Here is a 57,671-nt window from a genome sequence, read left to right as displayed (position 1 = left end):
GTCTGCATCTGCAACCAGGTAAGCAACCAGTTGCGGCCCGTTCGGACCAGGCTGTGCCACGACCAACGCCTCGCTGACACCGACCTGGGCCAGCAGGCAGGTTTCGATCTCGCCCAGCTCGATGCGGAAGCCACGGATCTTCACCTGATGGTCCACCCGGCCGACGTAGTCGATCACGCCATCGGCGCGGTAACGCGCCAGGTCGCCCGTGCGGTACAAGCGCCCGCCGTTGCCGGCGAACGGGTCGGGCAGGAAGCGCTCGGCGGTCAGCGCGCTGCGGCCGAAGTAGCCACGCGCCAGCAACTCGCCGCCGATCACCAGCTCACCCACGACACCGGTCGGCACCGGTTGCCCGGCATCGTCCAGCAGGTAGATCTCCCGACCAGGCAAGGCCGTGCCGATCGGCAAGGTGTGAGGTACGGGTTGTTCGCCCAGCACGTATGGAGTGCAGTCGAGCGTGGTGGAGGTGACCGTGGTTTCCGTCGGGCCGTAGGTGTTGAGCAGGCGCACATGGCCCAGGCCGGCCTTGAGCCAGGCGGCCATGCCTTCAGGGGGCATGGCTTCGCCGCCCGCATGAATCTGGCGCAGTTGCCCGTAGTCGCGTGGCCCTACGCTGGCAAACTGGGTTGCCAGCAGGTTCCAGTACGCGGTCGGCAGGTCGGCCACGCTGATGCCGTGGGCCAGCACCCGCTGGTAGAACGTCTCGCTGTCCCAGATTTCATTGCCGCGCAGCATCACGGTGGCACCGCAGACCAGCGGGGCGTACAGCTGCTCGACGAAGGCATCGAAGTTGAACGTGGCAAATTGCAGCACGCAATCGGACGCGTGGATATCGGAATACCACTGGGCCACGAAGGCGTGGCGGGTCAAGGCACCATGGCTGATGGCCACGCCCTTCGGCCGACCGGTCGAGCCGGAGGTGAAGATCACGTAGGCCAGGTTGTCGGCGTGCACGCGGTTGAGCGGGTCGCTGTCGGAGCCGTTGCCGTCGTCAGGCGTATCCAGCAGCAGGCACTGCACCTGCGCGTCCAGTGCCAGCGTTTCGCGCAAGTGCGACTGGGTCAACAGCAACGCGACGCGGCTGTCCTCGACCATCTGCTGCAGGCGCTCTTGGGGGAATTTCGGGTCGAGCGGTACATAGCCGCCGCCTGCCTTGAGCACGGCCAGCAGGGCAACGACCATCGGCGCATCGCGCTCGGCGGCGATGCCGACCAGCACGTCGGGGCCCACGCCTTGGGCGATCAAGCGGTGCGCCAGGCGGTTGGCCGCTGCGTTGAGCTGGGCGTAGGTCAGCTCGGTGGTTTCAGTGATCAGCGCAGTGTGGTTCGGAACGCGCCGGGCCTGCTGCTCGAACAGCACATGGGCAGGCGCCAGGCTTGGGTATTCACCGGCGGCCATGCCCCAGTCCTGCACCGGGGCGCGAAGACGCCCCTCTTCGAACAGCTTCAGCTCGCCCAGGCAACGCTGGGGCGAGCCGTCGGCCATCTGCGCCAGGAGATGGGCCAGTTGGCTTGCAACCTGGGCAATGCACTCGGCACTGAACTGCGCAGCGTCATAGCTGTAATGCAACAACAGGTCGGCCCCGGTGCTGACGCTCAGCGTCAGCGGGTAGTTGTTCTGCTCATGGCTGTGCACGTCGCCAAAGTGCAGGTCACTGACGCCGCCCTGCTGCAGCGCCTCGGACACGGGGTAGTTTTCGAAGACCAGCAAGGTATCGAACAATCCATCGCCGCCCTGCCCGGCCCAGCGCTGCACATCACTCAGCGCGCTGTGTTCGTGGTCCCGGAGTGCCAGGTTGATGCCCTGTACGGTCTGTAACCAACCCGCCAGCGCTTGTTGCGGTTCAGGCCGCGCGACCACGGGCAAGGTATTGATGAACAAGCCGATCTGCTGCTCGATGCCCTGCAATTGCGTAGGCCGGCCCGCCACCGTAGCCCCGAATGTCACGCTGTCGTGACCGGTGTAGCGCTGCAACAGCAACAGCCAGGCGGCCTGCACGAGCGTGTTGAGGGTGACTTTCTGCTGACGGGCAAAGCCGTGCAACTGTTCGGTCATCGCAGCGTCCAGGCGCCATTTGAATTCGCCTTGCCCACTCTGGCCGGTGGCGGCGCACTTGAGCGCACGGCTGAGCCAGGTCGGCTCGTCAAGGGTGGCGAACTGCGTGCGCCAGAAGGCCTCGCTGACCCGTTTGTCCTGGCGTTGCAGCCAGCCGATATAGTCGCTGTAGCGCCCATTGAGGCTGTGTACCGCCTGGCCTGCGTAGTGCTGCAACACCTCGCCGAGCAACTGCGAATTACTCCAGCCGTCGAGCAGGATGTGATGGCTGGTATAGATCAGTTGATACCGATCATCCCCCGTGCGGGCCAGCGTCAGGCGCAGCAGTGGCGCCTGGGCCAGGTCGAAGCCTTGCTCGCGTTCGGCATCGGCCAGGCGCGTCAGTGCAGCGTCGAGATCTGCATGGCCACGCAAGTCGATTTCACGGCATGGCAGCTGCACCTGCTTGCGCACCCACTGCAGCGGCTGGGCCAGCCCGCCTTGCCAGAGGAGCCCGCTGCGCAATATGTCGTGCCGCTGCACCACCGCCTGCCAAGCCTCCCGAAAACGCTCAGGCGCCAGCCCCTGGACGCTGACCGACAGCTGGTTGATGTAGTCGCCCCCTTGCTGCTCCAGCAAGCTGTGGAACAGCATGCCCTGCTGCATGGGCGAGAGCGGGTACAGGTCCTGAACGTCCGCCCAGGGCAGGCCAAGGGCGTCCAGTTGTGACGGGTCGAGCATGGCCAGCGGGAAGTCCGAAGGCGTCACCCCGGCACTGTCCGGTAGCAGACAGTGGGCGACCAGCTGGTTCAGCTCGCGTGCGTAATCCTGCGCCAGGCGTTCGATGTCGGTGCGCTCGAACATCGCTTCGCTGAAGGTCCAGCCCAAGCGCAATTGGCCTGCGTACACCTGGCCGTTGATGCTCAGCCAGTTGCCCAGCGGCGCCTCGGCGCCCTGTTCGGCGCCGGCGTCCTCGCTGGCTGGCACGAACAGGGCGCCTTGATCGCTGGCAAAGCTGCCGTCGAACTGGCCCAGGTAGTTGAAGGTGATGCGCGGCTCGGCCAGGCCGTTCAAGGCTGCCTGCGACTGGGCGCTGCCCATGTAGCGCAAGGCGCCGTAGCCGATGCCCTTGTCGGGAATCGCGCGCAGTTGCTGCTTGACGGTCTTGATCGTGTCGGTCACGTCACCTGCACTGTCCAGGCGCACCGGGAAGGCGCTGGTGAACCAGCCCACCGTGCGGGTCAGGTCGACATCGTCGAACAGGTCTTCACGGCCGTGCCCTTCAAGCTGGATCAGCGCCGAAGCCTGCCCGGTCCAGCGGCAGATCACGCGGGTCAGCGCGGTCAGCAGCAGGTCGTTGACTTGGGTGCGGTAGGCCGCCGGGGCTTGTTGCAGCAGTTGCCGGGTCAGCGTGTCGTCCAGGCGCGTGTGTACCGTACAGGCATGGCGCTTTTCAAGGCTGGCGTGAGGACGCGCGCCTGGCAGGTCGTCGACGGCGCCTTCGACCTGCGCCTGCCAGTACGGCAGCTGTTCGGCCAGGGCCGGGGTTTGGGCCAGTGCCTGCAGGCGTTCTGCCCACTGCTTGTAGGCCGTGGTCTTGGCCGGCAGCGACAGCGCCTGGCCTGCCAGGCACTGCGAGTAGGCCTGCTGCAGATCGTCGAACAGAATGCGCCAGGACACACCGTCCACGACCAGGTGATGAACCACCAGCAACAGCCGCTGACTGCCATCGTCCAGCTCCGCCAGCACAGCCCGCAGCAGTGGCCCTTGGTGCAGGTCGAGGCTGCGCTGGGCCTGCTCGCACAACGCGGTCAGGGCCTGGCCGCGCGCGACCGTGGCATGCCACAGCAGCGGCGCCTGCTCCTCGGCGCCCTGTTGCTGGGCCGCAGCCCGGTGCCAGGCGAGCCCGGCTTGGGCATCGAAGTGCAGGCGCAAGGCATCATGGTGCAGCACCAGCGCCTGCAACGCCGCCTCCAGCACCCGTGGCTGCAACGCCTGCGTCGGCGCCAGCAGCACGGACTGGTTCCAGTGATGCGCATCGGCAATGCCTTGGGCGAAGAACCAGCGCTGGATGGCCAGCAGCGGCAGGCTGCCAGCGACCGGGCCCTGGTCGATGCGGGCGACCTCGCCAAAACGGGCCACACCGGCCAGGGCCTGCACGGTCTGGTGCAGGAACAGGTCTTTGGGGCTGAGCACGATGCCGGCCTGACGGGCCCGGCTGACCACCTGGATCGAGATGATCGAATCGCCGCCCAATTCGAAGAAATTGTCGGTCACCCCAACCTGAGGGACCTTCAGCACCGCCTGCCAAATCTGCACCAACGCCTGCTCGAGCGGGCTGCTGGCGGCCACGTGCTGGCCTTGCAGCTGGGTCAGGTCGACTGCTGGCAGGGCCTGGCGGTCGATCTTGCCGTTGGGGGTCAGGGGCATGCGTTCGAGCAACTGCACGTGCGTGGGCACCATGTAGTCAGGCAGGTCCACCTTCAAACGGCGCTTGATCGATTCGCGGCGCTCAGCCTGGGCCTGATGATCGGACGCCAGTTGCGGCGCGTCGTCGCTCACCACGTAGCCGACCAGTTGCTGGCCGCTCGGGCCGGCCTGGGCCACCACCACCGCTTCGCGCACACCCGGCACCGCCAGCAGGCGAGCTTCCACCTCGCCCAACTCGATACGAAAACCTCGCACCTTGACCTGGCGGTCGATGCGCCCGAGGTAATCGATGATGCCGCTGCTGCGCAGGCTTACCCGATCACCGCTGCGGTACAGCCGGGCACCGTTGCCGAACGGGTCCGGTACGAACCTTTCGGCAGTGAGCGCCGGGCGCTTGAGGTAGCCACGGGCCAAACCCTGCCCGCCCAGGTACAACTCTCCCGGGATGGCCAGGGGCAACAGGTTCAGGTCGGCATCGAGCACATACGCGCGCCGTTCACCGACGCGATCACCAATGGGCGCATAGGCTGCGCCGCAGCGGTCCTGTTCGCCGGCTTTCCAGATCAGGGGGGTGACCACGGTTTCGGTAGGGCCGTAGCCATTGATGATGTAGGTCGGGCGCAGTGCGCGCCGGGCCATGGCGTAGCTGGCCTCGGACACCGCATCGCCGCCGAAGCAGTACACCCGCATCGGCGGTGGGTTGCCGTCGCGCTCGGCGTGCTCGGCCAGTTGCTGAAGGTAGACCGGTGGAAACGCCGCGACCGTCACCCCATGCTCATGCATGGCGGCATAGGTTTGCTCCGGCGTCCACAGCTGCGGGTCGCGGATCAGCAGCGAAGCGCCGTGGGTCAGGGGCGTGAGCCAGCGCTCGTGGGCACCGTCGAAGGCGAACGACATGAAGTGCAGTTCGCAGTCGGCTGGCGTCATTTCGTAGCGCTCGCCAATCGCCCGGCAGTGCATGGCGATGGGGCCATGGGCTACCGCCACCCCTTTGGGCAGGCCGGTGGAACCCGAGGTGTAGATGACGTAGGCCAGGTTATCGGCCTGGGCGGCGTTCGCCGGCGCGTGGCAGGGTTGCGCGGCCAGGTCCATGTGGTCCAGGGCCAGGGTTGCCAACCCCTCAGGGACCGGCAGGCGCTGCATGAGCGCGCTGTCGCTGAGCAGCAGGGCCATGCCACTGTCCTGCATCAGGTAGGCCAGGCGTTCGCGGGGGTATTGCGGATCGAGCGGCGTATAGGCACCGCCGGCCTTGAGCACCGCCAACAGGCTCACGACCATCTCAAGGCCACGCTCCAGGGCGATACCGACCAGCACTTCCGGCCCGACCCCGGCTGTGACCAGGGCATGGGCCAGGCGGTTGGCCTGCTGATCGAGCTGGGCAAAGCTCATGCGCTGCTCGCCAAACAACAAGGCGGTGGCCTGCGGGGTTTGCGCAGCCCACTGGGCAATGCGCTCGTGCACCAGCGGGCCGTCGGCGTGACGCAGGTCCGGGGCGTTGCGCACAGCGTGCAGGTGCTCATGCTCATCGACGGCCAGCATCGGCAGCGCAGCAATGCAGCGCGACGGGTCGGCGACGAGGCTGCGCAGCAGGGTCAGCCAATGGCGCCCCAGGCGCTCGATGGTGGCGGCATCGAACAGGTCGCACGCATAGGTCAGCGACGCCCACAGGCCGTCTTCGCCCTCCACGGTGTCCAGCGTCAGGTCGAACGAGGCGCTGTGGCTTTCCCAGAACAGTCCTTCGATATCGAGCCCAGGCACCTGCCGGGTGCGTTGGTCGCGGCCTTGGCGCTGGTGGTTGTACATCACCTGGAACAACGGGTTGTGGCTCAGGCTGCGGTCTGGCTGCAAAGCTTCGACCAGTTGTTCGAACGGCAGGTCCTGATGCGCCTGGGCACCGAGCACCGTCTGCTTGACCTGTTGCAGCAACGCCGGGAAGGCCAAGGCCCCCTGCACATCGGCGCGCAGCACCTGCGTGTTGACGAAGAAGCCCAGCAGGCGATCGGTCTCGACCCGGTTGCGGTTGGCGTTGGGCACCCCGACGCGAATATCGGTCTGGCCGGTGTAGCGGTGCAGCAGCACCTGGAACGACGCCAGCAACAGCATGAACAGCGTGACCTGTTGCTGCTGCGCCAGGCCTTGCAAGGCTTCGCTCAGGGCGCTGTCGATGGGCAGGTCGACACGCGCGCCGCGCAGGCTTGGCTGGGCCGCACGCGGACGGTCGGTGGGCAACTCCAGCACAGGTTGATGCGCGCCCAGTTGCTCACGCCAGTAGGCCAGTTGCTGCTCGCTGCCGCCGGCTTCCATCCAGCGACGCTGCCAGATGGCGTAGTCGGCGTATTGAATGGGCAGCGCGGGCAGCTCGACCGCCCGCCCGTGGACGAAGCCCAAGTACAGCTGCATCAGCTCATCGACCATGACCTGCATCGACCAGCCATCGGAGACGATGTGGTGCTGCACCATCACCAGCACATGTTCTTCGTCAGCCACCGTCAGCAGCCCCAGCCGTACCAGCGGACCGTGTTCGAGGTCGAAGGGCCTGGCGATCTGCTGCTCGATCAACGCCTGTACCTGGGCGTCTTGGTGCTCGGGTGCCAGGGTGGCCGGCAGGTGCAACGGCTCGATCGCGATCGGCAGGGCGCCATGCACGCGCTGGCAGGGCCGCTCCTCCTCCACCACGAAGGTGGTGCGCAGGGTCTCGTGGCGTGCCACCAGGGCATCGAACGCCTGCTGCAAGGCCTGGGTGTCGAGGTGGCCGCGCAGGCGCAGGGCGGTAGGGATGTGAGAGGCGCTGCTGCCTGGCTCCAACTGCCAGAGGAACCACTGGCGCTCCTGGGCGAAGGACAGCGGCAAGCTGTCCAACTGCTCGCGGATGACCGGAATCGGCAGGTTGCCGGGCGAGACCTTTTGTTCGGCCATCTTGGCCAGGTACTGACGGCGCTTGTCCACGGGCAAGGCGATGAAGCGTTGGGCAATGCGCAGGGCGCTGGCGTGATCCATTACACCGCCTCCATTTCGTCGAGCAAGCTTTCGAGCTGGTCAAGGGTGGAGGCATCCACCGCTCCGCCTTCGCGCTCCAGTTGGCGGGCCAGCTCGCCCAGGGTGGGGTATTGGAAAATCAATTGCGCAGTTGCCTTCATACCAAGCTCGAGTTGAATGCGTGAGACCAGGCTCACGACGAGAAGAGAGTGACCGCCCAGGTCGAAGAAATGGTCGTTCAAGCCGACCTTGTCGAGCTGGAGCAGGTCCTGCCAGATCGCTGCCAGTTGGCACTCGACCGGGCGTTGCGGGGCTTCGTAGCCCTGTTGTTGTGGCGCGGCCTGGGGCAGCGGCAAGGCCTTGCGGTCCAGCTTGCCATTGGGGCTGAGCGGCCACTGTTCCAGCAGCAGCCATTGGCCGGGCACCATGTAGCCGGGCAAGTTGGCCTTGAGGTGAGCCTTGAGGCGCTCGCGCAGCAGCGCCTGGCGCGTGGCCTCCAGGTCAGCGCCGGCGACCAGCACGTAGCCGACCAGTTGCGCACCGGCGGCGCCAGGCTGAGCCAGCACGACCGCTTCACGGACTTCGGCCACCTCCAGCAGGCGCGCCTCGATCTCACCCAGCTCGATGCGCTGGCCACGGATCTTCACCTGGTGGTCCAGGCGACCGAGGTATTCCAGTACGCCGTCGGCGCGGTAACGCACCAGGTCGCCCGTGCGGTACAAACGCTCGCCATTACCCACAGGACTTGCCACGAAGCGCTCGGCGGTCAACGCCGGGCGGCGGTGATACCCACGGGCCAGGCCCACGCCGCCCAGGTACAACTCACCGGCCACCCCCGGCACGACCGGCTGCAGGGCCGCGTCCAGTACATAAGTGTGCAGGTTGGCAATGGGGCGCCCGATGGGCACGCTGTCGCTGCCCTCCTCCACGCAAGTCCAGTGGGTGACGTCGATGGCGGCTTCGGTCGGGCCGTACAAGTTGTACAGGCCGGCCTTGGGCAGGCGTGCGAACACCTGGCTCTGGGCATCGAGCGCCAGTGCCTCGCCGCTGCAGAGAATGCGCCGCAGGCTGTGGCACCCGTCCAGGTCCGGCGATTGCAGGAACACCTGCAGCATCGACGGCACGAAGTGCAACGTGCTGATGCCATGCTGCTCGATCAGGGCCACCAGTTGCGCCGGGTCGCGGTGCGCGCCGGGTTCGGCCACCACCAGTTGGGCGCCGGTCATCAACGGCCAGAAGAACTCCCACACCGACACGTCGAAGCTGAACGGCGTCTTCTGCAGCACCCGGTCGGCGGCGGTCAGTTCATAGGCCTGTTGCATCCAGTACAGGCGGTTGGCCAGGGCGACGTGGCGGTTGCCGGCACCCTTGGGCTTGCCAGTGGAGCCGGAGGTGTAGATCACGTAGGCCAGGTGCTCCGGCGCCAGGTCGACCTGCGGGTTCGGTACGTCAACCGGGTCCGCCTGCGGGGCCAGCAGCTCGAGCGTCGCCAGCCCTTCGGGCACCGGCAGGCGCAAGCCTGGTGCATGCAGCAGCAAGGCCATGCGGCTGTCCTCGATCATGTAGGCCAGGCGTTCCTCGGGGTAGTCCGGGTCCAGCGGCAGGTAGGCGCCACCGGCCTTGAGGATGGCCAGCAGGCCGATGACCAGCTCCAGCGACCGCTCGGCGGCGATGCCTACCAGCACGTCCGGGCCAACGCCGCGATCGATCAACTGCCAGGCCAGGCCATTGGCGGCGTTGTTGAGTTGGCGATAGGTGAGTTGACGCGCGCCGAACACCACGGCGGCCGCCTCGGGGCTGCGCTGGGCTTGCTGCTCGATCAGGCGGTGGACGCAGTGCTCATCGGGGTAACGCTGAGCGGTCTGGTTCCAGGTGCGCGCAGTGTCCAGCTGCCGTGCGTCCATCAGGGGCAGCTCGGCCACTCGTGCCCCAGGGCTGGCAAGCATGCCGCGCAGCAGGGTTTGCCAATGGCTGGCCATGCGCTCAAGCGTGCTGGTTTCGAACAGGTCGGTGGCAAAGGTCCAGGTCGCCCCTAGGCCGTCGGGTGTCTCGAAGGTGTCCAGGGCCAGGTCGAACTGGGCACTGTGGTGTTCGCCGCTCAGGGTCTGGACATCGAGCTGCGGCACCTTGAAGCCGTCACCCAGCTGCTGGTCGAGCAGGTTGCGGTGGGTGAACATCACCTGGAACAGCGGATTGTGGCTCAGGCTGCGTGCCGGCTGCAGGGCTTCGACCAGCTGCTCGAACGGCAGGTCCTGATGCTGCTGGGCGCCCAGCGCGGCTTGGCGCACTTGTTCCAACAGCGCCTCTACGGTCAGCTGCCCATCGAAGCGCCCACGCAAGACCTGGGTATTGACGAAGAAGCCGATCAGACGCTCGGTCTCCAGGCGATGGCGGTTAGCGACGGGCACGCCGACACGGATGTCGTCCTGGCCGCTGTAGCGCTGCAACAGTGCTTGGAACGAGGCCAGCAGCAGCATGAACAGCGTGACGTTGTGCTGCTGCGCCAGCTGTTGCAGGCCCGTGGTCAGCTGCGTGTCCAAGGTCAGCCCCAGGCGGGCACCGCGGTAGCTCTGCACGGCAGGACGCGGGTGATCGGTGGGCAACTCCAGCACCACCGGCTCATCGCCCAGTTGCTCACGCCAGTACATCAGCTGACGCTCGCGTTCACCGGCTGCCAGCCAGTCGCGCTGCCAGTGGGCGTAGTCCAGGTACTGGACGGGCAGCGGCGCAAGGTTCGGCTGCGCGCCGCTTGTCAGGCTGGCATAGCTCTGCATCCATTCATCGACCATCACCTGCATCGACCAGCCATCGGAAACGATGTGGTGCTGAACCAAGGTCAGCACGTGGTCCTGTGCCCCCAGTTTCAGCACACCGATGCGCAGCAACGGCCCATTGACCAAGTCGAAAGGCTGGGCGGTCTGGGCCTGGATAAAGGCCTGGATCAGTGTGCCCTCCTCGTCTTCGCCCGCAACGGATTGCACCGGCACAGGCAAACGCCAGTGGGCGTGGATGACCGGACGAACCTGGGCCTGCTCCTGGATGAAGGTGGTGCGCAGGCTTTCGTGGCGCTGCACCAGCAGGTTGAAGCTGTCTTCCAGCGCTTGCAGGTCCAGCTCGCCACGCAGGCGCAGGGCCATGGGGATGTGATAGGCGCTGCTGTGCGGCTCCAGCTGCCACAAGAACCACTGCCGCTCCTGGGCGAACGACAGCTGCAGCGGCTGGTTGCGGTCCACGGGGGCGATCGGTGCGGCGCGGTGGCCTTGCAGAGCGCTCACGGCCTGGGTAAAGGCGTGCAGGGTGCTGTGTTCGAACAGCAGCGCCAGCGGCACCTCCAGGTCCAGTTCCTGGGCAACGCGCGAAATCACCTGGGTGGCGAGCAGCGAGTGCCCGCCCAAGTCGAAGAAGTGATCGGCCATGCCTACCTGGTCCAGGTGCAACACCTGGCTCCAGATGGCTGCAACGGTGCACTCGAGCTCAGTGCTCGGTGCCTGGAAGGCCTGCCGGGCCTGTTCCAGATCAGGCGCAGGCAAGGCCTTGCGGTCCAGCTTGCCGTTGGGGCTCAAGGGCATCGCCGCCAGCCAGACCAGGTGCGAAGGCACCATGTAGGCCGGCAAGGCCTCGGCCAACCGGGCCTTGAGCTGGGCTTGCCAGGCTGCTAGATCAGCAGGCGGGTATGGGTCGGCCACGTAGCCGACCAGGTGCTGACCTTGGGCATCCTCTCGGGCCACGACCACGGTTTCACCCGCACCGGCCACTTCCAGCAGGCGCGCCTCGATCTCACCCAGCTCGATGCGCTGGCCACGGATCTTCACTTGGTGGTCCAGGCGACCGAGGTATTCCAGCACGCCGTCGGCGCGGTAACGCACCAGGTCGCCCGTGCGGTACAAGCGCTCGCCATTACCCACAGGACTTGCCACGAAGCGCTCGGCGGTCAGCGCCGGGCGGCGGTGATACCCACGGGCCAGGCCCACCCCGCCCAGGTACAACTCACCGGCCACCCCCGGCACGACCGGCTGCAGGGCCGCGTCCAGTACATAAGTGTGCAGGTTGGCAATGGGGCGCCCGATGGGCACGCTGTCGCTGCCCTCCTCCACGCAAGTCCAGTGGGTGACGTCGATGGCGGCTTCGGTCGGGCCGTACAAGTTGTACAGGCCGGCCTTGGGCAGGCGTGCGAACACCTGGGCCTGGGCATCGAGCGCCAGTGCCTCGCCGCTGCAGAGAATGCGCCGCAGGCTGTGGCACCCGTCCAGGTCCGGCGATTGCAGGAACACCTGCAGCATCGACGGCACGAAGTGCAACGTGCTGATGCCATGCTGCTCGATCAGGGCCACCAGTTGCGCCGGGTCGCGGTGCGCGCCGGGTTCGGCCACCACCAGTTGGGCGCCGGTCATCAACGGCCAGAAGAACTCCCACACCGACACGTCGAAGCTGAACGGCGTCTTCTGCAGCACCCGGTCGGCGGCGGTCAGTTCATAGGCCTGTTGCATCCAGTACAGGCGGTTGGCCAGGGCGACGTGGCGGTTGCCGGCACCCTTGGGCTTGCCAGTGGAGCCGGAGGTGTAGATCACGTAGGCCAGGTGCTCCGGCGCCAGGTCGACCTGCGGGTTCGGTACGTCAACCGGATCCGCCTGCGGGGCCAGCAGCTCGAGCGTCGCCAGCCCTTCGGGCACCGGCAGGCGCAAGCCTGGTGCATGCAGCAGCAAGGCCATGCGGCTGTCCTCGATCATGTAGGCCAGGCGTTCCTCGGGGTAGTCCGGGCCCAGCGGCAGGTAGGCGCCACCGGCCTTGAGGATGGCCAGCAGGCCGATGACCAGCTCCAGCGAACGCTCGGCGGCGATGCCTACCAGCACGTCCGGGCCAACGCCGCGATCGATCAACTGCCAGGCCAGGCCATTGGCGGCGTTGTTGAGTTGGCGATAGGTGAGTTGACGTGCGCCGAACACCACGGCGGTCGCCTCGGGGCTGCGCTGGGCCTGCTGCTCGATCAGGCGGTGGACGCAGTATTGCTCGGGGTAACGCTGAGCAGTCTGGTTCCAGGTGCGCAGGCCGTGCTGTTCACTGGCAGCGAGCATCGGCAGCTCGCCAATGGCCTGTGCAGGGCAGGCAACCATGCCGCGCAGCAGGGTCTGCCAGTGACCGGCCATACGCTCGAGGGTGGCGGCTTCGAACAGGTCGGCGGCGTACACCAGGGCCACGGAAATGCCCTGCGGCGTTTCCAGGGTTTCAAGGGACAACTCGAACTGCGCGGCGCCGCCATCGAGCAGCAGTTCGCGAGCCTGCAAACCTGGCAGGCTAGTGCCGGTCGCGGTGGCGCCGACAGTGCTGAGATGGTTGTACATCACCTGGAACAGCGGGTTGTGATTCAGCGCACGCTGGGGGTTGAGCACTTCCACCAGGCGGTCGAAGGGCAGGTCCTGGTTGGCCTGGGCCGACAACGTCACCTCCTTGACCGTCTGCAGCCAATGGCCCGCCGATTGCTCAGGCTGCGGGCACAAGCGCATGACCAGGGTGTTGACGAAAAAGCCCACCACCGCCTCCAGCTCCTGGCTGTTGCGGTTGTTCACTGGCACCCCGATGCGCACGTCCGGCTGGCCGCTGTAGCGTTGCAACAGCAAGGCGAAGGTACCCAGGAACAGTTGGAACAAGGTGACGCCCTGGGCCTGGGCCAACTCGCGTACTTGACGCTCCAGGTCCTGCGGCAGGCGCAGGTCAAGGCGCCCGCCACGGTCGCTGAGCTGCGCCGTGCGCGGGTGATCGGTCGGCAGCGACAGCACCACCGGTTCACTACCCAGGCGTTCGACCCAATAGGCCTGCTGGCGCTGCATCTCGCCTTGGTCCAGCCACTGGCGCTGCCAGTGGGCGTAGTCGGCGTACTGCACCACCAGCGGTTGCAGAGCGGACGTATGGCCGGCACTGAAGGCGCTGTAGAGGTCGACGAATTCGTGCACCAACAGGCTCATGGACCAGCCGTCGGAGGTGATGTGGTGCAGCGTGAGCACCAGCACCCATTCATCAATCGCGCGCTCGATCACCTTGACCCGCATCAGGGGGCCTTGGTGCAGGTCGAACAGGCGCGTGATTTCGGCGCGCACCGCAAGCTCCAGCTGGGGTTGGCTGGCATCGGGCAAGGCCATCCATTGCAGGTCCACCGCCCCGGCCGGCTGCACCTGCTGGTAAAGCTGGCCATCCTCCTGGACGAACGTGGTGCGCAAGGCTTCGTGCCGTGCCAGCAAGGTGTCCATCGCCCGCTGCAAGGCCTGGCGATCAAGCTGGCCCTGCAGCCGCACGGCCAGCGGGGTGTGATAGGCGGTGCTCTGGGGCTGCAAGGTCCAGTACAGCCATTGGCGCTGCTGGGCGAACGACGCCGGCAGGCGCTCGCTGCGCGGCAGTGCCGCAATGGCCGCCTGTTCGCGGTAGCGCTCGCAGTGCTCCAGCGCCTGGGCCAGTTCACCCAGGTTGGCCGTGTCGAACATGGCCCGCAGCGGCAGGTCGAGCCCCAGTTGGCGGCGCACACGCGAGACGATCTGCACGGCCAGTAACGAGTGGCCGCCCAGGCTGAAGAAGTTGTCGCCAAGGCCGACTGCCGGCACTTTGAGCACCTGTTCCCAGATGCCCGCCAGGGCACGTTGGCGCTCAGTTACCGGCGGCACATGGGCATCGGCGGCACGCGCCTGGGTCGGCTGAGGCAGCGCGCGGGCGTCGAGCTTGCCGTTGGCGGTCAGGGGCATGACGGCCAGGGCCTGATAGGTGCTGGGCAGCATGTAGTCAGGCAGACGCGCTTGCAGCCACGCCTCCAGCTGCGCTTGCGCGTCAGTGTCCGCGTAGACCACATAGGCCACCAGTTGCGCATGGGCGGCTTCGCCCACCAGCAGCACGGCCGCGTCGCGCACCTGGGGCGCTGCACGCAGGGCCAGCAGCACTTCATCCAGGTCGATGCGGTAGCCGCGCAGCTTGACCTGGCGATCGACACGGCCAAGGAACGCCAGCTCGCCCGAGGGCAGGCGACGCACCCGGTCACCTGTGCGATACAGGCGCGCACCCGGTGCACCGAAGGGGTCAGGCACGAAGCGCTCGGCGGTCATGCCTGGACGGTTCTGGTACCCACGGGCAAGGCCAGCGCCACCGATGTACAACTCACCGTGGCTGCCCGGCGCCTGCAGTTGCAGGCCGGTATCGAGCACCTGGGTGCGGGTGTTGGGCAATGGCCGGCCCAGCACGATGGGGCTGTCTGCCGCGCTGAGGTTCTGGGTCAGTACGCCGACGGTGGTTTCGGTCGGGCCGTAGTGGTTGATGATGTCGCAGCGGCCCAAGGCGCGCAGGCGTTCGATCAGTGCAGGCGAACAGGCCTCGCCACCGAGCACCAGGCAGCGAGCAGGCAGCACCTGTTGCGGTTGATCGGCGCCCAGCAGCGCCTCCAGGTGCGACGGCACGATTTTCAGCACGTCGATGCCATGGCCTTGCATATAGGCGCCGAAGCGCTGCGGGTCGAGGGCCACGTCCTGCTCGATGATGTGCAGCGACCGCCCGGAGCACAATGCGCCGAACAGCACGGTATGCCCCAGGTCCGCAGCCAGGGTGGAGACCACCGCCATGTTGCTTGCGCCCTGCAGCGGCAAGGTCTGGAAAATGCCTTGCAGGTAGTTGCCCAGGGCGCCGTGGCTGACGGCCACACCCTTGGCGGTGCCGGTGGAACCGGAGGTGTAGATGACGTAGGCCAGCTCGCCAGCGTGGACGGGGCGCTGCGGGCCCTGCGCACTCATTTCAGGGCGGGCGGGGTCGAGCAGCAGGGTCGTCACCCCGGCGATGTGCGGCAGGCTGGCTTGCAACGCCTGCTGGGTCAGCAGCACACCGACCCGGCTGTCTTCGATCATGTAGGCCAGCCGCTGGGCAGGGAATGCCGGGTCCAGCGGTACATAAGCTGCCCCGGCCTTCCACACGGCCAGCAGGCCGATCACCATTTCCAACGAGCGCCCGGCGGCCAGGCCAACGCACACCTGAGCACCGACGCCCAGCTCGACCAGTTGCAGGGCCAGCGCGTTGGCGCGGGCGTCCAGCTCGGCGTAGCTCAGGCATTGGCCGGCGAATGTCAGCGCCAAGGCATCGGGAACGCGCTGCACCTGGGCCTCGAACATCTCCAGTGCCGACGGCGCTGCTGGTGCCTGCGGGCCCGTGGCCTGCTGCTGCAAAAGTGCCGTCTGGTGCGCATCGAGCAAAGGCAGTTGGTCCAGTTGCTGGTCGGCATCCTCGCTCATCGCTTGCAGCAGTTGCAGCCAGTGCCCGGCCATGCGGGCGATGGTGGCCGGTTCGAACAGCTCGCTGGCATAGGTCAGCGAGGCATGCAGACGACCGCCGCGCTCGAAGGTGGTCAGGGTCAGGTCGAAGGGCGTGGGGCGGCTGCTCGCCTCCAGTGGGCGCAGCTCCAACCCCTCGCCCACCGTCATTACCTCGATATCGGCAACGTTGGGCAAGTGGTTGTACATCACCTGGAACAGCGGGTTATGGCTGAGGCTGCGGTCAAGGTCCAGGGCCTCGACCAGCTGTTCGAAGGGCAGGTCCTGGTGCGCCTGGGCACCGGCGGTGGTCTGTTTTACGGCGGCCAGCAGGCTGGCGACCGACTGATGCCCGTGCAGGCAGGTGCGCAGCACTTGGGTGTTGACGAACAAACCGATCAAGCCTTCGACCTCGGCCCGGTTGCGGTTGGCCACGGGCACGCCGATGCGCAGATCGGTCTGGCCGGTGTGGCGGTACAGCAGCACATTGAATGCCGCCAGCAGCACCATGAACAAGGTCACGTTGTGCTGGCGCGCCAAGGCCCGCAGTTGATCAGCCAGGGCCGGGTCGATGACCAGCTCGTGACGTTGGCCGCGCTGGCTGGCCACCGCCGGGCGTGGAAAATCGGTGGCCAGCTCCAGCAACGGCTGCTCATCGCCCAACTGCTCGCGCCAGTAGCCCAACTGCCGCGCCTGCTCACCGGCTTCCAGCCACTTGCGTTGCCACAGCGCATAGTCCATGTACTGGACAGGCAAGGCCGGTAGCGCTGGTTCAAGGCCTGCGGCAAAGGCCTGGTAAGCCTGGACGAACTCGTCGATGAGCACGTTCATCGACCAGCCGTCGGACACGATGTGGTGCAGGGTCAGCAGCAGCACGTGCTCCTGCGCCCCAAGCCGCAGCAAGGTGACGCGCATCAAGGGGCCGACGGCCAGATCGAAGGGTTGCAGCGCCTCGTGTTCGGCCAGCTCGCGCACACCGCGCGCTTGGGCATCGGCGTCCAGGTCAACCAGGCTGTGCTTGGCCACGTGCATCGGGTACTTGGCCGCTACCTGCCGAGCCTGGCCGTCTTCGCCTTCGGCGAATACCGTGCGCAGGCTCTGGTGGCGTGCTACCAGGCAAGCAAAGGCCTGCTCCAGCGCCGCCTCGTCCAGAGGCCCGCTCAAGCGCACGGCGCTGGGCAGGTTATAGGCACTGCTGCGCGGGTCCAACTGCCAGAGAAACCACATGCGCTGCTGGGCATAGGACAGTGCATCACGGTCCGGGACCTGCACGTCGGCGGCGATGGGGAATTGGGAAAAGTCGATGCCTTCGGCGCGCAGGCCATCCAGAAACAGATGACGCTTGTCCACTGGCAGCTCTATGAAACGGCGGGCAAGCTTGAGGGACTTATCGGCATTCATCTGCGACCTTCCATACAGTTGGGTATCGAGCGTTGGCTCGGCTATCCCTACGGGACGTAGGACGACGCAAGAAAATTAGCCGCGCAGCTTAGGCGCTGGCGCCACGCATGCCGGTAAGGCGCCGGTTAAATCGGTGCGCGTATCGCTCGTTAACCCTGCACAACGAAAGATCGACAGGGGTTGACCGTGGACCTTCAGAGCATTCTCAGCAGGCTGTTCGCCAATGCCCATGGCGTGGGCATCGAGGGCGTCTACCAGTTCGTCTTCGCCCATGACCGGGCATTCTGGTCAGAGGTGCGCGAGCAGAGCCGCACCGGTGCGGGTCGCCACGCAGCGCCGGACGTCACCATCGAAGTGGCCGAGCGCGACTTTCTCGGGATCATGGGCGGCACGGCCAATGTCGAGGAACTGTTCGCCAGTGCGCGGCTGAAGATCACCGGCAACATGGGCCTGGCCACGCTGCTGCCGCAGATCATCAACAGCGCGCGGCAAGGCACGTCGGCCAGCAAGGTGGCCATGAACCAACGCTACCCCACGCCCGCGCGCATCAGCGAACGGATATCGGCAGCGCAGCCTGTGCTGCGTGAGGTGCCCCGCCTGCCACGGGCGCACCTGTCAGCCGAGCGTTTTGCCCGGGAGTTCCTGCCCCAGGGCATGCCGGTGGTGATGAGCGATGCCCTGCACGACTGGCCGCTGTTCAGCATGGGGCGTGAGGCATCCCTCGCGCACTTTGCCGAGCTGCAAGGCATCACCCGCCACGGCGATTACGTGAAAAAAACCTTCTCCACCGACCGCGACTTTCGCGCTACCTCCATGGCCGACTTCATTGCCTCGCTCGATACCCCGGCCAAACCGGGTGAAACCCCGGCCTACATGGGCAACAACATCGTCCCGGAAAAGCTCCTGGCGCTGATCCGCTTCCCCGACTATTTCGAACGCTCGCGCTACATCGCGCCACGCATCTGGATCGGGCCCAAAGGGACGCTCACACCCTTGCACCGGGACGACACCGACAACCTGTTCGCTCAAGTCTGGGGGCAGAAGTCGTTCATTCTTGCTGCCCCGCATCACCGTCCGGCGCTGGGCACCTGGTCGACCAGCCCTAAGGGTGGCCTGGACGGCTGCGACTTCAACCCCGATGCCGCCGACTACCAGCGTTTCCCGGCCGCCCGCGATGTGCCGTTCCTGCGCGTGGTGCTGCAAGCCGGCGACCTGCTGTTTTTGCCCGAGGGTTGGTTCCACCAGGTGGAGTCGGTGTCCACGTCGCTGTCGGTCAACTTCTGGGTGAACGCCGGTCGCGGTTGGTGATGTGCGTTTAATTTGCCTGGGCGTCAGCTCGTTTCTCAGCAAAGACGTCTGCACGAGAACGCCCCATGCCCAGCCCCGCCCGCATGACCCAAACCCTCCAGCAAGGCCTGCGCCGTCTGATTGGCGGCGCCACACGCCAGGCCCAGCCCTACCGCCTGTTCGACCTGGTGCTCAGCCGTCGCCTGACCCTTACCCCTTCGCTCACCCGGCTGGTGTTCACCGGCCCGGACGTGGCGCAGATGACGACCCTGGCCCCAGACCAGCGGGTGAAGCTGTTCTTCCCCGCGCCCGATGGCTCCGTTGCGCAACTGCCTGCCGACCAGCACTGGAAGGCCGCCCACAGCGCGCTCGCTGCCGAGCAGCGCCCACCCATGCGTACCTACACTTTGCGCGCACTGCGCCCAGAGGCCTTGGAGGTGGACGTGGATTTCGTCCTGCACGGCGTCAACAGCCCTGCCTCAGCCTGGGCTACCCAGGCGCAGCCGGGTGATCGCCTGCAGATGCTGGCACCTAATCTGGCCTATACGGGAGACCCTGGTGGGTACGAGTGGAAGCCGCCGCAAGGGGTACGTAATGTGCTGCTGGTCGGGGATGAAACGGCGCTGCCAGCGATTGCCGGCATCCTCGAAGCCTTGGCCGTGACGCAACCGGACCTGGCGGTGCAGGCGTTCATCGAGGTGCCATTGCAGGCCGATTGCCTGGATGTGCGGCATGGCAGCGGCGTCGAGTTGCACTGGCTGCCACGCGATCTGCTGAACTGCGAGCACGGCCAGGCCATGCTGCATGCCGTGCATGAACTGGCCCGCCTGCCCCAGGGGCATGCCGTGCCCAGGGCCAGGCTGGAGGATATCGATATCGACAAGCGCATCCTGTGGGAGCAGGCCAGTACCGCCTGCAGCGCGTTCCACGCCTGGGTGGCGGGCGAGTCGGCCACGGTCATGGCCATCCGTCGTCATTTGATCAAGGAGCGCGGGTTACCGCGCCAATGGCTGACCCTGATGGGCTACTGGCGTGCAGGCAGAACTTTGGACTGAAGGGGTATAGCCGGGGGCACGCGGCCCCCGGCTGGGCTCAGACCGCCGCGGCCACGGCAGCAGCGAAACGCTGCGCGACCTCGTCGACCTGTTCGTCGCTGATGATCAAAGGCGGCAGGAAACGCACCACGGCCCCGTGGCGGCCACCGAGTTCCAGGATCAGGCCTCGCTTGAGGCACTCGCGCTGTACGCGCGGGGCCAGTTCGCGGTTGGCCGGCGGGTGCCCCTGGGCGTCCGCCGTGCCGTGCGGATCGACCAGTTCCACGCCCAGCATCAACCCCCGGCCACGGATATCCCCCAACTGCGAATAGTCCGCCTGCAGGCGTTGCAAGTGCCCGCGCAGGCGCTGCCCCATGGCCTCGGCATGGTCCGCCAGGCGGTGCTCGACCAGGTATTCGAGCACGGCAGACCCTGCGGCCATGGCCATCTGGTTGCCGCGGAAGGTGCCGGCATGGGCGCCCGGCTTCCAGGTGTCGAGCCAGTCGCGGTACACCACCACGGCCAGGGGCAGGCTGCCACCGATGGCTTTGGACAAGGTGACTACGTCTGGGACGATACCGGCGTGTTCGAAGGCGAACATGCGCCCGGTACGGGCGAAGCCGCTCTGGATTTCATCGACGATCAGCGCGACGCCCGCCTGCTCGGTGATGCGCCTTACGCCCTTGAGCCACTCGATGTCGGCGGGTATCACGCCGCCTTCGCCCTGCACCACTTCCAGAATCACCGCTGCTGGCAGCGGCACCCCGCTTTCGGGGTCGAGCAGCAGGTTTTCCAGGTAGTGCAGGTTGGCCTTAACGCCCGCCTCGCCGCCCAGGCCGAATGGGCAGCGATAGTCGTAGGGGTACGGCATGAACTGCACGCCGCTGCCCAGCAATGCGCCCAGGGGTTGCTTGGGACCCAGGCTCCCCATCAGGCTGAGTGCCCCTTGGCTCATGCCGTGGTAGGCGCCCTGGAAGGTCAGGACCGTGCTGCGTCCGGTGGCGCTGCGCACCAGCTTGAGCGCCGCTTCCACCGCATCGGTACCGGTCGGGCCACAGAACTGCACCTTGGCTTCACGGCGCAGTGCTTCGGGCAGTACGGCGAACAGGTCCTGGACGAAGCGGTCCTTGACCGGGGTGGTCAGGTCCAGGGTGTGCAGGGGGAGTTCATCGGCCAGCACGCGCTGGATGGCTTCGACCACCACGGGATGGTTATGGCCCAGCGCCAGCGTACCGGCCCCGGCCAGGCAGTCGATGAACTGGCGGCCTTCGACGTCCTCGACATAGATGCCACGGGCTCGTTTGAGGGCCAGCGGGATACGGCGGGGGTAGCTACGGGCATTGGACTCCTGTTGCTGCTGGCGGTGCAGCAGCGGGGAGTCGGTGAATTCGTACAGGGGATGCGGGGTGGTGGCCGGTGGGATCTGAGCAAGGCTGGTAGCGGTGGACATGGTGAATCCTCGCAAGCAAGCGAATGGGCGGTAGTCGCTTGAGAGACGCTTGGCCGGGGGGAGGATTTAGGGGGGGGCTTGCTCTTGCTCTTGCTCTTGCTCTTGCTCTTGCTCTGGCTCTGGCTCTGGCTCTGGCTCTGGCTCTTGATCTTGATCTTGATCTTGATCTTGATCTTGATCTTGATCTTGATCTTGATCTTGATCTTGATCTTGATCTTGATCTTGATCTTCGCGACTTCAGAAGGCCGAACGCAGGTCTTGCGGAGGGAGGTGACAGGCATGGATGCCTGTCAAGCGCTGGGCCCCAGGATGGGGCCTACAGCGCGGTCCTCCCGGGAGCAAGACCGGAGTGAGGGAACCCCGAAGCGCAGCGTAGGGGCCGTATGAATGGAGCGCAGCGTTTTTTGGTTACTTTTTGTCGCGTTTGACAAAAAGTGACTCGCCGTAAGGGCGAAAAGGTGATTAAGCGTCGCCATCGCAAATGGACTATGCTCTCTATCAACACCCACACCAACCCAATCAAACTTCAAACTTCAAACTTCAAACTTCAAACTTCAAACTTCAAACTTCAAAGCGTAGGCGCATATACCAAGTTGGTATTCATTAGCGCGGGTGGCGCACAGTCACCCTTCCGCCCTTACGGCGGCTCACTTTTTGTCTTGTCAAAAAGTAAGCAAAAACCGCCTGCTCCTATCATCCGGCCCCTACGCTCCGCTCCGAGGTCCCCTCGCTCCGGGCTTGCTCCCGGGAGGACCGCGCTGCAGGCCCCATCCTGGGGCCCAGCGCTTGACAGGCATCCATGCCTGTCACCTCCCTCCGCAAGCCCTGCGCTCGGCCTCCTGAAGTCGCGATCTGCGGCGCCTGAACTACCGCGCGCTTAGAAGCAAGAGCAAGAGCAAGAGCAACTGCAACTGCAACTGCAACTGCAACTGCAACTGCAACTGCAACTGCAACTGCAATGATTATAGATCGAGAAGTCTACCAGAATAGGTAGCAGTAGACATCTTCACCGACTATAAAAGAACTAGCTTGCTCAACCACCTCTTACACTGCGTGCTTTGGGCCCCAGAATGTTCAGACAACGCCCAGGATCACCCCGCAGGCCGCGCCGGCACCTGCAATACCACCCTCAACCCATCACTTCGGCTATCGAATTTCAGGCTACCCGCACAGCGCTGCACAATTGCCTGAACGATGGCCAAGCCAAGTCCGCATCCGCTGCTCTGGCCATGACGCCAGAAACGCTCGGTCAGGTGCCCGAGGTCTGCCTCGGCGATGCCTGGCCCGTGATCGCGCACCATGAACCCCACCTGCCCCTCCACGGCCTGTACCTCCAGCTCCACCGCATCGTCACCGCCATGGCGCAAGGCGTTGTCCAGCAGGTTGCGCAGCGCCGCCACCGCGAGCGGTGCGGGCATGCTCAGGTAGACCTGGGCCGCCTCGGGCGGCAAGTTCAGGACGATCCTGCGGTTGTCACCACCCCCGGCGTCCTGCACCGCCTGACGCGCGACTTGCTCGGCACTGCACTGCACACCGTCGTCGAACGACAAGCTACCCTCCACCCGTGCCAGCATGAGCAATTGCTCCAGGGTCCGGTGCATGCGATCGGCGCCCTGTTCGGCATGCTCGAGCGCTTGTTCGCGCACCGTGCCCTCGGTCATGCGAGCAACCTGCAGGTGGGTCTTGATGGCTGTCAGCGGGCTGCGCAGCTCATGGGCGGCATCGTCGGTCAGGCGCCGCTCGCGCTCGATGGTCTGGGCGATGCGCACGAACAGCTGGTTCTGGGTCTCCAGCAACGGCTGGAGCTCACTGGGCATGCCGGCCACCTGCAACGGCTCGACACTGTCGGGGCGCCTGCGCCGCAGGGCATCGCGCATGCGATTGAGCGGCTCCAGGCCTTTGCCCAGCCCGATCCAGAGCAAGCCCAGGCTGCCCAGCAAGGCCATCAGCACCGGCGCCGAGGCAGCGAGCAGGATGGACTGGTTCAGGGCTTCGCGCTCCATGTGCCGGTCGGCTGTGGTGATGCGTACATCGCCATGGTTGTAGGTGAAGGTGCGCCATGAGGCATCGTCGATGGTCTGGTCGCGAAAACCACTGCGCCCGTCATCCATGACGCCATCGTGCTTGTGGTTGCTGGCCAGGATTTCCCCACGCAGCGAGCTGACCTGGCAGGCCATGCCGTCCGGTACGCTCAACTGGTCAGCCGCATAGTGAGTACCTTCGCCCTTGACGCTGAGCGGCTGGGGCAGCTGGTCGATCAGGCCGGCAACCATGCGTGCAGATGCCACCAGGCGCTGGTCGAGGGAGAACATCATCTGCTGGCGCAGGTCGCGCAACATCCAGGCGGCGGCCAGCGCCCAGATGATCACGAAGGCACTGCCCAGGATAAGGCTCAGGCGCACACGCAGGCTCATGATGGCGTCTCGGTGGGTGCATTGGCTGGGCCCAGGCGATAGCCTAGCCCGCGCACGGTCTCGACGATGCCATTGCCCAGCTTGCGGCGCAGGTGATGGATATGCACGTTCAGCGCATTGCTTTCCACTTCGTCGTTGAACCCGTACACGCAGTCCTTTAATTGCTCGCTGGACAGCACGCGCCCGGCGTTCTGCAACAGGGCCTGGAGCAAGGCTTGCTCACGACGAGACAGGTCCACGGGTTTGCCGGCAAGCGTAGCCTCGCAGCTGCTGGGGTCGTAACGCAGCGGGCCATGCTCGATCACGTTCACCGCACGGCCGGCGACTCGGCGCAGCAGGGTGTGCAGGCGCGCGGCCAGCTCGCGCAGGTCGAACGGCTTGAGCAGATAGTCGTCGGCCCCGGCCTGCAGGCCGTCGACCCGATCAGTGACCGCATCACGGGCGGTGAGCACCAGCACTGGCAACGTCTCACCTTGCTGACGCAGGCGGCGCAGCAGCTTCAGGCCGTCCTCGTCGGGCAGGCCAAGGTCGAGGATCATCACGTCGAACTGCGCAGCCTGGAGCATGGCCCGGGCGGCGGCGGCATTGCCCACCCGGTCGACGGTCAAGCCCTGTGCGGCAAGGCCTGCACAGATGCCAGCAGCGATGAGGTCGTCGTCCTCGCAAAGCAGAACGTGCATGGGTGGGGCTCCCGCAATGGTGTGGCCGACATTGCAGCGTGAATGGATTAAGGGGGAATTATGGACGCAGGCACAGGGTTTGGGGAGAAGGATTGGGCGGCGAAACGTGCGGATTGTCTGACAGTCAACGAGCGGTCTTGCCGGAGCGCCGGACCATGCGGTGCTTAACTTTGGGGGTCAACTGTCATGCACCACATCTGGAGTCTATCGGCTTCCCGTGTGGGAGCGGCCCTTGTGCCGCGATGGGCCGCGCAGCGGCCCCGGCACTATCAGCTGCGAAGCTGAAACCTCAAAACAGCGCCCCCCCCTGACTGATCCAGCCAGGCCCTTTTATAGAGATCGCTATCTTCCAGATACAGCGCAGCACCACGTGCCCCGCCCTGCTCAACGCCCTAAAACGCCCAGCGCCTCGGGCGTATCCACATCCATCAACACCCCCGCATCCGACACTTCGATCACCGTGCACGAGGCGCGGTTGGCATGCACCACCGCTCTGGCGCCTTCGTCACCGGTCAGCCCCAACAGCGCCGGCCAGAACGCGCGCCCGAAGATCACCGGATGCCCCTGCTGCCCAGCATGACGCGGCAGCACGATGGTCGAAGCCTGGGCGATCTCGGCCAGGTGCCTGAGGGTCGCGGCCTCTATCCAGGGCATGTCCCCCAGCAAGATAGCCACCGCCTGCGCATCGCTGTCAGCCAGGGCGGCAACGCCTGCTGCCAGGCTGTGCCCCATGCCCGAAGCTGCCTGGGCACTGACGACCCAGCCACAGGCGGTGCCCAGGTCGAAGTCCTCGCGGCCCTCGTCCTCGCGTAACACGACGCGCACATCCTCGAACACCGCCTCGGCCCGTTGTACACATTGGGCCAACAGGCTGCGCCCGTCGGGCAGCAGGGCCCGGCGCTTGTCGGCACCGAAGCGCCTGCTGCGCCCAGCGGCCAGGACCAGCGCCGCCACCTTCACAAGGCGGCCCGGTCAAGCCCGTTGCGCACCCGCAGTACATCTGCCAACACCGCCAATGCGATCTCGGCCGGCGTCTTGCTGCCCAGGTTGAGGCCGATGGGCGCATGGATGCGATCCAGCGCATCGGTATCCAGGCCGCCGATGCGGTGCAGCCGCTCGCGGCGTTTATCGGAGGTGGCGCGCGAACCCATCACGCCGATATAGAACGCCTCGGTACGCACGGCCTCGAGCATGGCCAGATCGTCGATCTTGGGATCGTGGGTGAGCGCCACCACGGCGGTGTCGGCATGACAACCGCCATTGAAGATGAATTCCGAGGGCAGCTCGCGGCGTACCTCGATACCGTCGATCTGCACCCCTTCGAGCACCTCCTCACGTGGCTCGCACAGGACCACTTCGAACCCCATGGCCTTGGCGAATTCGGCGCAGTACTGGGCAACACTGGAATACCCCGCCAGCAGCAGCCGCTGGGCGGCACCCACGCGCAGATGCACGCAGTCACCGTCGCGGTGCACGCGCGGCCCTTGACCGGCTGCGTCTGTCAGACCCTGGATGCCGCTGGGCACCTTGACCTGGCGCAGTACCCGCCGCTGACCCTGCAACGCGCTTTCCAGCTGGCGCAGGTGGTCTTGCACCTCGCACGTGGACGGCAGGCGTTCCACCAGCACGTCCAGCACGCCGCCACAGGGCAAGCTGACCCGCGAGCGCGGGTCGCTGCCATCGCCGTAGCGCACGATGGCCGCCGGTTGCACGAACTCGCCCAGGGCCACGCGTTCAAGAAAATCGTCTTCGACGCAACCGCCGGACAACGACCCCAGCCACTGGCCCTTGTCGTTGACTGCCAGCAACGAGCCCGGCGCGCGGGGCGCCGAGCCGTAAGTGGCGAGCACGGTGCACAACCACACCGCTTGACCTGTGCTAGACCACTGCAACGCCTGGCGAATCACCTGTAGATCGAGATGCTGCACGCTTTACTCCGCTTTCAGCTCGGCCAGCTGTTGTTCACTGAAATCACCGGGCAGCCCGCCCCATGCCTGACGCAGGTAGTTGACCATGTCGGTCACCTGGCGTTCATCGAGCTTATCAGCGAACCCTGGCATCGGCTGCATGCGCTCAAAGCCGGTGAACTGCTGCTCGCGGATCCCGTCGAGTATCACCTTGGCCAGGTTGCGCGAATCGGCCTGGCGCAGCACCGTATTGCCTTGCATCGCCACGGCGATGTGCGGCTTGCCCTGGCCCTCCACGCCGTGGCAACCGGCGCATACGTTCAGGTATTGCTGGCGACCGCGCTGGGCACTTTCGCTCATCTGCGTCAGCGGCACGGGCGCGATCGCCTTGGCCACCGGCGGGTTGTCGCCGAGCAGGTAAGTGGCCATGGCGGCAAGGTCGGCGTCTTCCAGGTGCTGAGTGCTCAGGTGCACCACCGGAAACATTTCGTTGAACATACTGCCCTGGGCGCTGATCCCGTGCTTGAGGAACGCGGTCAGATCCGGTTGCGACCAGCCGCGCTCGGCCAGGTCGGTGGCCAGCAGGCTCGGGGCCAGGTATCCGTTGAGCAGCCCACCGCTCAGACGCAGGTCCTGCTGCAAGGCGCCGACCGCGTTGCGCGGGGTGTGGCACTCGCCGCAGTGCCCCATGACCTCGACCAGGTACTGGCCACGCTGCCAGGCAGGGCTGCTGCCTTCGACAGGCTGGGCCTGCACGCTCTTGCCGTACAGCATGTTCCAGCCGCTCAGGCCAAGGCGCACGTTGAACGGAAAACGCAGGGCCGTCTGGGGTGCCGGGCGATGGACCGGGGCGATGGTCTTGAGGTAGGCGAAGATCGCATCCGAGTCTTCACGCCGCATCAGGTGATACGAGGTATAGGGCATGGCCGGATACAGGTTGGCGCCGTCCTTGCGCTTGCCTTGGGTGACGGCCGCGAAGAACTCGTCGGCGTTGTAGTTGCCGATGCCGTACTGCTTGTCGGGTGTGATGTTGGTGCCGTAGATGGTGCCAAACGGCGAATGGATCGGCAGGCCACCGGCGAACGGCGCTCCGCCCTCGGCCGTGTGGCACGCCATGCAGTCGGCAGCACGGGCCAGGTACTGGCCGCGCTTGATCTGGCCGTCATCACTGGCCAGCGCCGAGCACGTTGCGGCAAGGCCAAACGCTAGCGCCAGGGCGCTACGGAAAAAGCCCATGCTCAACCCTCCTTTACCAGGCCGAGGTCATCGAGCACCGTGCGCGTGGCCTGGTAGTAGCGCACATAGCCGGTGCAACGGCAGATGTGGTGACCAAGGCTGGCTTCGATACGTGCTTGCACCTCGCTCTTTTTCAGCGGCTGGCGCTGTGCGGTTTCCACCAGGACTGTGGCGGCGTTGACGAAGCCTGGTGCGCAGTAGCTGCACTGGAACGCGAACAGGTCGACGAACTTCTGTTGGATCGGGTTCAACGTAAGGTTGCCAGCCTCGTCCTGCTGGGCGTGGCCTTCGATGGTACGGACCTTCTTGCCTTCGAAGTAATGGGCGCCGGTGATGCAGGTGCGCACTTCTTCGCTGGTGCCGTCGGGGTTGTCGACGATCACCACGCAGGCGTGGCAGATGCCCTGCCCGCAGCCAAGGCGCGAGCCGGTGAGGTTCTGGTGCTCGTGCAGGTAGTCGATCATCGCCAGGTCGTCAGGGACCTGGACCGGGCCGACCGGTTGACCGTTGAGGGTCAGTTGCAGTGGACGGTTAGCCATTGAGGGCCTCCTGGATACGGGCTGGGGTAATGGGAAGATCGCGTACGCGCTTGCCGATGGCATGGGCCACGGCATTGCCGATGGCACCGACGATCGGGATCATCACCACCTCGGCGATGCCTTTGGACGGGTCGGTGGGTGAAAGCGGCGGAAGAATCTCGCTGCTTTGCGTCCATACCGCCACATCACGCGCGTGCGGCAGGCGGTACCGGTTGAAGTTCCAGTCGCCCTCCCCCGGCCCGCCTTCGTACAACGGCATTTCCTCGGTCAGTGCATGGCCAATGCCCATGGCGATGCCGCCTTCGAGCTGGCCCTTGACCAGTTCAGGCACCAGCACGCGGCCGCATTCGACCCAGCTGTGGTGATCGAGGACCTGCACCTGGTGCGTGCCTTTGTTCACCTTCACCTCCACCAGGGTGGCGACCGGGCTGTAATAGGTGACCATGGCGTTGTTCAACTGTGTATCGGGGTAGGCAGGGTTCTGACGGTCGAGCAGGTGGTAGCCGCTGCTGGTCATCTGCGCCTTCTTGGCATTGGCGGCGCCGTCGCCGTACTTCACGGCCAACGCGTCGAGCGGGAAACGCTCGCGCACGCCGTCGATGACGAAGTCGGACTCAGCCCAGCTCCAGCGGTTGAAACCGTGGACGCTCACGCCTGTTACCAGGCCCATGGCATGGGCCTTCTCGGCCAGTTGCGCAAAAGGAATAGGCGCCAGGCCGTTGCCGGTCAGCTCACCGTTGACCCACACTGCGTTTTCCCGACGCACCACCAGCGGGTTGGCCTGGCCGCCGTGCGGGCCCTGGGTCCAGATGGCCATGGCAGCAGGCCATAGGCCGTGATTGAACAACGCGCGAGCCGCCTCGCGTGTGGCATGGCTGAAATAGAACGCCGAGTTGGTCGCCGACGAGGGTGAGGCCAGCTTGCCGACCCAGCGCGGGTTGCGCAGGGCGGCGTCCTGTTCGGCCTGGCTGATCAGGTACGGGTTGCCGCTGGTGGACAGTTGAAGCTCGGGCCACTCGGTGACGGCAGTGAGCACTTCGTCGGCCGAACGGCCCAGGAAATCGCTGACCACCAGTGCCTGGGAGGTGGACATGCCGGTGCCAAGCTCGGTGCCGATGTGGCGCAGGCTGATGCGCCCGTCGCGGCTGAACTCGATGCTGGCCATGGGTGCTTCGGCGCCGGTGCCGAAGTCTTTCTGGCAGATGGCAAAGCCAGTGCCGTACCAATGATCCGGGTCGCTGGCCTCGCGCCGTTGCTTGCGTGCATCACGGTTACGCCAGCCTTCGTGCTGAGCCGCCTTGTCGAGGATCTCGTGCAGGCGCAATGCACCGGCTGGCACCGCGCCCTGGGTATTCTTCATGCCCGACTTCAGGGCATTGTTGCGCCGCAGGTCAATAGCATCGACGCCCAGGCGGCCGGCCACTTCGTCCACCATCATCTCGGTGGCGGCCATGCTTTGCAGGGTGCCGTAACCGCGCATGGAGCCGGCTTCCACTGCCCGCGAATGATAGGCAGTGACTGCCAGATCGTTCTGCGGCATGTAGTAGATCGACTGGGCAGCGGTAGCGCCTACGGCTGCAACGGAGGGGCTGTAGTTAATGCGACCACCGCCGTCACAGCTCATGTCGGCACGGAAGATCTTGAAGCTGTTGTCCTTCTTGTCCACCGCCAACTGGTAACGGATGTCGAAGGCGTGGCGCTTGATGCCGCTCTGGAATTGCTCGTAGCGGTCGTTGGCCAGGCGCACCGGCACGCCCTCGCCATACAGCGCTGCCACGGCAGCGTAGAAGACGAAGATGTTGTTGTCCTTGGAGCCGTAGCCGACGGTGTAGCCTGGGTGCATGTTCAAGTGCTTGAGGCCAAAGCGTGACGGCTTGATCATGTGCACGCATTCCTGCGCGGCCTCGAACGGGCACTGGGTCGCCACGACGAAATGCAGGGTGCCGCTGGCCTCGTCGAACCAACCGTTGCCGTTGTCCGGCTCCAAGGCCGCCGGCTCGATGGAGGGGGTCTTGAAGCGCTCGTCGAAGACCAGCCAGTGCTCGGGCGGGTTGGCCAGCTGTTCGGCCATGCGGTTGGCGTAGAACAGGCCCTGCTCGGTGAGGTCGCCATGTTGGTTGGGCGACTTGGACCACACCGGCTTGCGGTTGAGGATGGTGGGAAACAGCGGCGAATCCTTCAGGCTGGAGAATTCGTCTTCGTCGAACGGGGTGGCGCCACCCACCCGCACGAAGCGGAAACTGCCGTAGGGGTCACGCTGGTACAACGGCGCCTGGGCGCCGTAGCGAATCACCTGGTCGTTGAATTGCAGCAGGCGCTTGGCCTGACGAAAGCGCTCGAAGTCGTGCCAGATCAGCAGCGCCACCGGGTGGCCGATGAACATCGGGACCTTGCCAGGGGGCAAGAGCGGGTCTGGCGAGTGCGCCTCGGGCCAGGCGATGCCGTCGCGCTCCAGGTCGGCAGCGGTGACGATGCGGTCCGGTTGCAACTCGGCACCCAGCACACTGAGGTCGTAGCCTTCATAGAGGCGGTCGGCCTTGGTGGCCTTGAGCAACAGAGCGTGGCCTTGCTGCGCAGGCCAGCCGGGCATGTCCTTGGCACGAATGTCACGGGCGAAGACCTTGTTGCCACAGACTTTCGACAACGCGTCGTTACGAAAGCGCGCCTTGCCGTCATGGTTCATCCATTTGAGCGGCGAGGCGGTAACCCGGTCCTCCATCAACGCGGCGAACGCCTGGCTGCCAAGCGGCGCCAGGGTCACGCCGACGCCAGCGATCAGGCCGCCTTGCAGAAAGGCGCGCCGGGAAATATCACGGTTGGACATGCTTGATCCTCTGGGCAGCAGGGGGTGCTGCCCATGTGTTCTTAATTCTTGTGCAGGGGTCGAGGGGGTCGAAACCCTGTCGTGCAGGTCAGGAAAAACTGACTTGATTGTCAACTTTACCGCATTGACGCCATCACAAGCAAAGTCAAGCTGACATTGTGTCGCGGTATTTCGTCGAACCCGGAGGTCAGCCGACTTGCTTCAACCCTATTCCCGCGTTAACAGTGGGTTAATCGATCCTCGCCAGCATGGCCCCATTCAACGATCTGCCAAGGCAAACTCATGCGCGTTTTTCTGCTGTTATTGATGGTGCTGCTGGCTGGCCCAGCGCAGGCCAACCCATTCGCCACCAAGCCTGACTTTCTACCCGTCGAACAGGCTTTCGTGCTAACCCACGACCGTCAGGCCGACGGCTCTACCCGCCTGTATTTTCAGATTCAGCCGGGCTATTACCTGTACCAGAAACGCCTGAAGTTCGACGGGCTGCCCACGGCCCAGCATCCGCCCTTGCCTGCGGGCATCAATCACCACGATGAGTTTTTCGGCGACAGCACCGTCTACCGCGAACAGCTTGAGTTGACAGTGCCCCCCGGCGCCCAGGGGCAGTTGCGTCTTGGCTGGCAAGGCTGCGCCGATGCGGGCCTGTGCTACCCCCCGCAGACGACGCTGGTCGACCTGGGAGGCGAAGCCTCGGCCGCCACCCTGGAAGCTGAGCAGGCCAGCGATCAGGCGTTGGCCAGCGGCCTGCAGCAGGGCAACCTGGCCTGGGGCCTGCTGGCCTTCTTCGGCCTGGGCCTGCTGCTGGCCTTTACGCCCTGTTCGTTGCCGATGCTGCCGATTCTCGCCGGGCTGGTGCTGGGCAATGGTGCCAGTGCACGGCGTGGCTGGATGCTGGCTGGCACCTACGTGCTGAGCATGGCCCTGGTGTATGCCGCCTTGGGTGTGGTGGCTGCGCTACTGGGCGCCAGCTTGCAGGCCTGGCTGCAACAACCCTGGTTACTGGGCAGCCTGGCCGCTTTGTTCGTGTTGTTGGCCCTGCCCATGTTCGGCGCCTTCGAACTGCAATTGCCCGCTGCCCTGCGCGACCGCCTGGACCGCGCCGGACAGGGCACGCGCGGTGGCAACCTGTATGGTGCTGCGCTGCTGGGCGTGTTGTCCGGGCTGCTGCTGGGGCCCTGCATGACCGCGCCGCTGGCCGGGGCGCTGTTGTACATCGCCCAGAGCGGCGACGTGCTTCAAGGGGCGCTGGTGCTGTTCAGCCTGGGCCTGGGCATGGGGGTACCGCTGCTGCTGATCGTGACCCTGGGCAACCGCTTCCTGCCACGCCCTGGCGCCTGGATGAACCTGGTCAAAGGCATCTTCGGCTTCGTGTTCCTGGCCATGGCGCTGTACACGGTGCGCAGCCTGCTCCCGGCCAGCTTGCTGTTGGCCTTGAGCGGGGCCTGGCTGATCGCACTGGGCTGGACCGCCTGGCCTGCGCTACAGCGCCTTCCGGCGCTGCGCATTGCACCGTTGCTGGCAGCCATGTGGGGCGGCTTGCTGCTGGTCGGCGCCGCTGCCGGCGGCGATGACCTGTGGCAACCGCTGCGCCCATTCACGGGTGGGACGGTGGCCGCCACCGACTCGCCTGCCCACGACGCCTTCGTCACCGTGAGTACGCCCGAGGCACTGCAACGGGAGCTGGACGCGGCCAAAGGCCGCAACCAGTGGGTACTGCTCGATTACTACGCCGACTGGTGCGTGGCCTGCAAGGTTATGGAAAAGCAGGTGTTCAGCCGCAGCGACGTCCAGGCCGAACTGGCCGGCGTGCACCTGCTGCGCCTGGACGTCACCACCGATACGCCCGCCAGCAAGGCGCTGTTGCAGCGTTACCAGGTGCCTGGCCCACCTACCCTGATCTGGCTCGGCCCAGAAGGCCAGGAGCGCCGGGCAAGGCGCATCACCGGAGAAGTGGATGCCGCCACCTTCGTGCAACAGTGGACCCTCACCCGGAGCCAGGGCTGATGCTGACCGTGACCCTGGGGCCACTGACCATGGCCCTGAACCATCTGGTGCTGCTGTGTGCCCTGGGCATTGCCAGCGTGGTCGGCTGGTGGGTGGCACGGCGTGGCGGCGAGAGCCCCGAGTCCGCGCTGTTCAATCTGTTCCTGATCGGCCTGTTGTGCGCGCGGATCGGATTTGTCGCGGCCTACTGGTCGATGTACCGGGGCGATCTGCTCCAGATCATCGACATCCGCGACGGCGGTTTCCTGCTCTGGCCAGGGCTTGTGGGCATCAGCCTGGCTGCTGTGTGGCAAGGCTGGCGTCGCCCTGGCCTGCGCCGGCCATTGAGCTGGGCGCTGTTCAGCGGCGCCTTGTTCTGGGGGTTGGCCAGCTTGGGTAGCCACCTGTACAGCAAGGGGACCGAATTGCCTGCCATCACCCTGCGCGATGCCGCAGGCGAGTCGGTGGCGTTGCAGCGCTACCGGGGTAAGCCGCTGGTGATCAACATCTGGGCGACCTGGTGCCCGCCCTGCCGTCGGGAAATGCCTGTACTGCAACAAGCGCAAGGCGAGTACCCCCATGTGACGTTCCTGTTCGTCAACCAAGGCGAGACACCTGAAAACGTCAGCACTTTCCTGGCCACCACCGGCTTGAGCCTGACCCACGTGCTGTTCGACGGCACTGGCCTGCTGGCCCAGCGCGTCGGCTCCATGGCCCTGCCTACCACCCTGTTCTACGACGAGGGCGGCCGCCTGCTTGGCAGCCATCTGGGCGAGCTGTCGCGCGCCAGCCTGCGTCACGCCCTGGAATCCTACCAACGGGCCGCCACGCCCGAACCTGCCGCACAAGGACATTGACCATGCGATTGCCTGCACTCTTCCCGCTCACCGCTTGCTTGCTTGCCAGCCCCGCCCTGTATGCCGAAGACCTGCCCAAGGCGGTCCAGCAGTTGCAAAGCAAGGGCGCCGTGATCAAGGGCAGCTTCGATGCGCCCGACGGCCTGCGCGGCTATGCCGCCGAGTACCAGAACAACCCCCTGGCCCTGTACCTGACCCCTGACGGCAAGCACGTGCTGGTGGGCAACCTGTTCGACGAGCAGGGCCAGGACCTGAGCGCCGCCCCGCTGGAGAAGCTAGTCTACGGCCCCATGACCCAGGCGTTCTGGCAAAAGATGGAGAAGTCCGCCTGGATCGCCGACGGCAAGGCCGATGCACCGCGCAAGATCTACCTGTTCAGCGACCCCAACTGCCCGTATTGCAACATGTTCTGGGAACAGGCCCGCCCCTGGGTGGAATCGGGCAAGGTGCAGCTGCGCCACATCATGGTGGGTATCATCCGTGAAGACAGCCCAGGTAAGTCGGCAGCACTGCTCGCCGCCAAGGACCCTGCCAAGGCGCTGCAGCAGCACGAGAAAGCCGGCAAGGCCAGCACCCTCAAGGCCCTGGACAAGGTGCCGGCCGAGGTGCAGCAAAAGCTCGCCTTCAACATGGCCCTGATGCAGGAGATGGGCCTGCAGGCCACTCCTGCGATCTTCTACCGGGACAGTGAAGGCAAGGTGCACAGCCAGCAAGGGGCACCGCGGCCTGAGATGTTGGGGACGATTTTGGGTAAGCGGTGAATAACGGGAATACGCGCTGAAGTCCCTGGGAATTAGAGTCTCAAGGTGCAGTGCAAACAGCCTGGGATTTGCCCGTGATGCTTCGCACTGAATCCAAAAGCCACTCATTCCTGGGAGCGGCCTCACCGGGGCGCTGGACCGGCCGCGAGAGGCCGCACCGCAGCATCAGGACTTCAGCCCCGCAGCCCCTGCGACTTCGTTAGCCCTTGAACGGACGAACGATTGCTCATCGCCCGCCGCCCCTCACAACCCCTCCAACTCCGCCATCAAGTCACTCAACCGATCCACCTTGTCTTCATTCAGCGCACTGCCCTGCAGCCCCTCCACGTACACGGCCAGTTCCGCCACCGTGCTGCACTCGAACATCGCCCGCAGTGGCACGTTCAGTTGCAGTTGCTTCTGCACCCGCGAGGCAATCTGGGTGGCCAGTAGCGAGTGGCCGCCCAGTTCGAAGAAGTTGTCGTGCACACCGACCCGGTCGGCCTTGAGCACCTCGGCCCAGATACCGGCCAGCAGGCCCTCGAGGTCGCTGCGCGGTGCCTGATAGGCCTGGCTGTGCTGGCTGCCGATGTCGATGGCGGGCAGGGCCTTGCGGTCGAGCTTGCCGTTGGCATTGTGAGGCAAGGCCTCAAGCCAGGCCCAATGCAGGGGCACCATGTACTCAGGCAGCTCGGCGCGCAGGCGTGCCTTGAGCTGAGCGAGCACGGTGTCGTCGCCCGTGACCCCGTGGTGAGGCACCAGGTAACCCACCAAGTGCTTGCCGTTGACACCTTCCTGCACAGCGACCGCTGCATCGCGGACCTGCGGCTGCTCATGCAGCCGGGCCTCGATTTCTCCCAGTTCGATACGGTAACCGCGAATCTTCACCTGGTGATCGATCCGGCCTACGTACTCGAGCACACCGTCAGGCCGCTGGCGGGCCAGGTCGCCGGTGCGGTACAGACGCTCGCCTGCTGCACCGTAAGGGTGGGGAATGAACGCCAGCGCCGTGCGTGCCGGGTCGCCCACGTAGCCACGGCCCACACCCGTACCCGCCACGCACAACTCGCCCACGGCCCCCAAGGGCACCAGTTGCTGTTCATCGCCCAGCAGGTACAGCCGGTTGTTGTCGGTCGGGGTGCCGATGGGCAGGTAGCTGCCTTGGGTAGAGTCGGCATCGACACGGAAGAACGCCACGTCATCCGAACATTCCGCTGGCCCGTAGGCGTTGACCAGGCCGATCCGTGGGTAACGTTGCAGCCATTGCGCCGCCAACTCCGGTGGCATGGCTTCGCCGGTAGGCAGCATCCAGCGCAGGCCGTCCAGCGCCTGGTGTTCGCTGGCAAGCATGCCCTGGATCAGCGATGGCACGCTCTCAAGAACGGTGATGCCGGTGGCCTGGACATGGGTGAGCAGGCCCTGGGGATCGTGGGCAATGGCGTTGGGCACGATTTCAACCTGGGCGCCGAACAGCGGCGCGGCCAGGAACTGCCACACCGAAATGTCGAAGCTCTGCGACGCCGTCTGCGCAATGACATCGTGCTCGGTCAGCGCCAGGTAGGGCACCTTGCTCAGCTGGTTGTTGAGCATGCCGCGCTGCTCCACCATCACGCCCTTGGGCAAGCCGGTGGAGCCTGAGGTGTAGATCACGTAAGCGAGGTTGTCCGGGCCGCTGTGGACCCCAGGGTTGTGGCTGTCCATGGTGCAGGTCTGGACGGTTTCCCACACTAACAACTGGGGCCGTACGCCAGGGTTCAGGGCTTGCAGCAAGGCCTGCCCCTGCTCGGCACAGGCCGCGCTGCACACCAGCACCGGCGCCCGGCTGAGCTCAAGGATGCTTTGCAGGCGCGCAGGTGGCAGGCCTGGGTCCAGCGGCAGGTAACCAGCACCGGCCTTGAAGCTGCCAACGATCATGCCCAGCAGCGGCAGGCCGCGATCGGCCAGCAGGGCCACCGGCTGATCCAGCCGTACACCAGCCCCGATCAATGCATGGCCCAGGCGGTTGGCCGCCAGGTTCAGCCTGGCATAGTCGTACTCGGCGTCCAGGCACCGGGCCACGGTACGCTGGGGATGGGCGGCCACGCGCGCCTCGAACTGCGCGACATAACTCTGCTCCAGGGGGTAAGCCCGCTGAGTGTCGTTGCATGCCTGGAGCAAGAAACGCTGTTCCTCGGCGCCCACCAGCGGCAAGGCTTGCACCTGTTCGTCGAACCCCTGGACCAGCGCCAGGAGCAGGCGCTTGAATTCGGCCAGCAAGCGCTCGACGGTCGGGTAGTCGAAGTAGCGCTGGTCGAACGAGAGGTGCAGGCCCAGGTCATCACCTGGGTAACAGACCGCGGTGAGCGGGAAATTGGTGTGGGTGCGACCTGAGTCGGAGGTAGCATCCAGGTGCTTGGCGTGGTCGAGCACGGCGGTTTCCACCGGGGCGTTCTCGAACACGAACAGGCTGTCGAACAACGGCTGGCCCTTGGGCAGTTCGCTGCACGCCTGGATGTCCACCAGCGGCAGGTATTCGTACTCGCGCAATTCCATGTTGCGCTCCAGCAAACCCTGCAACCACTGGCGCACAGTGCACCCTTGGCCAACCGCTGGCAGCTGCACACGCAGCACCACGCTGTTGATGAACAGGCCGACGGTGCGTTGCATCTGCGGCATGCTCACCGGCCGACCCGCCACGGTCACGCCGAAGGCCACGTCGCGCTCGCCGCTGTAGCGCGCCAGCACCAGGGCCCAGGCCGCCTGGGCGAAAGTGTTGACGGTCAACTGGTGAGCCTGGGCCAGCTCGCGCAGGCGAGTGCCCTCACTGACCGCCAGGCGCGTGTAGCAATCACCGACGACCATGCCGCTGCCCGCATGCTCATGGCGCAACGGACGATCGCTTGGCAGCGCCGTGGCGCGCTCGAAGCCGGCCAGGTTGGCCTGCCACCAGGCACGCGCGTCGTCCAACCCCTGGCGCTGCAGCCAGCCAATGTAGTCACGGTAGCGCGGCGGCACCGGCAGTTGCGCCTGTCGGTCCTCGCCCAGCGCCTGATAGATTTCGAAGAAGTCGTTCATCAGCAGCGAGCGGCACCAGGCATCGATGAGGATGTGGTGGTTGCTCATCATGAACCAGTAGCGCGCATCGGCCACTCGCACCAAGCGCAGGTGGAACGGCGGCGTGTGCAACACGTCGAAGCCGGCTTCGCGCTCCTGCTTGTGCAGGGCTTGCAGGCGAGCCTCCTGGTCGGCGTCGTCCAGGTCGCGCCAGTCCTGGTAATCCATGGCCAATTGCCCGGGCTTGTGGATGATCTGCAGCATGGCCTCGCCACTGTTCCAGCTGAACGAGGCGCGCAAGGCCTCATGCCGCGCCACCACCTGTTGCCAGGCCTGGGCGAAGCGCTGCGGGTCGAGTGCGCTGCTGATGCGGTAGCGGTCCTGCATGTAGTACAGGCCCGTGCCGGGTTCGAGCAGGGTGTGCAGCAGCATGCCTTCCTGCATTGGGGTCAGGGGGTAGACGTCCTCGATCAGGTTGGCCGGCACGGGCAACGCGTCGATCTGCGCCTGGGTAAGGTGCGCCAGGGGGAAGTCCGAGGGGGTGTAGCTGCCCTGCCCGTCTGCCAGGCAATGGTCGATCAGCGCCACCAGTTCCTGGCGATAGGCATTCGCCAGCGTGGCGATGGTGTGCGGCTCATAGCGTTCGCGGCTGAATGTCCAGCGCAGTTGCAACGCACCGCCGTAGACCTGGCCATCGACACTCAGCCAGTTGGGCAGCGCCGCATCCGGGTCATGGGCCAGGCCCACCGGCGCGTCCACCGGCGTGAACAGCGCGCCGTCGTCGAACTGCTGGTCGAACTGCCCCAGGTAGTTGAAGGTGATGCGCGCTTGGGCCAGGGCCGCCATTTGCTCGCGCGCTGCCGGGTCCGCCAGGTAGCGCAGCACACCGTAGCCAAGGCCCTTGTGCGGCACCTGGCGCAACTGCTCCTTGATGCGCTTGATGGACGCCGCCCGTGCCTGGTCATCATCCCCTGCCAGGGGGGACAGGCTCAACGGATAAGCGTTGGTGAACCAGCCGACGCTGCGGGTCAGGTCCATGTCCTCGAACAACCCGTCCCGGCCATGGCCCTCCAACTGCACCAGCGCCTGCGGCTGGCCCGTCCACTGGCACAGGGTGCGGGCCAGTGCCGTCAGCAGCAGGTCATTGACCTGGGTGTGGTAGGCCGCAGGCGCCTGCTGCAGCAACTGGCGGGTCTGCTGGGCATCCAGGCCGATGGTCACGGTCCGGGCATGACGCTGCACGTTGCCGCCCTGGGGATGATCGCAGGGTAGCTCATGGCGTACCTCACCCACCTGGGCCTGCCACTGGCCCAGCTCGTCACGCAGCGAATCGCTGCTGGCATAGGCTGCCAGCCGCGCCGCCCAGTCACCTGGGGCATGGGTCTTGGCCGGCAGGGCCTGGCCTCGGTACAGCGCCTGCAAGTCTTCGAGCAGGATGCGCCAGGAAACGCCGTCGACCACCAAGTGATGGATGGTCAATGCCAGGCGTTGTTCGCCCTCCCCGTCACTCACCAGCAAGGCACGGAGCAAGGGACCGCGCTGCAGGTCGAGGCTGCGTTGCAGGTCGGTGTACAGCGCCTGGCAATCGTCCAGGTCGGCGACCGTGGCCGACCACAGCAGCTGTTGATCATCAGGCTGGGCGTACTCGGCCTGCCAATGGCCAGCAGCATCGCTGAAACGCAGGCGCAAGCTGTCGTGGTGCTCCACCAGGGCGGCCAGCGCGGTGTGCAGCCGGGTCTGATCCAGCGGCACGCGGCATTGCAACAGCACGGCCTGGTTCCAGTGCTGCGGCTGCGCCAACGCGCTGTCGAAGAACCAGTGCTGGATCGGGGTCAACTGTGCGCTGCCCTGGCGTAGGCCTTGCTCGATGCTGTCGGTGACCTGCACCGGCTGCACGATGGCCGCCAGGGCCTGGATGGTCTGGTGCTGGAACAGGTCACGCGGGGAGAATTGCAGGCCTACCTGCCGCGCGCGGCTCACCACTTGGATCGACAGGATCGAGTCACCGCCCAGTTCGAAGAAATTGTCCTGAACACCGACCTGATCGACGTTGAGCACCTCACCCCAGACCTGCGCCAATTGCGCTTGCACATCATTGGTCGGTGCTTGGTAATGCTGGCGAGCCTGGTCGAGGTCGGGCAGCGGCAAGGCCCGGCGGTCCAGCTTGCCATTGCCCATCAGCGGCAGGGAATCGAGCAGCACCAGGTGCGCCGGCACCATGTAGTCCGGCAGATGCTGATGGGCATGGGCTTTGACGGCTTCGCGCAGCTGTTGCTGGGCATGCGGGTCGCCAGCGGCGTGCTGGCTCACGAGGTAGCCGACCAGTTGCCGCACGCCCTGCATGTCAACGGCGATGACCACCGCTTCATCCACATCGGCATGGGCCTGCAAGCGGCTTTCGATTTCACCCAGCTCGATGCGGAAGCCGCGAATCTTCACCTGCTGATCGGCGCGCCCGATGTACTCCACCAGGCCATCCTGACCCAGGCGCACCAGGTCGCCGGTGCGGTACAGGCGCCCGCCGGTGTGGCTGAAGGGGTCGGCGACGAAGCGTTCGGCGGTCAGCCCAGGACGGTCGTGGTAGCCCTGGGCCAGGCCGGCGCCGCCCACATACAGCTCACCGATGCCCCCCTGGGGCAACAGGGCCAGGTCATCATCGAGGATGTAGGCCGTGCGTTGGCCGATCACCCGCCCGATGGGCACGCTGCCCAGGTCGGCCGCCAGCGATTGCGGGGCCAGGGCGGCCAGCGGCATGACCACGGTTTCGGTGGGGCCGTAGGCGTTGAACAGCTGATCAGGGGTGAAGGCCTGGCGGATGCGCTGCAGGTGCTCGCCGGTCAACGCCTCGCCCCCGGTGATCACCAGGCGCATCGGCAGGCACTCGCCCTGCACGGCCAGATGCTGAGCCAACTGGCTGCCGTAGCTGGGCGTGAAGCCCAGCACGCTGACGTGTTGCTCTCGCACCAGCTGGCAGATCTCGTCGGCGCCCCACTGCCCTTGGGCGCGGATGACCACACGTGCGCCACACAGCAGCGGCACCCACAGCCGTTCGCTGGCCGCGTCGAAGTTGATGGAATAGAAATGCAGCTCGCAATCGTCACTGCGCATGCCAAACGCCTGGATCACTGCCTGGCAGTGCATGGCGAACTCGCCATGGCTGACCACCACACCTTTGGGTTTGCCGGTGGACCCGGAGGTGTAGATCAGATAAGCCGGGTGCTGCGCCAGGCTGACATCGTCCAGCGGCGCCTCGCTATAGGCGCCCAGCGTAGGCTGGTCGTCTTCCAGGCTCCAGCAGGCCAGGTGCTCCGGCAGCGGCCCGAGGTCTTGCAGCAAGCGGCGTTGGCTGAGCAGTACGGCGACCTGGCTGTCCTCGATCATGTAGCGCAAGCGGTCCAGCGGGTACTCCGGGTCAAGCGGTACATAGGCGCCACCGGCCTTCAGTACTGCCAGCAGGCCGACGACCATTTCCAGCGAGCGTTCGAGCGCCACGCCCACCCGCACCTGCGGGCCGACACCGCGCTCGCGCAAGGCGCGGGCCAGGCGGTTGGCCTGCTGATCGAGCTCGGCGTAGCTCAGGTGCTGGCCGGCGAACGTCAGGGCCCGTGCTTGCGGGTCTTCGGCCGCCTGGGCCGCGAACAGCCCATGCAGTGTATGCCGCGCCGTGCTGACCGGCTCGCCGCGCAGTTGCGCGACCAGCCCCTGCTGTTCGGCGCTGCTGAGCATCGGCAGTTCGCACAGGCGTTGCTGCGGCTGGTCCAGCAGCCCGATCAGCAACTGCTGCCAATGCGCGGCCATGCGGGCAATGCGTGGCGCGTCGAACAGGTCCTGGCTGTAGGTCAGGCAGCAGCCCAGACGGCCATCAAGGTCCGTGACCTCCAGGTAGAGGTCGAACTTGGTGGCGGCTGCGTCGTTTACTAGGTAGTCCACCTGCATGCCGGCCAGCGTACGGCTTTGCTGGAAGGCCCAGCGCTGCACGTTGCACATCACCTGGAACAGCGGGTTGTAGGCGCTGCTGCGCGGCGGGTGCAAGGCCTCGACCAGTTGTTCGAACGGCAAGTCCTGGTGGGACTGCCCCTCGATGGCGGCCTGGCGCACCTGCTCGAGCACCTCGGCAGCGGTCATCTGGCCGTCCAGCTCGCAGCGCAGCACCTGGGTGTTGAGGAAGGCACCGATCAGCCCTTCGCTCTCGGGGCGGATGCGGTTAGCCACCGGGGCGCCGATACGCAGGTCGCGCTGACCACTGTAGCGGTGCAACAGCACCGCCAGGGTGGCGGTCATGGTCATGAACAAGGTCAGGCCACGCTGGCTGTTGAAGGTGTGCACGCGCTGCACCAGCGCAGGGTCCAGCTCGAACCTGTAGAGCTCGCCCTTGTGGCTTTGCACGGCAGGTCGAGGGCGGTCGGTGGGCAGCGCCAGTACCGGGTGCTCTTGTCCCAGCCGCTGTTTCCAGTAAGCCAGCTGGCGAGCGCCCTCTCCGCTGTCCAGCCATTGCCGTTGCCATACGCTGTAGTCCAGGTACTGGACGGGCAAGGGCGTCAGCGGCGACTCACGGTCGTCAACAAAGGCTTCGTACAGCTCGCCCAGTTCGCGGGCAAAGATATCCATGGCCCAGCCTTCGGTGACGATGTGGTGCAAGGTGAGCACGAAGACGTGTTCGCGCTCCTGCAGCTTGACCAGGCAGGCACGCAGCAAGGGGCCACTCTCCAGGTCGAACGCCTGGTGTGCCTGCTGGTCGGCCAGCTGTTGCAGGCGCTGCTGGCGGGCAGCGTCGGGCAGTGCACTGAAATCTTGCCAGGCCAGCTGCAGGTTGCTGTCGTCGGCCACGCATTGATAAGGCACGCCCTCGATGCTGGGGAAGGTGGTGCGCAGGGTTTCGTGACGCACGACCAGCGCGTGCAACGCCCGCTCGAAGGCATCTACATGCAGGGTGCCGCGCAGGCGCGCCATGCCGCCGACGTTGTAGGCCGGGCTGTTGGGCTCCATTTGCCAAAGGAACCACATGCGCTGTTGCGAATAGGAAAGCGGTACCGCCTGACGGCGATCCACGCGCGGGATGTCGCCTTGCGCATTGCGTTCACCGCTGGCCTGGATGCGTGCGACTTCAGCGCAGAAGGCGCCCAGCTCGCTGGCGTCGAACAGGGCTTTCAACGGTAGCTCGACGTCGCAGGCCTGTCGCGTGCGCGAGACGATTTGCGTCGCCAGCAAGGAGTGCCCGCCTAGGGCGAAGAAATCGTCCTGCAAGCCGACCTGGGGCAGGCCCAACACCTCGCACCAGATGGCCGCGACCTGCCGTTGCAAGGGGCTGTGTGGCTCGATGTGCTCACGCTGCTGCCACACAGGCGCCGGTAATGCCTTGCGATCGACCTTGCCGCTCGGGCCGAGCGGCATCTGCGCCAGCCACATCAGCTGTGCGGGCACCATGTAGGCCGGAAGTTGCTCGGCAAGCGCCGCGAGCAAGGGGCCCGATTCGGCAGTGCCGCTGTAGTAACCCACCAGTTGTGCGCCGACGGTGTCCTGATGAACCCGCACCACCGCCTGCTCGACGCCGGCCTGGGCCAGCAGGCAGGCCTGCACTTCTTCGGGCTCCACGCGGAAGCCACGTACTTTCACCTGGTGGTCGAGGCGGCCCAGGTACTCAAGCGCCGGGTACTGCACCAACCAGCGCACTCGGTCGCCGCTTCGGTACAGGCGCTGGCCATTGCCGCCAGGCTGGGGCACGAAGCGCTCGGCCGTCAGGCCAGGGCGGCCCAGGTAGCCACGGGCCAAGCCCGTGCCACCCAGGTACAGCTCGCCCGGCACCCCAGGTGCACTCAGGTGCAGCTCATCGTCCAGCACCTGACACAGCACATTGCCCAACGGGCGGCCCATGGGCGAATGCCCACCGTCGCTGGCGGTGCAATGCCAGTGGGTGACGTTGATGGCGGTTTCGGTCGGGCCGTAACGGTTGTGCAGCTGCACCTGTGGCAGCACCTGCAAGACCCGGTCGCGCAAGGCAGCCGACAACGCCTCGCCGCCGGAGAACAGGCGGCGCAGGCTGCTGCAGCCCGCAGCCTGGGGCTCCTGGACGAATACCTGCAACAAAGGTGGCACGAAATGCAGGGTGGTCACGCCATGGGCCTGCACCAGCGCTGCGATGCGCTGCGGATCGCGGTGCTCACCGGCACCGGCAAGTACCAGCTTGCAGCCGGTGATCAGCGGCCAGAAGCATTCCCACACCGAAACATCGAAACTGATCGGTGCCTTCTGCATCAACACGTCGTCCGCGCCAAGTGCGTAGGTCGCCTGCATCCACTGCAGCCGCTCGGCGAGCGCCCCGTGGGTGTTGCCTACGCCCTTGGGCTGGCCGGTGGAGCCGGAGGTATAGATCACGTAGGCCAGGTTGTCGGCGTCCAGGTGGAGCCGGGGCGGTTGGCTCGGCCAGTTGTCCAGGTGCAGTTGGTCCAGCGCGATCACGCCAACACCCTGCACGTGCGGCAGCGTGGCCAATTGGCTGCTGTGGCTGAGCAGCAGGCCGGCATTGCAGTCGGCCAGCATGAAGGCCAGACGCTCGGCCGGGTAATCCACGTCCAGCGGCACATAGGCGCCGCCGGCCTTGAGGATGGCCAGCAGGCCTACCAGCAGCTGGGGCGAGCGCTCAATGGCGATGGCCACGCAGGTATCGGGGCCCACGCCCTTGTCGCGCAGGTAATGGGCCAGGCGATTGGCCTGCTGATGCAGTTCGGCGTAACCGAGGCTGCCGCCCTCCCAGGCCAGTGCCGTGCGCTGCGGGTGCAGGCGAGCCTGCTCATTGAGCTGCTCGACCAGCAGCTGTGGCGGCTGCGCAGCCGGCGCTTGCCCCCAGTCCAGCAAGCGTGCACGGCTCGCCTCATCCAGCAGGGGGACTTCGCCGATGGGCAGCTGCGGCGTTTCGCAGACGTGCTCGAACAGGCTCAACAGGTGCTGAGCAAGCCGCGCCACCGTGTCCTGCTCGAACAGTTCGCTGGCGTAGTCGAACGCCAGGCGCACACGGCCCTGGTGATCTTGCTCGCTGTGCAGTTGCAGGTCGAACTTGGCTTCCCGGCTGTGCCAGGGCAGCTCTTCGGCCAGCAGACCCGGCAGGCGCCGCAGCGCCGACAGATCGCGTTGCTGGTGGTTGAACATGACCTGGAACAGGCCTTGTTCACGGGCCTGGGGCAGCGCCTCGACCAACTGCTCGAACGGCAGGTCCTGGTTGGCCTGTGCGTCAAGGGTGGCCTGGCGCACCTGGCCGAGCAATTCGGCGAACGGCAGTCGGCCGTGTACCTGAGCGCGCAGCACCTGGGTGTTGATGAAGAAACCGACCAGCCCTTGGCTTTGAAGGCGCGAGCGGTTGGCATTGGGCACACCGACCCGGATGTCGGCCTGGCCGGTATAACGGTGCAGCAGCGCCTGCCAACCCGCCAGCAGCACCATGAACAAGCTGCATTGGTGTTGATGTGCCAAGGCGTTGAGGGCCTGGGACAAGTGCGCAGGCACCTTCACGTTCAGGCGTGCGGCGTGGTTGCCACGCTGGCTGGCGCGGGGGTGGTCGGTGCACAGGTCCAGAACCGGCGCCGCATCGCCCAGCTGATCGCGCCAGTAGGCGAGCTGACGCTCGGCTGCACCCTCTGCCAACCAGGTGCGCTGCCAGTTACCGTAGTCGGCGTAGCCCAGCCCGAGCGGTGCCAGCTTGGGTTCCAGGCCCTGGCAATAAGCCGCATAAAGACGCGCCAGCTCGTCCATGAGCAAGGTGAGCGACCAGCCATCGGCAACAATGTGGTGCAGGGTTACCCAAAGCTGGTGATGCTCCTCGTCCAGATGGACCAGCGTCAGGCGCAGCAGCGGCCCTCTCTGCAGATCGAACGGCAGGCAGGCCTCGGCCTCTCGCTGACTGTCGACCTGCTCGGGCGCTTGCCCCTGCAAGTCAAGCCGCTGAAGGTTCACCGGCAGGTGAGCCAGGACGCGTTGCCATGGCTGGCCGTCGGCTTCGCTGAACACCGTACGCAAGGCTTCGTGGCGCTCTACCAGCGCCTGCAGGGCGGCTTCCAGAGCAGGTTCATCCAGGGCCCCGCGCAGTTGCAGGCCAGCAGGAATGTTGTAGGCAGCCGATTGCGGCTGCAGTTGCCAAAGCAGCCACAGGCGGTTCTGCGCCAGCGACTGGGGCAGTGGCCTGTCGCGGGGCAACAGGTCGATGGCCCCCGCTTGCTGGCCTTGGGCAAGGCTTGCAGCAACCGCCTGGGTGTAGTCGGCCAGCACTGGGGCCTCGAAGAGGGTGCGCAGGCTCAACTCGATGCCCAAGGCGTCGGCCAGCGCTGCCGTGACCTGGGTGGCGGCAATGGAGTTGCCGCCCAGCAGCATGAAATGATCGTCCGCCGCCACCGCCTCGACCTTGAGAATGTCGCACCAAAGACGCGCGATTTGCGCCTGCAACCCTTCACCGGTCACGGTCTCGGTGGCCGGCAAAGCGGGTTGTGGAAAGCGCGCGTAGCAATCGAGGGTGCCATCGTCCATGCGCAGACGACAGGCCGAGCGCTGGAGTTTGCCGCTGGAGGTCTTGGGCAAGGCACCTGGGTTGAGTAACAGGACCACGGCCGGGGCCTGGCGGCACGCATCGGCGACAACATGACGAAGCGTTTTGATCAGTGCATCGGGGGCGGTCGTCTTCTGCACGTTACGGCTGATTTCCACGGCCACGCCAATGGCTTGCTCACCCTCGTGCTCGACGGCAAACACGGCCACCCTCCCCTTGCGCAGCGTAGGGACCTCACGCTCAAGGGTCTTTTCCAGGTCCTGCGGGTAGAGGTTCTGCCCGCGCACGATGAGCATGTCTTTCAGGCGACCGGTGACGAACACCTCGCCGCCGCGCATGAAACCCAGGTCGCCTGTGCGCAGCCAGCGCTGGCCATCCATCTCGACGAACGTCTGAGCGCTGGCCTGGACATTGCGCCAGTACCCGTGGGCGATGCTTGGCCCGGCAGCCCAGATTTCCCCTACCTCATTGTCCGCCAGCACCTGGCGCTGCCGGGGTTCGACGATGCGTACCGCATGGCCGGGCTGTGGCCAGCCGCAACTCATCACCACACTGCCCTCACCGGGCTCGGCACGGTTTTCGGCGAAGGCCTGGGCATCGAGCGCCAAGGCGCCGATGCCCTCACCGCGGCGGCTGCCGCTGACGAACAGCGTGGCCTCTGCCAACCCGTAGCTGGCGAAGAAGCTTTGTGGGTTGAAGCCGCAGACCTGGAAGGTGTCGGCGAAGGTGGCCAGGCTGTCCTGGCGAATCGGCTCGGAACCCGAGTACGCCACTCGCCAGCGGCTCAGGTCGAGCCCTGCCAAGGAAGCCTTGCTGATCCGCTCGCTACACAGCCGGTACGCAAAGTCGGGGCCGCCGCTGATGGTGCCGCCGTACTCACTGATGGCCTGCAACCAACGCAGCGGCCGTGCCAGGAAATAGCCAGGCGACATCAGTACGCAGGGTACGCCGCTGAAGATCGGCTGCAGCAGCCCGCCGATCAGCCCCATGTCGTGGTAGAGCGGGAGCCAGCTGACGATCACGTCGTCTGGGTTCAGATCGATACCGAAGCCGTGGCGGATCAGCTGTTCGTTCGCCACCAGGTTGCCGTGGGTGACCTGCACGCCCTTTGGCAAGGCCGTGGAACCGGATGTGTATTGCAGGAACGCGATGTCATGGGGCTGCAATGCAGGCTCGCGCCAAGCCGCCGCCTGTGTCGGATCGAGCTGGTCAACGGCCAGCAGCTCCGGGGCCTGCGCGGCTTGCAGCGCCTCCAGGCCCTGGAGACTTTTTTGCAATGCCGCGACGGTCAGCAGCAGGCGCGGCTCGGCGTCGTCGATGATCGAAAGCAGGCGCTCCTGGTGGTGCTGGCGTGCGGACTCCGGTGGGTAGGCCGGCACCGCGATGACGCCGGCGTACAGGCAGCCGAAGAAGGCCGCCACGTAGTCCGGGCCGCTAGGGAACAACAGTACGGCACGGTCCCCGAATGCGGCCCGTGCCTGGAGCGCAGCCGCGATGGCGCGCGCGCGCTGGTCGAGCGCCTGGTAGGTGAGCACGGCCTGTTCGCCGGGCGCATCGGCCAGAAAGCGCAAGGCGATCTTGTCCGGGCTCTGTGCGGCGCGTTGCATCAGGGCCTGGACCAGCGAAGTCGGGAGTTCGAAGGCATGCGTCATGGGTGTTCCTGCCGGTGTCGAGGTGGGCGGGCCGGTGTGGCCACCTGCAGGGGCGGACAGCATCAGCGGCCGGGGATGTACAGAGGGGAACGGATGGCGGGGGGCAGAAATTAACGAAGCGCGGGCCTGTGGGAGAAAAGACGGGCGTACGCGTTAACCAGGCGCCGCGTGATGCGTGGCGCCATGCGGCGGGTACGCACGCGAGTCGGGCGCGACTTAGAACTGAAAGATACAAATACTAATTTAGTTTCGTATTTGACAATCATTATCATTCTGAATAGCTTGTCGCTCGTCCCAGGACGCGTCCTACAAATCAACGCGCTCTTTACCCTATGCTTCCAGGTGATTTCCATGGCGGAACAACTGTCCACAAGTAAGTGCGATTCACCACTGCTCCAAGCGTTCGTAGAAAACCGCAGCATCTTGCTCAAGATTGCCGCCCGCATCACCGGCTGCCGCTCGCGGGCCGAAGATGTGGTGCAGGACGCCTTCTTCAGGCTCGGCAGCGCCCCGCAGATCACCTCTTCGTTCAAGGCGCAGCTGAGCTACCTGTTCCAGATCGTGCGCAACCTGGCCATCGACCACTACCGCAAGCAGGCGATGGAGTTGAAATACTCCGGCAGCGAGGAAGAAGGGCTGAACGTCGTCCTGCAGAACGTCTCGCCCGAAGCTACCCACATCAACCTTGCGGCCCTCGACGACATCGCCCGCGCACTGAACGACCTGCCGCCACGCACGCGGTATGCGTTCGAAATGTACCGCCTGCATGGTGTGCCGCAGAAAGACATCGCCAAGGAACTGGGCGTCTCCCCTACCCTGGTCAACTTCATGATTCGCGATGCGATGGTGCATTGCCGGAAGATGACGCGCTAGGCACGGCGCGAAGGGGGAAGGATGACCCGTGTAGAGCGGCCTGGCCGGGGCGCCGGACCGGCAAGGCCGCGCCTACCCAGCCGGTGCGCATCCGCAAAATCACTGGTTTGAAGTGCGATACCGGGTAGTTGTCGAACCTCCGTCAATACCCTCCTTAAACCAGCGTGCACCGATCGAAAAAACGCTCCCGCCCCAGAATCATCAGCGCAGCCCGCTTGTGCGGGAAGTCGAACACTTTGTCGCAGTGAAAGCACTGATCCTGCATGTAGCCGATCATCCGCGCATTGTCGGCACGTGGCTCGGCGACAACGCGCTGGGTGCGCGGGTCATCCAGGAACAGGTAGTGCACCAGCGCGCAGAGCCAGCTGGCGACCTTGTGGGGGCCGCGGTGTTGCTGTTCGCCTACCAGCATGTGGATGCCACGGTCATAATCGTCGGCCTGATAGAACGGGGCGATGCGGTCTTCCTTGGCCCAATAGGCTTCGAAGTAGGCAAACGGCTGATCATCGAAGCAACCGATCAGCGTGAGGGTATGAGGGGCCGCTTCGAGCTTGGCCAGGTACTCGCGGTGCTGCGCCAGGCTACCCCCTTCCTGCCAGAACGCCTCTACCCGCGGCTCGTTCTGCCAGCGGTTGAAGCGCTCAAGATCGTGCTCGATTTCCAGGGTGCGCAGCGATACCCAGCTGCCCAGCCGCGCATCGAAGCGCCGGTACACTTCGCCTCGCGGCTTGGGCGCTCGCAACGGGTGGCGTTTGCCCGCGCTGATGCGCATCTGTTGCGGATACACCGCGGCCTGCACTTCACCCAGCCACGGCTGAGGCAACTGCCAGAACAATGCCCGCTGGCACAGGTACTGCCCCGGTTGCTCGCTGCTCACCAGCAAGCCAGAGGCCAGCGCTTGGGCGGGCACTTCATGCAGCTGCCAAGTCAACGTCTGGCAGGTGAGGTCCTGGGACAACAGCCAGTAGCACGCCGCCCACAGCGCCTGGTAGGGTCGCTGCGAGCAGACCCATTCCACCTGCACGACTGGAGTGCCTTGGGTGTGCACCCGCAGGGCGATCAAGGGTCGAGCTTCGAGCGACAGGCACAGAAAACCGTCGCGCTGCTCGGCGCTCAGGCTGCGCCAGCGTGGTGTGTAGGGTGTCGGCAAAGCGGCATCTGAGGGCATGGGCGATACTCGGTGACGTGAAAGAAAGGCTCACTCTGCAAGACGATGCCACCTCCCCCGGATTTAGCTGCTGCCCTTGAGGGGGATTACGGGCGCCCGGCAGTGACGGTGATGCCGTAGGGTTCGAAGATGCGCGCCAGCTCGCCCTTCTCGCGCAGCGCCTGCAGCAACCCGGCAAACGCGGTGGCTGACAACGGCCCACCTGCGCGCAGCACGGCATAGTGATGGTAGACCTGATCGATACGCCCCGATGCCGCCAGCCGGCCCTGGCTGGAGGGGTTACGGGCCAGAAAATCGGTGAGGTACGAGCGGGTCACCAGTGCGATGTCGGCGCGACCGGCCTGCACCATCAGCAGGTTGCTGTCGTGGGAATAGGTCAAGGTGGCGTTGAAGGCCTTGCGCAGGTAGGTGGGGTCGGGGTTGAACCCTGCGAAGGCATAGTGGTAGCCGTTGAACATGGCCAGGCGCTTGCCCTGCAGGTCATCGACATAGTGCGGGTCGGCCAGGCTGCTGGTACGCCCCACGAACACTTCGGCGTCTTCAAGGCCCATGTCCACCGCCTCGTGCGGCACGTGCGCCCAACCCCATTGCGGGTTCTCGAACACTGCCATGTCGGTACGGCCTTGCAGCAGATCGCCAAAGCGTCGTTGCACCGAGGTGGGCACCAGCACGAAGCGATAACGGGGTTGCGACAGGTTCAACGCGTCGATCAACTGCGTCAGCAGACCGGTGCCCGCACCTTGCTCGGGACGCACGGTGTACGGCGGGAAGTGAGCAGCCCCGACCCTGACTTCCACCCGCTCGACGGCCCGTGCCGACGGCGCCAACCAACAGGCGGCAGAAATAAACAGTGCGGACAGGACCTTGAGGCCGGGCGCTAGGGTCAAAACGAACACTCATCACATGCCAGAACGGGATCCGCTTACGCTAGGCGCTTTCCGGACCCGGCACAACCACCGGGTCGCGCCCTTTATGCCAAAGCAGGCGGCAAAATGCCAGGGGGTGTCGGGAGGCGGGACTTTGGCTACGCTCTAGCATGACCTGGAAGGGAGCCTGATATGGGCCATTGGTTGGTGATCGACCTGGAAGCGACGACAGACGACGGCGGATGGCCGGTCGCAGACATGGAAGTGATTGAAATCGGCGCGAGCCTGGTAACTGGCCAAGGCCGCGAGGTCGATCATTTCCAGCGCTTCGTGCGGCCACGCAGGCGGCCTCAGTTGACGCCATTCTGCCGCGAGCTGACCCACATCAGCCAGGCGAACGTGGACTCGGCGGCCCCTTTCACCGAGGTGTGGCCCAGTTTCGAACGGTGGCTGGCGCACCATCAGGCGCAGTTGCAGGCCTGGGTGAGCTGGGGCGACTACGACCGTGTGCAATTGCTCCAGGAATGGCGGCAACATGGCCTGGACAGCGCGCTGCGGGCACTGCCGCACATCAATCTCAAGCAGCGTTTTGCCAAGGCCCGCCACCTGCAGCGTCCGACGGGGCTCAACAGTGCCCTGCACATGGCCGGCATGCACTTTTGCGGCCAACAGCACAGGGCCTTGGAAGACGCGCGCAACACCGCGCGCCTGCTGCCGTTGAGCCTGCCGAGCGGCTGATGGGCGGCGCCTGTCAAAGCGGATGACGGCGCCGGTGGCCTTGGGCATACTGGCCAGCCTTTTTGCCCTCTTCTGTTACTGGAGTCGCCCATGTTCAAGGTCAACGAGTACTTCAACGGCACCGTCAAGTCGATCGCTTTCACTGGCGAAGAAGGCCCGGCCACCGTCGGTGTGATGGCCCCTGGTGAATACGAGTTCGGCACGGCCAAGCGTGAAATCATGCACGTGGTCTCGGGCGAGCTGGTCGTGAAGCTGCCGGGCAGCGATGCTTGGGAAACCTTCGCGACTGGCACCCAGTTCAACGTGCCGGCCGACAGCAAGTTCCAGTTGCAAGTCAAGGTCGATACGGCTTACCTGTGCGAGTACCGCGACTAAGCCTGCCCCAGGCCGAGTGCCTCACTCGGCCGCATGCCCTTGATGAACCCGGGGTTTGCCACCGCGCATCGTCATTGCCCATCCAGAAAGCGCGCCACCTTGTCGGCCGCTGCCTGCAAGTGCTGTTCATGACTGAACCCGGAAGCCCTCAGGGGCTTTAGGTCATGATCGCCCGTCGCCAGCCACTGCACCTCGATTGCAGGTGACAAGGCGTACCGCTCAACCGCCTCCCGATTGCCCAAGGCATCGCGCTCACCCTGAACGATCAGGGTCGGGGTCTGCAACCCGGCCAGGTGTTCGACCCGTGGCTTTTCCGGCTTGCCTGCTGCATAGAACGGATAGCCCAGGCACACTAGCGCATCGGCCCCCAACTCGTCCGCTACCAGGCTGGCCATGCGCCCGCCCATCGACTTGCCCCCAATCGCCAATTTACCCGCGACCAAAGGTCGCACGTGTTGGTACACCTCGCGCCAGCATTGCAGCAAGGCCGGCTGCGGATTGGGTGGCCTTCTGCTGCCGCCTTGCCGACGCTGGGCCATGTACGGGAACTCAAAGCGCACCACGGCTACCCCACGTGCTGCAAGCCTTTGCGCCATCTGCTCCATGAACTCGCTGTCCATCGGCGCCCCGGCGCCATGGGCAAGGATCAGGCAGGTCCGATACGGCTCACCGTACACCCAGTGTTCAGGTGTGCAGCGCAAGCCTGGGACATTTCCGACCTTGGCCCATTGATCCCCGTCAATGCAGGCATTTTGCCCATTACTCATGCTTGCCTCGCTCTATAGCCTGCCAATAACCGTGGATGGGAACCCATACATGAACACAACCAGCAGTACCGCCTATAACTACAAGGTGGTCCGCCAATTCGCCATCATGACGGTGGTGTGGGGAATCGTCGGGATGGGGCTCGGCGTCTTCATCGCCGCCCAGCTTGCCTGGCCTTTCCTGAACCTCGATCTCCCCTGGACCAGCTTCGGCCGCCTGCGCCCACTGCATACCAATGCGGTGATTTTCGCATTTGGCGGCTGTGCGCTGTTCGCCACCTCCTATTATTCGGTGCAACGCACCTGCCAGACCACCCTGTTCGCGCCACGCCTGGCCGCGTTCACCTTCTGGGGCTGGCAACTGGTGATTCTGCTGGCTGCCATCAGCCTGCCGCTGGGTTACACCAGCTCCAAGGAATACGCCGAACTGGAATGGCCGATCGACATCCTGATCACCATCGTGTGGGTGGCGTATGCCGTGGTGTTCTTCGGCACTCTGATCAAACGCAATACCAAGCACATCTATGTGGGCAACTGGTTCTTCGGCGGTTTCATCCTGACCGTGGCGATGCTGCACATCGTCAACAACCTGGAACTGCCTGTCAGCCTGACCAAGTCCTACTCGGTCTACGCCGGGGCCACCGATGCCATGGTGCAGTGGTGGTATGGCCATAACGCCGTGGGCTTCTTCCTGACCGCAGGCTTCCTGGGCATGATGTACTACTACGTGCCCAAACAAGCCGAACGCCCGGTGTATTCCTATCGCTTGTCGATCGTGCACTTCTGGGCACTGATCACTTTGTACATCTGGGCAGGCCCTCACCACCTGCACTACACCGCCCTGCCCGACTGGGCCCAATCGCTGGGCATGGTGATGTCGCTGGTGCTGCTGGCACCGAGCTGGGGCGGCATGATCAACGGCATGATGACCCTGTCCGGCGCCTGGCACAAACTGCGCAGCGATCCCATCCTGCGCTTCTTGGTGGTCTCCCTGGCGTTCTACGGGATGTCCACCTTCGAAGGCCCGATGATGGCCATCAAGACCGTCAACGCCTTGTCCCACTATACCGACTGGACCATTGGCCACGTGCATGCCGGCGCCCTGGGCTGGGTAGCGATGATCTCCATCGGCGCCCTGTACCACACCATCCCCAAGGTCTTCGGCAAGGAGCGCATGTACAGCATCGGGCTGATCAACGCGCATTTCTGGCTGGCCACCATCGGCACCGTGCTCTACATCGCCTCGATGTGGGTCAACGGTATCGCCCAGGGCCTGATGTGGCGCGCAGTCAACAGCGACGGCACGCTCACCTACTCGTTCGTCGAAACCCTGGTGGCCAGCCACCCAGGCTTCGTCGTGCGCTTCGTCGGTGGCGCGATCTTCCTCAGCGGCATGTTCCTGATGGCTTGGAACACCTGGCGCACCGTACGTTCGCCAGCGCTGGATACCGTCCCTGCGAACGCCCAGCTGGCTTGAGGAGACCTGCCTGATGAAACATGAAGTCATCGAGAAAAACGTCGGCCTGCTGGCCTTGCTGATGGTCTTCGCCGTCAGCATCGGCGGCCTTACCCAGATCGTCCCGTTGTTCTTCCAGGACGTGACCAATACGCCGGTCGAGGGCATGAAGCCCTACACCGCGCTGCAACTCGAAGGCCGTGACATCTACATCCGCGAAGGCTGCGTAGGCTGCCACTCGCAGATGATCCGCCCGTTCCGCGCCGAAACCGAGCGCTATGGCCATTATTCGGTTGCCGGCGAAAGCGTGTGGGACCACCCGTTCCTGTGGGGCTCCAAGCGCACCGGGCCAGACCTGGCCCGAGTCGGCGGGCGCTACTCGGACGACTGGCACCGCGCGCACCTGTACAACCCGCGCAACGTGGTGCCGGAGTCGAAGATGCCGTCGTATCCGTGGCTGGTGGCCGACCAGGTCGACAACAGCCACACCGACACCAAGATGCGCGTGCTGCGCACCCTGGGCGTGCCTTACACCGACGAAGACATTGCCGGCGCGCGCGAGGCGGTGAAGAACAAAACCGAAATGGACGCCCTGGTCGCCTACCTGCAGGTGCTGGGCACCTCGATCAAGAACAAGAGGTGAATGCGATGGAAATGGACATCGGCATGATCCGCGGCCTGGGCACCCTGGTGGTGTTGATCGCCTTCATCGGCCTGAGCCTGTGGGTATTCAACCGGCGCCGCGACCAGGACTTCGCCGAAGCGCGCCTGCTGCCCTTCGTCGACGACCGCCTGCCTCCTGTCGAGCAGGCACCTGAAACCCGTGCAGCTGCGAGGAGCAAAGCACAATGACCGCCTTCTGGAGTACCTACATCAGCGTACTGACCATCGGCAGCCTGATCGGCCTGACCTGGCTGTTGCTCGGCACCCGCAAAGGGCAGAGCAACAGCACGACCGACCAGACCATGGGGCACAGCTTCGATGGCATCGAGGAATACGACAACCCGCTGCCCAAGTGGTGGTTCTGGTTGTTCGTCGGCACCTTGGTCTTCAGCGCTGGCTACCTTGTGCTGTATCCGGGCCTCGGTAACTGGAAAGGCATCCTGCCCGGTTATGAAGATGGCTGGACCGGTGTCAATGAATGGCAGAAGGAGATGGACAAGGCCGATGCCAAGTTCGGCCCGATCTTCGCCAAGTACGCCGCCATGCCGGTGGAAGAAGTAGCCAAGGATCCGCAAGCACTGAAGATGGGCAGCCGCCTGTTTGCCTCCAACTGCTCGGTTTGCCATGGTTCCGATGCCAAGGGCGCCTACGGCTTTCCCAACCTGACCGACCACGACTGGCGCTGGGGCGGTGAGCCTGAAACGATCAAGGCGTCGATCATGAACGGCCGTCACGGCGTGATGCCGGCCTGGGCCGAGGTGATCGGTGAACAGGGCGTATCGGATGTGGCGGCGTTCGTGCTGACCAACCTCGATGGGCGCAAGCTGCCCGAAGGCGTCAAGGCCGACCCGGTCAAGGGCAAAGCGCTGTTCGCGAGCAACTGCGTGGCCTGCCACGGGCCTGAGGGCAAGGGCACCCCTGCCATGGGTGCGCCGGACCTGACCCATCCGCAGGCGTTCATCTATGGATCGAGCTTCGCCCAGTTGCAACAGACCATTCGTTATGGTCGCCAGGGCCAGATGCCCGCGCAGGCCGAGATCCAGGGCAATGACAAAGTGCACTTGCTGGCGGCCTACGTCTACAGCCTCTCCCAGGGCGACGCAGCCCAAGGCGTGACGGTCAAGTAACCCGCTCTTCGTCTTCTTCCCCGCCCCACAGCGCCGTTCTAGCGGCGCTTTTCATTTGTGAGCGTCCAGCACCCCAGCCGCTTGCGCATCCCACGCCCCCTCAATGCACATTCTTGCCATGCCTTGAGGCCCACTTTCTGACCGTCCGAAAAAGCCTGACCGTTCGATCAGAAAAAACCGAGAAACGGTACACATTACAAATATTTATTTGTGTACAATCCATGGCATCCCCCGTTCACTGCGTGCCACTGTCGAACAGGGCTGGACACGGGTCGGCGTACCAAAGTTGCGTTGCGGTAACCCAGGGGGTTTCCGATACTGATGCCGATTTCGACCAACAAGAACATAAAACCGTGGAACCTGAGAATGAGCACTGCAATCAGTTCGACTGCTTATAACTACAAGGTCGTCCGCCAGTTCGCCATCATGACGGTGGTCTGGGGGATCATCGGCATGGGCCTGGGCGTCTTCATCGCCTCGCAGCTCGTGTGGCCTGAGCTCAACCTGGACCTGCCCTGGACCAGCTTCGGCCGCCTGCGCCCACTGCACACCAACCTGGTGATCTTCGCCTTTGGCGGCTGTGCACTGTTCGGCACCAGCTACTACGTGGTGCAGCGCACCTGCCAGGCCAGGCTGATCTCCGATCGCCTGGCGGCCTTCACCTTCTGGGGTTGGCAGGCCGTGATCGTCGGCGCCTTGGTCACGTTGCCCATGGGCTACACCACCACCAAGGAATACGCCGAACTGGAATGGCCGTTGGCAATTCTGCTGACCATTGTCTGGGTCGCCTACGGCGCGGTGTTCTTCGGCACCATCGTCAAGCGCAAGACCAAGCACATCTATGTCGGCAACTGGTTCTATGGGGCTTTCATCGTGGTCACTGCGATGCTGCACATCGTCAACCACATTTCGTTGCCGGTCAGCCTGTTCAAGTCGTACTCGGCCTATTCGGGCGCGACCGATGCCATGATCCAGTGGTGGTACGGCCACAACGCCGTCGGTTTCTTCCTGACCACGGGCTTCCTGGGCATGATGTACTACTTCGTGCCCAAGCAGGCCGAGCGGCCGATCTATTCGTACCGCCTGTCCATCGTGCATTTCTGGGCGCTGATCACCCTGTACATCTGGGCCGGCCCGCACCACCTGCACTACACCGCCCTCCCCGACTGGGCGCAGTCGCTGGGCATGGTGATGTCGATCATCCTGCTGGCCCCAAGCTGGGGTGGCATGATCAACGGCATGATGACCCTCTCCGGTGCCTGGCACAAACTGCGCACCGACCCGATCTTGCGCTTTCTGGTGGTGTCGCTGGCCTTCTACGGCATGTCCACCTTCGAAGGGCCGATGATGGCCATCAAGACGGTGAACTCGCTGTCGCACTACACCGACTGGACCATCGGCCATGTGCATGCCGGGGCCCTGGGCTGGGTCGCGATGATCTCCATCGGCGCCGTGTACCACATGATCCCGCGCCTGTACGGGCGTGAGCAGATGCACAGCATTGGCCTGATCAATGCCCACTTCTGGCTGGCGACCATCGGCACCGTGTTGTACATCGCCTCGATGTGGGTCAACGGCATCACCCAGGGCCTGATGTGGCGCGCCATCAACGACGACGGCACCCTTACCTACTCGTTCGTCGAAGCCCTGCAGGCCAGCCATCCGGGCTACATCGTTCGCGCGCTGGGCGGCGCGTTCTTCGCCAGCGGCATGTTGCTGATGGCCTATAACGTGTTGCGCACCGTGCGCGCGGCCAACCCGGTGGAGGCTGAAGAAGCCGCCAAGATCGCTGTCGTGGGAGCGCACTGATGAAGCACGAAGCCGTAGAGAAGAACATCGGCCTGCTGGCCTTCTTCATGGTGATCGCCGTCAGCATTGGCGGGCTCACCCAGATCGTCCCGTTGTTCTTCCAGGACGTGACCAATCAGCCGGTCGAAGGCATGAAGCCGCGCACCGCACTGGAACTTGAAGGCCGGGACATCTACATCCGCGAAGGGTGCGTGGGTTGTCATTCGCAGATGATCCGCCCATTCCGGGCAGAGACCGAGCGCTACGGCCATTACTCGGTCGCCGGCGAAAGCGTCTGGGACCACCCGTTCCTGTGGGGTTCGAAGCGTACCGGCCCGGACCTGGCCCGGGTCGGTGGGCGCTATTCCGATGACTGGCACCGCGCCCACCTGTACAACCCGCGCAACGTGGTGCCGGAATCGAAGATGCCGGCCTACCCATGGCTGGTGGAAAACACCCTCGATGGCAAGGACACCGCCCGTAAGCTCCAGGTGCTGCGCACCCTCGGGGTGCCCTACACCGATGCCGACATCGCCGGCGCTCGGGATGCGGTCAAGGGCAAGACCGAAATGGACG

General features: G+C 65.2%; 28 protein-coding genes (2 of these 28 only partly in view). 14 read left to right on the top strand and 14 right to left on the bottom strand.

What is annotated here, in order from left to right:
• Both FH041_RS02605 and FH041_RS02600 read right to left on the bottom strand, forming a co-directional pair.
• A protein-coding gene (locus FH041_RS02605) for a non-ribosomal peptide synthase/polyketide synthase (protein ID WP_140174154.1) crosses the window boundary here: on the bottom strand, positions 1-7,461 show its 5' end (the start). The gene continues 10,227 nt to the left of window position 1, outside the view; only the first 7,461 of its 17,688 coding nucleotides appear in the window; it begins with the start codon at positions 7,459-7,461; its stop codon lies beyond the left edge, outside the window.
• Positions 7,461-17,111 (bottom strand): non-ribosomal peptide synthetase, encoded by a 9,651-nt coding sequence (locus FH041_RS02600; protein ID WP_140174153.1) that lies wholly within the window; start codon positions 17,109-17,111, stop codon positions 7,461-7,463. Before FH041_RS02600 ends, FH041_RS02605 begins: the two co-directional genes overlap by 1 nt.
• 186 nt (positions 17,112-17,297) lie before the next feature.
• Between FH041_RS02600 and FH041_RS02595 the strand changes: the two genes are divergently transcribed.
• On the top strand, positions 17,298-18,419 hold the full coding sequence (locus FH041_RS02595) for a cupin-like domain-containing protein (RefSeq protein WP_027916318.1): 1,122 nt from the start codon (positions 17,298-17,300) through the stop codon (positions 18,417-18,419).
• Positions 18,420-18,484: 65 nt separating this feature from the next.
• Positions 18,485-19,453 (top strand): siderophore-interacting protein, encoded by a 969-nt coding sequence (locus tag FH041_RS02590; protein ID WP_140174152.1) that lies wholly within the window; start codon positions 18,485-18,487, stop codon positions 19,451-19,453.
• Between the two features lie 37 nt (positions 19,454-19,490).
• Here FH041_RS02590 and FH041_RS02585 read toward each other — a convergent pair whose 3' ends face one another.
• The 8 genes from FH041_RS02585 to FH041_RS02540 form a co-directional block, all read right to left on the bottom strand.
• Positions 19,491-20,882 carry an aspartate aminotransferase family protein gene (locus tag FH041_RS02585; protein WP_027916320.1) on the bottom strand — a complete coding sequence of 464 codons (1,392 nt, stop codon included), beginning with the start codon at positions 20,880-20,882 and terminating at the stop codon, positions 19,491-19,493.
• A 1,091-nt stretch (positions 20,883-21,973) separates the two neighbouring features.
• On the bottom strand, positions 21,974-23,296 hold the full coding sequence (locus tag FH041_RS02570; RefSeq protein ID WP_028687949.1) for an ATP-binding protein: 1,323 nt from the start codon (positions 23,294-23,296) through the stop codon (positions 21,974-21,976).
• On the bottom strand, positions 23,293-23,976 hold the full coding sequence (locus FH041_RS02565) for a response regulator transcription factor (RefSeq protein WP_027916040.1): 684 nt from the start codon (positions 23,974-23,976) through the stop codon (positions 23,293-23,295). The genes FH041_RS02570 and FH041_RS02565 overlap by 4 nt, the downstream gene beginning before the upstream one ends.
• A gap of 384 nt (positions 23,977-24,360) precedes the next feature.
• Positions 24,361-24,936, bottom strand: coding sequence for an NTP transferase domain-containing protein (locus FH041_RS02560; RefSeq protein ID WP_027916039.1), 576 nt, complete (start codon positions 24,934-24,936; stop codon positions 24,361-24,363).
• Positions 24,933-25,904 (bottom strand): XdhC family protein, encoded by a 972-nt coding sequence (locus FH041_RS02555; protein WP_027916038.1) that lies wholly within the window; start codon positions 25,902-25,904, stop codon positions 24,933-24,935. Before FH041_RS02555 ends, FH041_RS02560 begins: the two co-directional genes overlap by 4 nt.
• A 3-nt stretch (positions 25,905-25,907) precedes the next feature.
• Positions 25,908-27,119 (bottom strand): cytochrome c, encoded by a 1,212-nt coding sequence (locus tag FH041_RS02550; RefSeq protein ID WP_033695153.1) that lies wholly within the window; start codon positions 27,117-27,119, stop codon positions 25,908-25,910.
• Positions 27,120-27,121: 2 nt separating this feature from the next.
• Positions 27,122-27,658, bottom strand: a complete 537-nt coding sequence (locus FH041_RS02545; RefSeq protein ID WP_023535868.1) for a (2Fe-2S)-binding protein — start codon at positions 27,656-27,658, stop codon at positions 27,122-27,124.
• The gene (locus tag FH041_RS02540) at positions 27,651-30,482 is read right to left on the bottom strand and encodes a xanthine dehydrogenase family protein molybdopterin-binding subunit (RefSeq protein ID WP_140174151.1); all 2,832 of its coding nucleotides are present in this window, start codon (positions 30,480-30,482) and stop codon (positions 27,651-27,653) included. The genes FH041_RS02545 and FH041_RS02540 overlap by 8 nt, the downstream gene beginning before the upstream one ends.
• 282 nt (positions 30,483-30,764) lie before the next feature.
• On the opposite strand from FH041_RS02540, the gene dsbD reads away from it, so the two are divergent.
• Genes dsbD through dsbG form a run of 3 tightly spaced genes read left to right on the top strand, consistent with a single transcriptional unit; the run spans position 30,765 to position 34,083 of the window.
• Positions 30,765-32,486: a protein-disulfide reductase DsbD gene (gene dsbD, locus FH041_RS02535; RefSeq protein ID WP_140174150.1), complete on the top strand. Its 1,722-nt coding sequence runs from the start codon at positions 30,765-30,767 to the stop codon at positions 32,484-32,486.
• A complete protein-coding gene (locus FH041_RS02530; protein WP_027916034.1) occupies positions 32,486-33,322 on the top strand; it encodes a TlpA disulfide reductase family protein in 837 nt (278 codons plus the stop codon). The genes dsbD and FH041_RS02530 overlap by 1 nt, the downstream gene beginning before the upstream one ends.
• Before the next feature lie 2 nt (positions 33,323-33,324).
• Complete coding sequence (gene dsbG / locus FH041_RS02525; RefSeq protein ID WP_049695658.1) at positions 33,325-34,083, top strand: thiol:disulfide interchange protein DsbG; 759 nt, start codon at positions 33,325-33,327, stop codon at positions 34,081-34,083.
• A gap of 243 nt (positions 34,084-34,326) precedes the next feature.
• Here the strand turns inward: dsbG and FH041_RS02520 are convergent, their stop codons facing one another.
• On the bottom strand, positions 34,327-47,277 hold the full coding sequence (locus FH041_RS02520; protein WP_140174149.1) for a non-ribosomal peptide synthetase: 12,951 nt from the start codon (positions 47,275-47,277) through the stop codon (positions 34,327-34,329).
• Between the two features lie 351 nt (positions 47,278-47,628).
• Here FH041_RS02520 and FH041_RS02515 point away from each other — a divergent pair, with 351 nt between their 5' ends.
• Positions 47,629-48,150, top strand: a complete 522-nt coding sequence (locus FH041_RS02515; RefSeq protein WP_140174148.1) for an RNA polymerase factor sigma-70 — start codon at positions 47,629-47,631, stop codon at positions 48,148-48,150.
• 154 nt (positions 48,151-48,304) lie between these two features.
• Here the strand turns inward: FH041_RS02515 and FH041_RS02510 are convergent, their stop codons facing one another.
• Together FH041_RS02510 and FH041_RS02505 are read right to left on the bottom strand one after the other, a co-directional pair.
• The gene (locus tag FH041_RS02510) at positions 48,305-49,318 is read right to left on the bottom strand and encodes a GNAT family N-acetyltransferase (protein WP_027916030.1); all 1,014 of its coding nucleotides are present in this window, start codon (positions 49,316-49,318) and stop codon (positions 48,305-48,307) included.
• Between the two features lie 86 nt (positions 49,319-49,404).
• Positions 49,405-50,205 (bottom strand): ABC transporter substrate-binding protein, encoded by an 801-nt coding sequence (locus FH041_RS02505; RefSeq protein ID WP_027916029.1) that lies wholly within the window; start codon positions 50,203-50,205, stop codon positions 49,405-49,407.
• A 171-nt stretch (positions 50,206-50,376) separates the two neighbouring features.
• On the opposite strand from FH041_RS02505, the gene FH041_RS02500 reads away from it, so the two are divergent.
• Both FH041_RS02500 and FH041_RS02495 read left to right on the top strand, forming a co-directional pair.
• Positions 50,377-50,922: an exonuclease domain-containing protein gene (locus FH041_RS02500; RefSeq protein ID WP_023535887.1), complete on the top strand. Its 546-nt coding sequence runs from the start codon at positions 50,377-50,379 to the stop codon at positions 50,920-50,922.
• A gap of 90 nt (positions 50,923-51,012) precedes the next feature.
• Positions 51,013-51,297, top strand: a complete 285-nt coding sequence (locus FH041_RS02495; protein ID WP_049695654.1) for a pyrimidine/purine nucleoside phosphorylase — start codon at positions 51,013-51,015, stop codon at positions 51,295-51,297.
• 71 nt (positions 51,298-51,368) lie between these two features.
• On the opposite strand, the gene FH041_RS02490 is transcribed toward FH041_RS02495, so the two are convergent.
• Positions 51,369-52,064: an alpha/beta fold hydrolase gene (locus FH041_RS02490; RefSeq protein WP_027916027.1), complete on the bottom strand. Its 696-nt coding sequence runs from the start codon at positions 52,062-52,064 to the stop codon at positions 51,369-51,371.
• A 49-nt stretch (positions 52,065-52,113) separates the two neighbouring features.
• Between FH041_RS02490 and ccoN (FH041_RS02485) the strand changes: the two genes are divergently transcribed.
• From ccoN (FH041_RS02485) to ccoO (FH041_RS02455), 6 genes are all read left to right on the top strand, one after another.
• The gene (ccoN, locus tag FH041_RS02485; protein ID WP_027916026.1) at positions 52,114-53,538 is read left to right on the top strand and encodes a cytochrome-c oxidase, cbb3-type subunit I; all 1,425 of its coding nucleotides are present in this window, start codon (positions 52,114-52,116) and stop codon (positions 53,536-53,538) included.
• Between the two features lie 13 nt (positions 53,539-53,551).
• Positions 53,552-54,160 carry a cytochrome-c oxidase, cbb3-type subunit II gene (gene ccoO, locus FH041_RS02480; RefSeq protein ID WP_023535920.1) on the top strand — a complete coding sequence of 203 codons (609 nt, stop codon included), beginning with the start codon at positions 53,552-53,554 and terminating at the stop codon, positions 54,158-54,160.
• Positions 54,161-54,165: 5 nt separating this feature from the next.
• Entirely contained in the window at positions 54,166-54,369 is a 204-nt protein-coding gene (locus FH041_RS02475; protein WP_027916025.1) for a cbb3-type cytochrome c oxidase subunit 3, read from the top strand.
• The gene (gene ccoP, locus FH041_RS02470; RefSeq protein WP_027916024.1) at positions 54,366-55,307 is read left to right on the top strand and encodes a cytochrome-c oxidase, cbb3-type subunit III; all 942 of its coding nucleotides are present in this window, start codon (positions 54,366-54,368) and stop codon (positions 55,305-55,307) included. Before FH041_RS02475 ends, ccoP begins: the two co-directional genes overlap by 4 nt.
• 366 nt (positions 55,308-55,673) lie before the next feature.
• Complete coding sequence (ccoN, locus tag FH041_RS02460) at positions 55,674-57,116, top strand: cytochrome-c oxidase, cbb3-type subunit I (RefSeq protein ID WP_023535871.1); 1,443 nt, start codon at positions 55,674-55,676, stop codon at positions 57,114-57,116.
• Positions 57,116-57,671, top strand: partial view of a cytochrome-c oxidase, cbb3-type subunit II gene (gene ccoO, locus FH041_RS02455; RefSeq protein WP_023535925.1) — the 5' portion only. It continues 53 nt past the right edge of the window; only the first 556 of its 609 coding nucleotides appear in the window; the start codon lies at positions 57,116-57,118; its stop codon lies beyond the right edge, outside the window. The genes ccoN (FH041_RS02460) and ccoO (FH041_RS02455) overlap by 1 nt, the downstream gene beginning before the upstream one ends.

It is taken from the genome of Pseudomonas sp. SWI7, from assembly GCF_006351945.1.
Lineage (GTDB): Bacteria > Pseudomonadota > Gammaproteobacteria > Pseudomonadales > Pseudomonadaceae > Aquipseudomonas > Aquipseudomonas fulva.
The sequence above is the reverse complement of the archived record's forward strand: the minus strand, read 5'-3'. Positions and strand labels throughout refer to the sequence as shown.

Excerpts from the sequence above, each read along its gene's own strand:
- FH041_RS02600 (WP_140174153.1), bottom strand. The coding sequence starts at position 17,111 with ATGAATGCCGATAAGTCCCTCAAGCTTGCCCGCCGTTTCATAGAGCTG.
- FH041_RS02590 (WP_140174152.1), top strand. The coding sequence starts at position 18,485 with ATGCCCAGCCCCGCCCGCATGACCCAAACCCTCCAGCAAGGCCTGCGC.
- FH041_RS02585 (WP_027916320.1), bottom strand. The coding sequence starts at position 20,882 with ATGTCCACCGCTACCAGCCTTGCTCAGATCCCACCGGCCACCACCCCG.
- FH041_RS02570 (WP_028687949.1), bottom strand. The coding sequence starts at position 23,296 with ATGAGCCTGCGTGTGCGCCTGAGCCTTATCCTGGGCAGTGCCTTCGTG.
- FH041_RS02565 (WP_027916040.1), bottom strand. The coding sequence starts at position 23,976 with ATGCACGTTCTGCTTTGCGAGGACGACGACCTCATCGCTGCTGGCATC.
- FH041_RS02550 (WP_033695153.1), bottom strand. The coding sequence starts at position 27,119 with ATGGGCTTTTTCCGTAGCGCCCTGGCGCTAGCGTTTGGCCTTGCCGCA.
- FH041_RS02545 (WP_023535868.1), bottom strand. The coding sequence starts at position 27,658 with ATGGCTAACCGTCCACTGCAACTGACCCTCAACGGTCAACCGGTCGGC.
- FH041_RS02540 (WP_140174151.1), bottom strand. The coding sequence starts at position 30,482 with ATGTCCAACCGTGATATTTCCCGGCGCGCCTTTCTGCAAGGCGGCCTG.
- dsbD (WP_140174150.1), top strand. The coding sequence starts at position 30,765 with ATGCGCGTTTTTCTGCTGTTATTGATGGTGCTGCTGGCTGGCCCAGCG.
- FH041_RS02530 (WP_027916034.1), top strand. The coding sequence starts at position 32,486 with ATGCTGACCGTGACCCTGGGGCCACTGACCATGGCCCTGAACCATCTG.
- dsbG (WP_049695658.1), top strand. The coding sequence starts at position 33,325 with ATGCGATTGCCTGCACTCTTCCCGCTCACCGCTTGCTTGCTTGCCAGC.
- FH041_RS02520 (WP_140174149.1), bottom strand. The coding sequence starts at position 47,277 with ATGACGCATGCCTTCGAACTCCCGACTTCGCTGGTCCAGGCCCTGATG.
- FH041_RS02515 (WP_140174148.1), top strand. The coding sequence starts at position 47,629 with ATGGCGGAACAACTGTCCACAAGTAAGTGCGATTCACCACTGCTCCAA.
- FH041_RS02510 (WP_027916030.1), bottom strand. The coding sequence starts at position 49,318 with ATGCCCTCAGATGCCGCTTTGCCGACACCCTACACACCACGCTGGCGC.
- FH041_RS02500 (WP_023535887.1), top strand. The coding sequence starts at position 50,377 with ATGGGCCATTGGTTGGTGATCGACCTGGAAGCGACGACAGACGACGGC.
- FH041_RS02495 (WP_049695654.1), top strand. The coding sequence starts at position 51,013 with ATGTTCAAGGTCAACGAGTACTTCAACGGCACCGTCAAGTCGATCGCT.
- FH041_RS02490 (WP_027916027.1), bottom strand. The coding sequence starts at position 52,064 with ATGAGTAATGGGCAAAATGCCTGCATTGACGGGGATCAATGGGCCAAG.
- ccoN (WP_027916026.1), top strand. The coding sequence starts at position 52,114 with ATGAACACAACCAGCAGTACCGCCTATAACTACAAGGTGGTCCGCCAA.
- ccoO (WP_023535920.1), top strand. The coding sequence starts at position 53,552 with ATGAAACATGAAGTCATCGAGAAAAACGTCGGCCTGCTGGCCTTGCTG.
- FH041_RS02475 (WP_027916025.1), top strand. The coding sequence starts at position 54,166 with ATGGAAATGGACATCGGCATGATCCGCGGCCTGGGCACCCTGGTGGTG.
- ccoP (WP_027916024.1), top strand. The coding sequence starts at position 54,366 with ATGACCGCCTTCTGGAGTACCTACATCAGCGTACTGACCATCGGCAGC.
- ccoN (WP_023535871.1), top strand. The coding sequence starts at position 55,674 with ATGAGCACTGCAATCAGTTCGACTGCTTATAACTACAAGGTCGTCCGC.